Source organism: Saccharopolyspora hordei (genome assembly GCF_013410345.1).
Classification (GTDB): Bacteria; Actinomycetota; Actinomycetes; order Mycobacteriales; family Pseudonocardiaceae; genus Saccharopolyspora; species Saccharopolyspora hordei.
Genome location: NZ_JACCFJ010000001.1, coordinates 4382501 through 4439401 on the forward strand (window position 1 = coordinate 4382501; position 56901 = coordinate 4439401).

Consider the following 56901-nt stretch of genomic DNA (forward strand, 5'->3'; position numbering starts at 1 on the left):
AGCTCCTCGGCGAGCCGCTTCTGGGCCGCGCGCAGCTGCGGCTTCTCCGCGGTGGTGCGCTCCAGCTCGGCGATCTCCTCCTGGCTGAGGAAGGTGAACAGCCGCAGGTACCGGATGACGTCGGCGTCGGCCGAGTTCACGAAGTACTGGTACCAGGCGTACGGCGTGGTCATCGTCGGGTCGAGCCAGACGTTGCCGCCGCCGGTGGACTTGCCGAACTTGCGTCCCTCCGAGTCGGTCACCAGCGGCAGGGTCAGCGCGTGCGCCGTGGCGCCCTCCTGCTTCCGGACCAGGTCGACCCCGGCGATGATGTTGCCCCACTGGTCGGAGCCGCCGAGCTGCAGCCGCGTGCCGTACTTGCGGTACAGCTGCACGTAGTCGTTGGCCTGCAGGAGCATGTAGCTGAACTCGGTGTAGGAGATGCCGTCGGTCTCCAGCCGGCGCTTGACGGTCTCCCTGGCCAGCATGGTGTTGACCGAGAAGTGCTTGCCGACGTCCCGCAGGAACGCGGTGACCGACAGGTCAGCGGTCCAGTGCGCGTTGTTCTCCATGACCGCCCCGGTCGGCGAGTCGTCGAAGTCGACGAACGCGGACAGCTGGGTGCGGATCTTCTCGGTCCACTCCTGCACGGTGTCCTCGTCGTGCAGGTTGCGCTCGCCGACGTCGCGCGGGTCGCCGATCAGACCGGTCGCGCCACCGGCCAGCACCACCGGGCGGTGGCCGGCCTGCTGGAAGCGGCGCAGCGTCAGGATCGGGATCAGGTGCCCGGCGTGCAGGCTGGGCCCGGTCGGGTCGAAACCGGCGTAGAGGGTGAGCGGCCCCTGGTCGAGTTCCCGTCGCAGCGAGTCGAGGTCAGTGGATTGCGCGATCAGGCCGCGCCAGGTCAGCTCGTCGAGGATGTTCGCACTCACGCCTGCCAGTCTCGCGCATGCCACCAACCGGGTTCACGCCCGGGCCTGCGCCCGGCGCCGCGTGCCGCGCCGGTAGGTGCTCACCGCCGGCGAGCCGTCCACCCAGGTCCGCCACGGCAGGTCCATGGCCGCGGCCACGCCGACGCGCGGCCCGCTGCGGACGTCGTCCTCGGCGACCGGTGTGCCGCTGAACAACCGGATCGGGGAATCCGGGTCGGTGAGGTCGAGGCCGTTGTGCTCGCGGGTGATGCCGAGCACGCCGGCCAGCCGGGCCGGGCCGCTGGCGAGCTGGACGTCCTTGCGGACCGCCGGACGCCGGCTGCGCGCGAGCTCGAGGCCGGTGGTGATCTCCCCGGCGCGGAGCAGGACCGCGCCGGGGACGCCGTCGGTGAGGCACACCACGTTGATGCAGAAGTGCAGCCCGTAGACGAAGTACACGTACAGGTGCCCGGCGGGGCCGAACATCACCGCGTTGCGCTCCGTCCGGCCCCGGTAGCAGTGCGACGCCGGGTCGTCCATGCCGCGGTAGGCCTCCACCTCGACCAGGCGCACGCCGACCTCGCCCTCGGGGCTCGTGGAGCGCAGCTCGCAGCCGAGGAGCCGTCGAGCCACCCACAGCGGGTCGAGGGCGAGTTCGTCACGCGTCACTTGGTGCACGGCACAGACAGTACCGGTCGTGACCGGATGGTGATCAATCGGACAGCCAGTCGCGATGTTCGCGCACCGCCGCGACGACCCGCTCGCGCTGCTCGGCGACGCGGGCCGGGGCGGTGCCGCCGTGCGCGTCGCGGGAGGCGATCGAGCCCTCGACGGTGAGCACCTCCCGCACCTGCGGGGTCAGCGCCGGGTGGGCGGCGGCCAGCTCCTCGTCGGTCAGCTCCTCCAGGCCGACGCCGCGGGCCTCGGCGGTGCGCACGCACGCCCCGGACGCCTCGTGCGCCACCCGGAACGGCACGCCCTGGCGGACCAGCCACTCGGCGATGTCGGTGGCCAGGGTGAAGCCGGCCGGGGCGAGTGCGGCGAGCCGGTCGGTGTGGAAGGTCAGCGTGCCGAGCATCCCCGCCATCGCCGGGAGCAGCAGCTCCAGCTGCTCGACGGAGTCGAAGACCGGTTCCTTGTCCTCCTGCAGGTCGCGGTTGTAGGCCAGCGGCTGTGCCTTGAGCGTGGCCAGCAGGCCGCTGAGGTTGCCGATGAGCCGGCCGGACTTGCCGCGGGCGAGTTCGGCGACGTCGGGGTTCTTCTTCTGCGGCATGATCGAGCTGCCGGTGGCCCAGGCGTCGTCGAGCGTCACGTAGCCGAACTCGGCGGTGTTCCAGATGATCACCTCTTCGGCGATGCGGGAGAGGTTCACGCCGAGCATGGCCAAGCAGAACGCCGCTTCGGCGGCGAAGTCGCGGGAGGCCGTGCCGTCGATGGAGTTGTCCACGGCGCCGTCGAAGCCGAGCTCGTCGGCGACGGCCTGCGGGTCGAGGCCGAGCGAGGAGCCCGCCAGCGCGCCGGAGCCGTAGGGCGAGTACGCGGTGCGGGCGTCCCAGTCGCGCAGGCGCGAGACGTCGCGCAGCAGCGCCTGGCAGTGCGCGAGCAGGTGGTGCGCCAGCAGCACCGGCTGGGCGTGCTGGAGGTGGGTGCGGCCGGGCAGCACGGCGTCGGGGTAGGCGGTGGCCTGCGCGACGAGGGCGTCGACGACGTCCAGCACGCCGGAGGCGATGCGGCGGTTGGCGTCGCGCAGCCACATCCGGAACAGGGTGGCGACCTGGTCGTTGCGGGAGCGTCCGGCGCGCAGCTTGCCGCCGAGCTCCGGCCCGACCCGCTCCAGCAGGCCGCGCTCGAGGGCGGTGTGCACGTCCTCGTCGTCGACCACCGGGGTGAACGCGCCGGACTCGACGTCGGCGGCCAGCACGTCCAGGCCCTGGAGCATGCGGTCCAGCTCGTCGGAGGTGAGCAGCCCGGCGCGGTGCAGCACGCGGGCGTGGGCGCGGGATCCGGCGATGTCGTAGGGCGCCAGGCGCCAGTCGAAGTGGGTCGACAGGCTCAGCGCGGCCATCGCCTCGGCCGGGCCGGAGGCGAACCGGCCGCCCCAGAGCTTGGTGGGCTCGCTGCCTTGCTGCGTCACGGTGCTTCCTCGGTGTGCTCGTAGTTGCGGTGTGCGGGTGCCGGGGACCGGTGTCAGTGCCTCGCGAGGGTGGCCGCCCTGGCCCGGCCGCAGGGCCGGTGCGGGCCCCGCTCGGAGGAGTCGTACCAGGCCGGGAGGTCCGCGGCGCGCCAGGGCTCCTCGGCGCGGCGGTCGCGGACCGCCACGCGGCCCGCGTGCAGCACGACCCGGACCTCGCCGGAGACCTGCTGCTGGGCGTCCGCGACGAAGGCGTCGAGCGCGTCGCGGAGCGGGGAGGACCACGTGCCGTCCAGGACCAGCCCTCTCCAGCGGTGCCCGACGGTCCGCTTGAAGCCGGCCAGGTCCCGTGCCAGCGTCAGCTCTTCCAGCGCCTGGTGCGCGGCGGTCAACGTGGTCGCGCCCGGGGTCGCGCAGTGGGCACCGGGGCCGTCCTGGTGCCCGACGCCGTGGGCGCCGGCGCGGCGGTTGAGCTCCTGGAGCGCCTGCCGCACCGTGACGGTCTCGCCGTCGAGGGCCACCGGCACGCCCCGGTCGAAGGTGATGGTCAGCTCCTCGGGGTCGAGGGGCCAGTCCGGTGCGCGCCAGAGGTCCCGCGGCACGCCGGGCTCGGCGACCCGGCCCCAGACGTTCTGCCGGAGCGCGCAGCGCGCCGCGCCGGTGCCCGCCCGCCGGTCGCGCACCGGGGCGAGGACCGTCAGGTGCGGCGCCAGCGCGGCGAGGTCGGCCGCGAGGGTGTCGTCCCCCGCGCAACCGTGGGCCGCGGCGTCCGCGCCGAACCGCTCGGCGGCGACGACGAGGTGCCGGGCCACCAGCGGCCGGGCCAGCTCGGCGACCAGCGGGCACCGGCCCGCCTGCAGCGCGTGCGCCTGGAGCGCGGGCAGGCAGTGCTGCTCGGCGAACTCGTCCCGCGCGTCGACCACGAGCGCCTCGGTCGCCCCGGACTCGAGGGCGCGCCGGCGGACCGCAGCCAGGTTCTCGCCGCCCTGGCCGAGGTCGACCGTGACCGCCACGACCTCCGCGTCGGCGGCGAGCCGTGCGACGGCCGCGGACGCGTCCGGGTCGCCGGAGTAGGCGAGCACCACGCGCTCACTCATCTGCTCTGCTCCTCGGTGGTGGCGCGGACCGTGCGCCACCGGTCCGCGGACTCTACGTTCGGTTCTCCGGCGCGTCCTCGTCGACCGGCCGGGCCCCGGCTGCCATCGCGGTGAACCGCTCGCCCAGCTCGCGGCCGGTGAGCGGCTCGCGGGCGACGATCATGACCGTGTCGTCGCCCGCTATGGAGCCGACGACCTCCGGCAGCGCGGCCCGGTCGATGGCGCTGGCCAGGAACTGGGCCGCGCCCGGTGGGGTGCGCAGGACCGTCAGGTTGCCCGAGCCGTCGGCGCTGACGAGCAGCTCGCCGAGCAGGCGGCTCAGCCGCGAGGTGCCGCCCTGCACGCCGCGGACCGGGCTGCCGTCCTCGGGGATGACGTAGACCGCCGCCCCGCCGTCGGCGCCGCGCAGCTTCACCGCGCCGAGCTCGTCGAGGTCGCGGGACAGGGTCGCCTGGGTGACCTCGATGCCGTCCTCGGCGAGCAGCTTGGCCAGTTCGGTCTGGCTGCGGATCGCCTTCGACGAGACCAGTTCGACGATGCGTGCCTGGCGTGCGACTCGGTTCGTCATCGTCGCCGCACCAACCACGCGAGGAGGGCCTTCTGGGCGTGCAGGCGGTTCTCGGCCTCGTCGAACACCGCGCTGGCCGGGCCGTCGATCACCTCGTCGGTGATCTCCATGCCGCGGTGCGCGGGCAGGCAGTGCAGCACGCTGGTGCCGGTCTTGCCGGTGGCCGCCAGCAGTTCGCCGTTGACCTGGAACGGCCGGAACGGGCTGACCCGGTCCTTGCCGTCGTTCTCCTGGCCCATCGAGGTCCAGGAGTCGGTGACCAGGACGTCCGCGCCGTCGACCGCGGCCTTCGGCTCGGTGAACAGCTCGACGGAGCCGCCGGTCTCGGCGGCGCGCGCCTTGGCCGCGTCCAGCACCCAGTCCAGCGGCCGGAAGCCCTCCGGGGCACCGATGCGCACGTGCATGCCCGCGGTGACGCCGCCGACCATGAGCGAGTGCGCCATGTTGTTGGCGCCGTCCCCGAGGTAGGTCAGGGTCAGGCCGGCGAGCTTGCCGTGCCGCTCGCGGATGGTCTGCAGGTCGGCGAGCACCTGGCAGGGGTGGAACTCGTCGGTGAGCGCGTTGATCACCGGGACGCGGGAGACCGAGGCCATCGCGTCGATGCGCGCCTGCGCGAAGGTCCGCCACACGACGGCGTCGACGTAGCGGGACAGCACCCGGGAGGTGTCCTCGATGGTCTCCTCGCGGCCGAGCTGCATCATCCGCCCGTCCACGACCACCGGGTGGCCGCCGAGCTGGGCGATGCCGACCTCGAAGGACAGCCGGGTGCGGGTGGAGTTCTTCTCGAACAGCACCGCGACGGACTTGGGCCCGGCGAGCGCGTCGGAGCCGAGCGGGTCGGCCTTGAACTGGTCCGCGAGGTCGAGGACCTCGGCCTGCTCCGCGGGGCTGAGGTCGTCGTCGCGGAGGAAGTGGCGGGGCATCAGTGGTTCTCCTTGGCAGCGTCGAGCAGCGCGGGCAGGGCGGCGAGCAGTCGCTGCACCTGCTCGGACCGCACGATCAGTGGTGGGGCCAGCCGGATCGCGTTCGGCTGGACGGGGTTGAGCAGGAACCCGGCGTCCTGCCCGGCGGCGACGACCTTCGCGGCGACCGGTTCGGTCAGGCCGACGCCGATGAGCAGGCCGGCCCCGCGCACCCCGTCGACCAGCGGGTGGTCGAGCTGCTGGATGCCGGTGACGAGCTCCTTGCCGACCTGCTCGACGTGGTCGAGCAGCCCCTCGGCGGCGATGGTGTCGAGCACGGCGAGCGCGGCCGCGCAGGCCACCGGGTTGCCACCGAAGGTGGTGCCGTGCTGGCCGGGGTGCAGCAGGTCGCCGGCGGCGCCGATGCCGATGCAGGCACCGATGGGCAGGCCGCCGCCGAGGCCCTTGGCCAGGGTGATCACGTCCGGCACCACCCCGGTGCGCTGGAAGGCGAACCACGACCCGGTGCGGCCGACGCCGGTCTGCACCTCGTCGAGCACGAGCAGCGCGCCGTTGCGGGCGGTGATCTCGCGGGCCGCCTGCAGGTAGCCCTCGGGCGGGACGACCACGCCGTTCTCGCCCTGGATCGGCTCCAGGAACACCGCGGCGGTGTTGTCGTCCACTTCGGACTCCAGGGCGGACACGTCGCCGTAGGGCACGTGCACCACACCGGGCGGCATCGGCGCGAAGGGCTGCTGCTTGGTGGGCTGGCCGGTGAGCGCGAGCGCGCCCATCGTGCGGCCGTGGAACCCGCCGTGGGTGGCCACGATCTTGCCCCGGCCGGTGAGCCGCGCGATCTTGAACGCGGCCTCGTTGGCCTCGGCACCGGAGTTGCAGAACAGCACGCGGCCCTGCCCGGTCGCCCCGGCCAGGTCGAGCAACCGCTCGGCGAGCGCGAGGCCCTGCTCGTGCGCGTAGAGGTTGGAGACGTGGCCGAGCGTCCCGATCTGCTCGGTGACCGCGCGCACGACGGCGGGGTGGGCGTGGCCGAGCGCGTTGACCGCGATGCCGCTGAGGAAGTCGAGGTAGGTCGTGCCGTCGGCGTCGGTGACCTCGGCGCCCGATCCGCGGACCAGGGTCAGCTTCGGCGTGCCGTAGTTGTCCATCATGGACGCTTGCCAGCGCTGCGCGCCGGCGGCGTTGCCGGTCATCAGTTCTCCTCGGTGTTCTGCTCCGGCACGACCATGGTGCCGATGCCGGCGCTGGTGAAGACCTCCAGGAGCACGGAGTGCGCGAGGCGGCCGTCGATGACGTGCGCGCGCGGGACGCCGCCGCGGACCGCGCGCAGGCACGCCTCCATCTTCGGGACCATGCCCGAGGCCAGGGTGGGCAGGAGTTCGGCGAGCTGCCCGGCGTCGAGCCGGGACACCAGCGACGAGCGGTCCGGCCAGTTCGTGTAGAGGCCCTCGACGTCGGTGAGCACCACGAGCTTCTCGGCGCCGAGCGCCACGGCCAGCGCACCGGCCGCGGTGTCGGCGTTGACGTTGTGCACGACGCCGTCGGCGTCGGGCGCGACGGTGGAGACCACCGGGATGCGCCCGGCGCGGATCAGGTCCAGCACCGCGTCGGGGTTGACCGAGACCACGTCACCGACCAGGCCGACGTCCACCGCCTCGCCGTCGACGGTGGCGGTGCGGCGCTCGGCGGTGAACAGCCGGGCGTCCTCACCGGACATCCCGACCGCGTAGGGGCCGTGCTGGTTGATCAGGCCGACGAGCTCGCGCCCGACCTGGCCCACCAGCACCATGCGCACCACGTCCATGACCTCCGGGGAGGTCACCCGCAGCCCGCCGCGGAACTCGCCCTCCATGCCGAGGCGGTCGAGCATCGAGGTGATCTGCGGGCCGCCGCCGTGCACCACGACGGGGTGCAGGCCGGCCAGGCGCAGGAACACCATGTCGGTGGCGAAGGCCTTCTTGAGCTCGTCGTCGACCATCGCGTTGCCGCCGTACTTGATCACGATGGTGGCGCCGTGGAAGCGCTGCAACCACGGGAGCGCTTCGACCAGCACGCCGGCCTTCTCCGCGGCGGTGGCCAACCGGTCGGTGGTTCCTGGTGTCATGACGAGTAGGCGCTGTTCTCTTCGACGTAGGCGTGGGACAGGTCGGTGGTCAGGATGGTCGCGGTGTGCTCCCCGAGGTGCAGGTCCACGACGATCTCGACCTCGCGGCCGGACAGGTCGGCCTCGCTGCGGTCGCGGGCCTTCGTGCCCGCCGCGTAGAGCGTGACGCCGTTGGTGGCGATCTCGAGCTTGTCGACGTCGATCTCGGCGTCGACCCGGCCGAGCGCCATGGCGATGCGGCCCCAGTTCGGGTCGGAGCCGAAGATCGCGGTCTTCACCAGGTTGTCCTCGGCGATGGTGCGCCCGATGGCGACCGCGTCGGCTTCGCTGGCCGCGCCCCGCACCACGACGTCGATGGTCTTGGTGACGCCTTCGGCGTCGCCCTGCAACTGGCGCACCAGGTCCGTGCAGACCGAGGTCAGCAGTCCGGTGAAGTCCTCCTTGGACACCTCGACGCCGGAGGCGCCGGAGGCCAGCACCAGCACGGTGTCGTTGGTGGAGGTGCCGCCGTCGACGTCGAGCCGGTCGAAGGTGACCCGGGTGGCCGCGCGCAGCGCCTCGTCCAGGTCGTCGCCACTGATCACCGCGTCGGTGGTGAGGACGCTGAGCATGGTGGCCAGGTTCGGGGCGAGCATCCCGGCGCCCTTGGCGAAGCCGCCGACGGACCAGCCCGCCTCGTGCTCCTGGAAGGCCTGCTTGGGCTTGGTGTCGGTGGTGAGCACCGCGGTGGCGGCGTCGAGGCCGGCCTGCTCGTCGGCCGCGAGCGCCCGGGCGGCGGTGTCGACGCCGGGGAGCAGGGCGTCCATCGGCAACCGCTCCCCGATCAGGCCGGTGGAGCAGACCGCGACCTCGATGGCGCCGACGCCGAGCACCTCGGCGACCTTCTCCGCCGTGGCGTGGGTGTCCTGGAAGCCCTCCGGGCCGGTGCAGGCGTTGGCGCAACCGGAGTTGAGCACGACCGCGTGCAGCGTGCGCTCCTTGAGGACCTGCTGCGACCACAGCACGGGCGCGGCCTTGACCTTGTTGGTGGTGAACACCCCGGCTGCGGCCTGCTGCGGGCCGTCGTTGACGACGAGCGCGAGGTCGCGCTTGCTCCCGGCCTTGATCCCGGCGGCCACCCCGGCCGCCCGGAAACCGGCGGGTCCGGTCACGCTCATCTGCTCTCCTCCGTGGTCATCTCGACGGTGTGCCCGGCCGCGGTGAGCGCGTCGGCGGCCTTCCCGGCCGAGTCGGCAGGCACCAGGATCCAGTCGGTGTCGAACGTGGACAGGGTGAAGACGCTGATCCCGACGTCGGCCAGCGGGACCAGCAGCGAGGCCAGGACCCCGGTCAGCGAGAAGTCCAGTGGTCCCGCCACCTCCAGCGCCCGGAACGGGCCCTCCACCCGCACGTCGCGACCGGCTTCGGCGGCCAGCGAGTGCGGGAAGACGATGGTGCGGCCCGCGTCGGTGGTGAGGCTGCCGTGGATCGGCGCGTCACCGCCGGTCAGCGCCAGGTTGGCGTGCGCGGGGACCATGCCGACGGCCAGCAGTTCGTCGTGCAGCGCGACCGACAGGCTGGTCACGGGGCCACCCCGACCGTGGGCAGGCCGGTGGTCTCGGGCAGGCCGACCGCGAGGTTCATGCACTGCACCGCTCCCCCGGCGGTGCCCTTGGTCAGGTTGTCCTCGGCGGCGACGACGACCAGGCGGCCGGCGTCGGGGTCCACCGCCAGCTGGAGGTGGACGGTGTTCGCGCCGAGCGTGGCCGAGGTCTGCGGCCACTGCCCTTCCGGGAGCACCTGCACGAAGGGTTCGTCGCCGTAGGCGTCGCGGTAGACCTCGCGCGCGGTGTCGGCGTCGACGCCCTCCCGCAGCGGGGCGCTGCAGGTGGCGAGGATGCCGCGCGACATCGGCGCGAGCACGGGGGTGAACGAGACGGTGACCGGTTCGCCCGCGGCGGCGCTGAGGTTCTGCACGAACTCCGGGGTGTGCCGGTGCGCACCGCCCACGCCGTAGACGCTCGCCGACCCCATGACCTCGGCGGACAGCAGGTGCGGCTTGAGCGCGCGCCCGGCGCCGGAGGTGCCGGTGACCGCGACGACGACCACGTCGGGCTCGACCAGCCCGGCAGCCAGGGCCGGGGCGAGGGCCAGCGACGACACCGTGGGGAAGCAGCCCGCGACGGCGATGCGCTTGGCCCCGCGCAGGCGCTCGCGCGCGCCGGGGAGCTCGGGGACGCCGTAGGGCCAGGTGCCGGGGTGCTCGCCGCCGTACCAGCGGGCCCAGTCCTCGGGGTCGTTGAGCCGGTGGTCGGCGCCGCAGTCGATGACCACGGTGTCCTCGCCGAGCTCCGCGGCGATCGCGGCGGAGTGCCCGTGCGGCAGCGCCAGGAAGACGACGTCGTGCCCGGCCAGCTCGGCGGCCGTGGTCTCGGCCAGCACCCGGTCGGCCAGCGGCAGCAGGTTCGGGTGGTGCTGCCCCAGCGCGCTGCCGGCGTTGCCGCCCGCCGTCAGCGCCCCGATCTCCACTTCGGGGTGCGACAGCAGCAGGCGGAGCAGCTCCCCGCCCGCGTAGCCACTGGCACCGGCGACCGCGACTCGAATCGTCATGCGAATGATTATGCACCACCATGCAACGTCAATCAAACGGGCGTTCGTCACGTCCGCGGCGCGCGGGTTCACGTTGTTCGCTTGCCCAGGGTCACCGGGTCGGCTAGGAAGCTCACATGTTGCGAGGCAGCACGGTCGGGCTCCGGGCCCGCCACGAAGCGGACGTCCCGGTCCTGCGCACCGGGCTCTACGACGACGTGGTCACCGGCTCGCGGGCCGACGGCAGCCCGTGGCGGCCGCTCAAGCCGGGATCGGACGACCCGCGGCTCGTGGTGGACGACAAGAACGACCAGGTCGTCGGGTTCTCCGTGGTGGAGCTGGACGGCGGTGCGCTGCTCGGCACCGCGACGCTGTGGGGCATCGACAACCACCACCGGTGCGCGCACCTCGGGCTCGGCCTGCTGCCTTCCGCGCGCGGCAAGGGCCACGGCACCGACGTGGTGGCGGTGCTGTGCCACTACGGGTTCATCGTGCGGGGCCTGCACCGGCTGCAGGTCGAGACGCTGGCCGACAACACCGCGATGCTGCGCGCCGCCGAGCGCAACGGCTTCGTCCGCGAGGGTGTGCTGCGCTCCTCGTCCTGGGTGCTCGGCGAGTTCGTCGACGAGGTGGTGCTCGGTCTCCTCGCGCAGGAGTGGAGGGCGAGTTCGGCGCGGTCCGGGCGGGACGGGCAGCGGGAAGCACGGGCGGTGGAGGCATGACGTCGGTCAAGCAGGTCCAGATCACCTTCGACTGCGCGGAGCCCGAGCGCCTCGCCCGGTTCTGGTGCGAGGTGCTGGGGTACGTCGTCCCGCCGCCCCCGAGGGGCTTCGACTCCTGGGAGGACTTCGACCGCTCCCTGCCGCCGGACCAGCAGGGCCGGGCGTTCGCCTGCGTCGACCCCGACGGCGTGGGGCCGCGGCTGTTCTTCCAGCGCGTCCCCGAGGGCAAGGTCGCCAAGAACCGGCTGCACCTCGACGTCCGGGTCGGCACCGGTCTCGTGGGCGAGGAGCGCCTCGCCGCGCTCGAGGCCGAGTGCGCCCGCCTCGTCGCGCTCGGCGCACGACGCGTGCGGCTGCTGCGCGCCGACGGGGTCAACGAGTCGTGCATGGTGATGCAGGACATCGAAGGCAACGAGTTCTGCCTCGACTGACCGCCTGCGGGGAGCCGGCACCTCGACGACGAGGTGGCGGTGACCCGCGATGAGTGGCGCGGGAGGTCACCGGTGCTCGCCCTGCCCCCCGGCGCGGCCTGGCGCACGAGCAGCCGCAGTGGTTCCGCGCGCGTGCGCCCAGTTGCTGGGCGAGGTGGAGGCGTGGGCACGCTGGCCGGGCCCCGTGAGCACGCCCGGTCGCGCGGGAGTGCTCACGGGGATCGGCTCAGGACAGGTCGATCTTCGGTGCGCTGGTGCCCGGGGACATCCCCGTGTCGGCGTGGATGCCCGGGTCCGTGAAGGAGCCGATGGAGTAGATCCGGGCGCCCTGGCGGAGGGCGTGGGCGTGCAGGTCGTGGAGGAGGCGCTTCGCCTCGTCGGCCTGCTCGTGCGTGGGGAAGTCCAGCAGGCAGTCCATGAGCCAGTACTTGTCTCCCCCGCCCTCGGGCAGCGGTGGGTTGCGGCGGCCGGCCGCGTCCACGGCGGCCCGGTCCTTGGCCGCCAGCAGCACCACGGACGTGGGGCTGACCAGCGGTTGCACCTTCGGCAGGGCAGCGGGCACGATCGCGCTCACCTGGTCGTCGGTCATGATCCAGTCCGCCCACGCCTTGGGCAGCTCGTTCCAGCCCATCTCCCGCTCGGCGTGGTCGTACATCGGGTCCGCCAGGCCCAGGACGAAGTCGATGTAGCTGCGGTCCTGGGACTCGGGTTCGCCCTCGCCGTGGCCCGCCAGCAACCGCGCGGGGTCGATCCCGCGCGCCGCGGGGTCGTAGACGTCGGCCTCCAGCCAGGCGACCTGCGCGTCCGGGTGCTTCCAGGTGAGGTGCAGCTCGTCCAGCTCCGGACGGTCGGAGAGCTCCCGCAGCGCGGCGACGGCGGCGTCGGCGGAGCTGAACCGCAACGTGTAGGTGCTCACCCGGCTCGGGGCGGGCACCAGGTCGAGCCAGAGCCGGGTGATGATGCCGTGCTGCCCGACGCCGCCGAGCACCGCGTGGTACACCTCGGCGTGGTCGTCCGCGCTGCACGACACCCGCTGCCCGTCCGGGGTGACCACCTCCATGCGGCGCACCGCCGCGCCGAACACCCCGGTGCGCACGTTGGCGCTCCAGCCGCCGACCGCGGCGAACCCGCCGGCCGTCAGGGTGGTGCGCCCCGGGTAGCCGGTGCTGACGCGCGCCCGGTGCTTGTCGGCGGCGATCGCGATGTCGGTCAGCAGTGCCCCGGCGTCGACCTCGATCGTCCCGGGCTCGCCGTCGTCCCCGGGCGGGGTGATCGAGTGGACGCGGTCGAGCTGTCGCATGTCGATGGCGATCCCGTCCGCGACCAGCGCCTGCCCGCCGACCGTGTGGTGGTTGCCCTGCGCAGCGCACGGGATCGCGTGCTGGTGCGCGAAGCGCACGACGGCCTCCACGTCCCGTGCCCCGGCCGGGCGCAGGACCGCACCCGGCAGGGCTTCCACCACGCCGCCCCGGTCCTTGCCTGCGGCCTCGCGGGCGTCGGCGGCCACGACGAGCTCGCCCCCGTCGGGGAGCTCGGGTGCCGGGATCCAGTCGGGGGAGCCGTCGTGCGGCCCCCAGGTCGATGTCCGCGTGTTGATGCCGATTCCGCCACTCGTCACAGCGTTCCCTCCCACCGACGAGCGTGATCAACGCCCACCCACTATCGCCGCTGAAGCGTGATCGCAAAAGCGTTGACAAGTTCTCGACAACCGCTCCGTCCCTGCTGGCCAGGTCGCTCGACCAGGGCGAACTCCGGACGAGCGGCCCGCGGCGAGAGCGCGTCATCGGGTCGTGAGTGCGAAGACCGGCTGGAGCCGGTGCGCGCACTCACGACCACCCGGACGGGGCGGCTCGGCGGGACGTCTGCGCAGGTGAGCGGGCTGGCGCCCGTGGTCGCACTGGAGGGGCGGCGGCTCACCCCACCCCCGTGCGAGATCGGTTCGGCTTCGGGGGATCATCGGGTGCTGATGAGGAAGTTCCCGCGCCGGCCGAGCGCTGTCGACCACCGAGCTTCGCGGCCGACTTCCGGCTGGGTGGGGCAACGGGTGCGACTGCGCGGCATCGAGCCCGCCGACCGGCGCACCCTCATCGGCTTCGACCGGGAGTCGCTGCGCGACGGCCCGCCGCAGTTCGACGGCTACCGGCACTGGGCGGCGCACCGGGCCGACCACATCGAGCCCGGCGAGGACCTCCACCTCGCGATCGAGACGCGGCACGACCGCACCCTGGTCGGGTCGCTGTCGACCAGCCAGCCGAAGCCGGGCACCTTCAGCTACGGCATCGGGATCGGCCCGCAGCACCGCCGCCGCGGCTACGCCGACGACGCGATCACCACCCTGCTGGCCTACATGTTCGGCCACCGCCGCTTCCGCAAGTGCGAGGTCGGCATCTACGGCTCCAACACCGCCTCGCTCGCCCTGCACCGCAGGCTCGGCTTCCGCGAGGAAGGCCGGCTCCACGACCCGCAGTTCCTCTGCGGAGGCGCCCAAGACCTGGTCGTGATGGGCATCACAGCGGAGGAGTTCGCCTCCCACCAGCTCTCCCGCACCCGCTGAGGCCTCACTCCCCGATCACGGGCGCGGCCCCCTGCGCGTCACTGCCGAAGAAGTCCTCGTCCGCGCCGAGCACGCTCCGGCCCTTCCTGGGGGCGTCCCCGCCGGCCGGGAGTTCCCGGTCCGGGGTGGCGCCGACCGCGTGCCCGTGGCGCTCCAGCCGCCGCGCGAGGTACCGCTGCAGCCCGACGAGGTCGAGCGATCCGTCGGGACCGGCGAACCGGTGCAGGTCATCGGCGCACGTGACGACGACGCTGGTGCCGGAGTCCCGCGCCGCGGCGGCGAACGCGTCCAGCCACGCGTGCACGGCCGTCCCGGCGGCCTCGGTGCGACACGCGACGGCGCAGTGCCGCAGCGCCTCCGGCAGCCACTGGTGCGCCGCCGAGCACAAGCGGTGGTAGAACTCCTCCACCAGCAGCGCGCGCCACTCCCAGTCGTACCAGCAGGAGTCCCCCGGCAGCCCGAGCTCCTCGCGGCGCTGCTGGAAGTGCTCGGCGAGCGCCTGGTGGTACCGGCGGAAGCGCCGGGGAGCCCGGCCGCGCTCGTAGCGCACCATGTTCTCCCGGACCACCCGGTGGTACTCCAGCTGCCCCTCGTTCTCGTGCACGAACGGGCGCTCCCGCAGCCACCGGAACAGACCCACCGCCCGGTCGGGCCCGCGCAGCACGGCCAGCACGTCCTCGTCCAGCACCCGCGGCAGCGCGGCGAGCACCGCGTCGTCCCTGCTCTCCTGCTCCGGGACGAAGTTGAGGAACCGCGCCACCGCCATCCCGGTCGGGTCGTGCACGTCGTCGTTGCCCGACTCGGCCAAGGTCGCCACCAGCAGCGGGAGCCCGCCGGAGAGCTCGAGGACCACGTCCACGAGGTCGGGGTCCCGGACGCCCTTGCGGTCCAGCAGCGTCCTGGCCTCCTCCGGGGAACGGGTCGAGCCGCCAGGTCACCATGATCGACGAGAACTCGCCCCACTCGTTGGGGTCGAGCGGGTGCTGTCCCGCGATGCCGATCACCAGGTCGAGCGGGAGGTCCCCGTAGTGCCCCCGGAGCAGGCGCAGCAGCCACGGCTCTACGACGTCGCGGGTGCGCTCGTAGTTGTCGAAGAGCACCACCAGCCGACGGTGCCGCGCGATGAGGCGCAGGTCTTCGACCAGGTGCGGGGAGAGCTCGTCGACCGGCGAGAGCAGCAACCGGACGTCGGCTTGGCTGCCGAAGCGCTTCGCGAGGTAGCCGCGGCAGTGCTCCAGCCACGCCCGGACCTGCTCCGGTGGGACCGCGTCGGCGACCGGCCCCAGGCCGGGTGCGACCGCGCGCACGGCACCGAGACCGAGCCGGATCGCCGTGGACAGCACCAGCTCGCGGGCCTCGGACGGCGCTCGGGGATCGGACAGCACGTCGTCGTGCCGCTGCTCGTACTCGGCGAGCCGCTGCGAAAGTGCCGGGTCTCCCCACCCTGACCGGCCAGCTGCCGAGCGATCGCGGCCATCACGCGCACCAGGTTCGACTCGGTGTCGTCGGTGATCGCGACCAGCGCGGAGTCCTGCAGCGAGATCTCTCGCAGCTGCCGCAGCAGGGAGGTCTTCCCGATGCCCGCCTGGCCGTGCAGGCCGAACACGAACTTGCGCTCGGACACCGGCGCCCGCAGGTTCGCGCGGAACTCCTCGCACTGCTGCCGCCGACCGACGAAATCGCTGCCCTGCCGCTGTCGCAGGACCTCCTGCAGGCTCCGAGGTCCGACCACCGGGCCATCGTGCCAGCGGACGCGCCGCCGCGGTGGCGGTTTCGCACGAGATCCACGTCCCGGCGGCCGCGTGCTCGACCTGGGCGGGTGGTGAACGGCTTGCCGGGGCGGGCCGCCAGCGCGGTCGCCGTCCACTTGACACCCCTGCCGCGCGGGCGTCCCCTCGAAGCCCTGAGGTGTCTGGCCGCGACCGGACCACACCGTCCGGGGTCTCCAGGGGGAGGGACCGCATGGCGACCTACGAGTACGACTGCCCGCGGTGCGGGCGGTTCGAGACGCACCAGGTGATCGGGACGGCGCCCGCGTCGCACGCCTGCCCGGACTGCCACCGCAGCACCCGGCGGGTCTTCTCGGCGCCGCACCTGACCAGCGTGCCCGCGCCGCTGCGCGCCGCGCTCGACCGTGCGGAGCGCAGCCGCTCGGAGCCGGACGTGGTGACCGAGGTCCCCTCCTGACCGGCCGGATCCGGCAGATCCGCGAGGAGGTGCTGCCATGCCCGACGTGGTGTTCAGCGTCGACCAGGACAAGTCGATGCGCGACCAGGCGGTTCCCGGGCACAACCGCTGGCACCCGGACATCCCGGTGGTCACCGTGGTGCGGCCGGGTCAGGAGTTCCGGGTCGAGTGCCGGGACTGGACCGACGCCCAGCTGCACAACGACGACTCGGCCGACGACGTGCGCGACGTCGACCTCGACGTCACGCACATGCTCTCCGGGCCCATCGGGGTGGAGGGCGCCGAGCCGGGCGACCTGCTGGTGGTCGACATCCTCGACCTCGGCCCCACAGCGCAGACCGGCAGCGCACCGGGCCAGGGCTGGGGCTACACCGGCATCTTCGCCAGGGACAACGGCGGGGGCTTCCTGACCGAGCAGTTCCCCGACGCCTACAAGGCGGTCTGGGACTTCCACGGCCAGCAGGCCACCTCCCGGCACCTGCCCGGCGTCCGCTACACCGGCATCACCCACCCCGGGCTGATCGGCACCGCGCCCTCCGCGGACCTGCTGGCCCGGTGGAACCGCCGCGAGCAGGCGCTCATCGACACCGACCCGGGCCGGGTGCCGCCGTACGCGCTGCCGCCCACGGTGTCCGGGGCGCTGGCCGGGCAGGCGACCGGTGCCGACGCCGAACGCATCGCCGCCGAGGGCGCGCGCACCGTCCCGGCCCGGGAGAACGGCGGCAACCAGGACATCAAGAACCTCTCCCGCGGCTCGCGGATCTTCTTCCCGGTCTTCGTGCCGGGCGCGAAGCTCTCCGTCGGCGACCTGCACTTCAGCCAGGGCGACGGCGAGATCACCTTCTGCGGCGCGATCGAGATGGGCGGGTTCATCGACCTGCACGTCGACCTGGTCAAGGACGGCATGGCGAAGTTCGGCGTGACCACCAACCCGCTGTTCATGCCGGGCAACGTCGAACCGCGGTACTCGGAGTTCCTGTCCTTCTCGGGCGTCTCGGTGGACCGCGACACCGACACCAACCACTACATGGACGCGACCACCGCCTACCGCAACGCCTGCCGCAACGCCATCGCGTACCTGGAGGCCTGGGGCTACACGGGCGAGCAGGCGTACCTGCTGCTCGGCTCGGCGCCGATCGAGGGACGCATCAGCGGCATCGTGGACATCCCCAACGCGTGCTGCACGCTCTACCTGCCCACGGCGATCTTCGACTTCGACGTCCGCCCCACGGCAGCGGGCCCCGTCGTCGCGGATCGCGGGCAGTGCGCCGTGACCTCGTGAGCCCCTGGCGGGGTTGTGGCGATGTCGCGCAGTGTCGCCACAACCCCGCTTCACCCGCCGGCTTCGCGTGGCACCACCGGTTCGGGCCGGTCCAGCGCGTACTCGGTGGCGATGCGCAGCAGCATCTCCTTCTCCACGCGCAGCAGGTGGTTCTCCCGGCGGAGCCGGTGCAGCTCTTCGCGCTCCGCGCTGGTCAGCTCGCTCATCGCAGCGGGTCGAACGGTCGCAGCAGCGCCGGGCGCTTGCCAGTGGTGATCTGCTCCGCCAGCAGCCGCCCGGTGAGCGGGCCGAGGGTCAGTCCCCACATGCCGTGCCCGCCGGCGACGTAGGTGCCGGGCACCTTGGTCGCGCCGATCAGCGGACGGCCGTCCGGTGTGACCGGGCGCCCGCCCACCCACTCGTCGCGGCGCTCCTCCCAGCGCACGCCGGTCAGCAGCGGGCGCGCCGAGCGCACGATGGCCTCGATGCGGCCGCGGTCCAGCGGCGCGTCCACCGGCCGGAACTCCATGGTGCCCGCGACCCGCAGCCCGCCCTGGTACGGCGTGCACGCCACCCGGGCGGCGGGCAGGTAGATCGGGCCCGGGACCGGCTCGTCGGTGGGCACGGTGAAGGAGTAGCCGCGCCCGGCGCGCACCGGGGTGCGCACGCCCAGCGGCTTGGCCAACGTGCTCAGCCACGCGCCGGTGGCCAGCACGACCGCCTCGCCGGAGAACCGTTCCTCCGGCTCCGACTTGACGATCACCTGGCCCCTGGTGCGCACCAGTTCCCGCACCGCGACGCCGGTGCGCAGCGTCCCACCGCGCTCGACGAACGACCGCGCGAGGGCCCGGGTGAACTCGCCGGGGTCGACGTAGCGCTGGCCCTCGACGCGCAGCACCGAGGCGATGCGGTCGGACAGCTGCGGCACCCCGGCGTCGGCGGTGGACAGCTCGGCGGTGTCGATCCGCTGGCCGCAGCTGCGGATCTGCTCGAACTCGTGCCGCAGGTCGGCGGCCTGCGCGGGGTCCTCGAAGGCGGCGGTGAGCGGTGCCCGCTCGGTCGTGGCGTCCACCCCGCCGGCCAGCAGCGCGTCGAAGGCGTCCAGGCACTCGTCGTTCATCGGCACGAAGGCCTGCATCGACCGGCGCCACGCCCGCGGCGTGCAGTGCGCGGCGAACCGCGTCAGGAACGACCACAGCCCGACGTCCAGCGACGCCGGCACGTGCAGCGGGGCGTCCGGGGCGAACAGCGTGCGCAACCCGTAGCGCAGCACCGCCGGCTCCGGCAGCGGGATGGAGAAGGCCGGTGAGAGGTAGCCGGCGTTGCCCCAGGACGAACCGGCCGCCACGTCCTGCTTGTCCACCACGGTGACGTCCACGCCGTGCTCCTGCAGGAACCACGCGGTGGACAGGCCGACCACGCCGGCCCCGACCACCACCGCTCGACGCGGAACCCCGTCGATCCCGTCCTCGCGCATGCGTCCTCCTCGATGCGGTCCTCGAGTGGAGGATGCCCCGGACGGCGGGCGCGGCCAGTGTCCGATCCGCACAAACGTCCGGGAGCCGTTTGGACGGATCCCACTACCCCACCGCGAGCGCGATGATCATCGCCAGCCGCGCGTCCGGGTCGTCCAGGTCCAGCGGGGTCAGCTCGGCCATCTTCCGCATCCGGTACCGGACCGTGTTCGGGTGGACCTCCAGCCGCGCCGCGGCCGCCCCCAGGTCGCCCTGGCACTCCAGCCACGCCCGCAGCGTCTCCACGTAGCGGGTGCCCTGCTCCTGGTCGTGGCGCCGCAGCTCCACCACCGGCCCGCGGTCCGGCCGCCGCCCCGTCGACGCGGCGTGCCGCAGGCGGCGCAGCAGGACCTCGTGCCACGCCTCGTCGTAGACCACGGCGTCCCGGTCCGACCGGGTGGCGTGGACCGCGAGGCTCTCGTCCGCCTCCCGCCTGCTGTCCACGAGCTGGTCCGGCCCGGCCGCTCCCCCGACGCCGGCGAGGATCGTGGTGTCCGACGGCAGGTCCCGCACCAGCGCGCGCACCCACGCGCGGGCGCGCTCGGCGTCGTCGTGCGGCAGCACGGTGTAGACGGTGTTGGCGAACAGCGCGCTGCGTCCCGGCCGTGACCAGCCGAACCCGATCGTCGCCCGCTCGAAGGCCAGCAGCGCGGTCTCGTCCGGCGCGGCGCCGCTGTGCACCTGCACGGCCACCACCCGGAACTGCTCGCCGCGCAGCCCGAGGCGGCTCAGCACCGCGGAGGCGTCCTCGTGCCCCTCCAGCAGGCCGATGACCAGGTCCGACTCGACCTGCCGCTCCAGGTCCGCGCTGGCCCGGGTGCGCAGCAGGTGCAGTGCGGCGGTGCGCGCGCCGCTGACCAGCGCCGCCTCGTGGGCCGGGGTGAGGGACTGCTCGGTCTCCACCCAGATCGACCCGAGCAGCTCGCGGCCGGCCCGGATCGCGACGACGACGCGCCCGTGCGAGTCCTGCGGTTCCAGCGGGGCCACGTACATCGGCTCGTCCGAGGTCTCCAGGTGCCGGAACACGCCGCGCTCGGCCAGCGTCCGCCGGATCTCCTCCGGCACCTGCCGCCCCAGGATCGTGGCCAGCCGCGCCCGGTCCGCGGTGAGCTGCCGCCGGGAGTAGGCCAGCACCCCGGACCGGTGGTCCTCGATGGTGACCGGGCCGCCCACCGAGTCGGCGAGCGCGTCGGCCAGCGCGAACAGGTCGGTCGGCCCCCGCCCGGCCTCGGTCTCCCGGCCTTCGAGCACCAGCCCGTACACGACCCCGGCCAGCTGCCCCCACGACACGGCGGGGTCGACGAGCACCACGGCCAGCCCGCGCTCCCGGGCCGTGGCGACCACCCGCTCCCCGACCGACGTCGCGCGGAACACCACCACCTCGGAGGAGGTCCGCTCGACCAGCCCCGCGTCGTCGGCGTCGACGCCGACGGCGAGCAGCACGTCCCCGGTCGCGCCCGGGTCGGCCGGGTCGAGCAGCGCCACCGACCGCAGGTCGGCGTTCCGGTCCCGCGGCGGGCTGACCAGGCGCGCACCGATGCCGCCGAGCACGTTGACCAACCGGTCCAGCTTGACCACGCCGCTCCTCCGAAGTCCCGCGCACCGCGTCCGGCCGCTGTCGTCCTGGTCAGGCCCCCGAACGCCAGCGGCCCCGTCCCGGGGAGGACGGGGCCGCTCCAGGCGCTCGTCAGGCGCGCAAGGTCGCGCCGAGGCGGTCGGCCGCGGCCTTGACCGCCGCGTCGCGGGCCTCGGTGGCCTCCTCCTGCTTCAGGGTGCGGTCCGGCGCCCGGAAGCGGAGCGCCAGGGCCAGCGACTTCTTGCCCTCGCCCAGCTGCTCGCCCTGGTAGACGTCGAACAGGCGCACGTCCTCCAGCAGGTCGCCGCCACCCTCGCGGACCGCCTCGATCAGGTCCGTGGCCGCGACCCCGGAGTCCACCACCAGCGCGACGTCCATCAGCACCGGCGGGTAGGCCGAGATCTTCGGCGCCGGGCGGCGGTCCACCAGCGGCAGCGCGTCCAGGTCCATCTCCATGGCGCAGGTCCGCTTCGGCAGGCCGAGCGCTTCGACCACCTTGGGGTGCAGCTCACCGGCGTGCCCCACCACGGTGTCGCCGACCGTCAGCTGCGCGCAGCGGCCCGGGTGCCACGGCGCCAGCTCACCGGCGCTGACCTCCAGCTCCACCCCGGCGGCCGCGGCGACCACGCGGGCGGCCTGGACGGCGTCCGCCCAGCTCGCCTCGCGGCCCTTGCCCCACCAGCCGGCGCGCTCCCACTGGCCGCCGAGCATGACCGCGACGTGCGTGGGCTGCGCGGGCAGCGCCGCCTCCAGCGCGGCGATCTCCTCGTCGCTGGGGCGCTGCGCGACGCCGACCTCCGGCACCGGCGGCTGGTCCGCAGCGGGCTGGAAGACCTGCCCGATGTGGAACAGCGCCAGGTCCCGCTGACCGCGGGCGACGTTGCGCTGCATGACCTCGGCGAGGCCGGTCAGCAGCGTGGTGGTCAGCTGCGCCCGGTCGCTCTCCAGCGCGTTGAGCACCGACATCGTGCGGCGCCGCTCGTCGTCCTCGGTGAGTCCGAACGCGTCGAACGTCTCGTCGCCGACGAACGGGAACGGCAGCACCTCGACGTAGCCCTCACCGGCCAGCGCCCGCGACACCGCGCGCTCCCGGCGCTGCGCACCGGTCAGGCCGCGGCCGGGCGGCGCGGCCGGCAGCACCGACGGGATCGTGTGGTAGCCCTCCAGCCGCAGCACCTCCTCGACCAGGTCGTAGGGCTGCGTGAGGTCCGGGCGCCAGGTCGGCGGCGTCGCGGTGACCAGGCCGACGCCCTCGTCGGAGGTGCTGACCTCGACGCGGCACCCGATCTGGCCCAGCCGACGCGCGGTCACGCCGCGCTCGTAGGACACCCCGGCGACCTTGTCCGGCAGCGCCAGCGGCATGGTCACCGGCTCCGGCTGCTTCGGCTCGCCCACGTCGGTGCGCCCCGGGGCGATGGTGCCGTCGCCGTAGCGGACCAGCAGCTGGGCGGCGAGCTCGACGGCCACCGGCGCGACCGCCGGGTCCACCTGCCGCTCGAACCGCTTGCCCGCCTCGCTGGGCAGCTTGTGGCGGCGGATGGTCCGGGCGATGCTCGCCGGGTCCCAGTTCGCCCCTTCCAGCAGCACGTCGTGCGTGTCGTGGCCGATCTCGGTGGACTCGCCGCCCATCACGCCGGCCAGCGACACCGGGCCGGAGTCGTCGGCGATGACGATGTCGTCCGGGTCCAGCTCGCGGCTCACCCCGTCCAGGGTGGTCAGCTTCTCGCCCGGCTCGGCGCGGCGCACCACGAGGTCACCGGACAGCTTGCTGGTGTCCCAGGCGTGCAGCGGCTGCCCGAGCTCCAGCATCACGTAGTTGGTGACGTCCACGGCCAGCGAGATCGAGCGGATCCCGGCCAGCGCCAGGCGGCGGCGCATCCACCACGGGGTCGGCGCCGTCGGGTCGACGCCCGTGACGCGGCGCAGCACGAAGCGCGAGCACGCGGTCGGGTCGCTGATCGCCACGGAGCGGGACGGGCGGTCGTCCTCCGGGACCGGGCGCAGGCCCGGGTCGCCGAACGGCACGTCCAGCGCGTTGGACAGCTCGCGGGCCAGGCCGCGGACCGAGAAGCAGTACCCGCGGTCCGGGGTGATCGCCAGCTCGATGACCGCGTCGTCCAGCCCGACCAGCTCGACCGCGTCGTCGCCGGGGTCGGCGGACCCGGGCGGCAGCACCAGGATGCCGTCGGCGTCCTCGCCGATGCCCAGCTCGGTGGTCGAGCAGATCATGCCCTCGCTGAGCTTGCCGTAGGTCTTGCGCGCGGTGATCTCGAAGTCGCCGGGCAGCACCGTGCCGGGCAGCGCGACCACCACGAGGTCGCCCTCCTGGAAGTTGCGGGCACCGCAGATGATGCCCTGCACCCGCGGCTCACCCGCCTCGTCCTCGCCGACCTCGACCTGGCAGTACCGGATGGGCTTCTTGAAGCCGGTGAGCTCTTCGATCTCGGCGACGCGGCCGACCACGAGCGGGCCCCGCACCTGCGTCAGGTGGGTGACCTCCTCGACCTCCAACCCGATCCGGATGAACGCTTCGGCCAGTGCCTCCGCGGTCGTCTCCTCGGGCAGCTCAAGGTGCTCGGCCAACCAGGAAACCGGAATCCGCACTTGGTCAGGCCCTTCTCTCGTTCAGGTGGGTGATGTCGGGTGTCGTACCGGGTGTCCTCGGAGCGGCCTGGCCGCTGGGCGTGTGGACCACCGGCAGACCTCAGATGCCGAACGGCAGGGTGAAGCGGACGTCGCCCTCCACCATGTCGCGCATGTCCGGGATGCCGTTGCGGAACATCAGGGTGCGCTCCAGGCCCATGCCGAAGGCGAAACCGGTGTAGACGTCGGGGTCGACGCCGCAGGCGCGCAGCACGTTCGGGTTGACCATGCCGCAGCCGCCCCACTCGACCCAGCCGGCCCCGCCCTTCTTCTCCGGGAACCAGATGTCCATCTCGGCGGACGGCTCGGTGAACGGGAAGTACGACGGGCGCAGCCGGGTCTTGGACTCCGGCCCGAACATCGACCGGGCGAAGGCGTCCAGGGTGCCCTTCAGGTGCGCCATGGTCAGGCCCTTGTCCACCGCCAGGCCCTCGACCTGCGAGAACACCGGGGTGTGCGTGGCGTCGAGCTCGTCGGTGCGGAACGTGCGGCCGGGGCACACCACGTACACCGGCAGCTCGCGGTCCAGCAGCGCACGGACCTGCGACGGCGAGGTGTGCGTGCGCAGCACCAGGCCGGAGCCCTCCGGGGCCACGTAGAAGGTGTCCTGCATGGTGCGCGCCGGGTGGTCCTTGCCGAAGTTGAGCGCGTCGAAGTTGAACCACTCGGTCTCGAGCTCGTGGCCCTCGGCCACCTCCCAGCCCATCGCCAGGAAGGTGTCCTCGATCTGCTCGGCGAGCTGGGTGATCGGGTGGCGCGCGCCGACCGGCTCGCGGTCCCAGGGCAGCGTGACGTCGACGGTCTCCTCGCGCAGCACCCGCTGGTCGCGCTCGGCTTCGAGGGTGGCGCGGCGCTCGTCGTACGCGCTCTGGATCGCCTCGCGCGCCTTGTTGACGCGCTTGCCCGCGTCGGCGCGCGCCTTGGGCGGCAGGGCGCCGATCTCGCGGCGCGCGGTCAGCAGGGGCGAGCGGTCACCGAGGTGCGCGGGCTTGACGGCGGCCAGTTCCTCGAGGTCGGCGGCCGCAGCGAAGGCCTTGCTGGCCTCGACCACCGCGCGGTCCAACGTCTCCGGCGACAGCGCGGCGACCTCTTTCGGGTCGTACTGGTCGTTGGCTCCAGACATCGTGTGTGCGTGACTCCCGTTGATCCGACAGGCATCAGCGCCCGAGCACCTCCCGGGCTGACGAACCTGCTCGTCGGCATGCGGACTCCGACCGCAAGCTAGCCCCTTGAGTCTATGCGACGGCCGCGATCCGATCTCGCGGAGATCCGGTGCGGCGCGTCGCAGCAGCGCACCCCTGACCAGCCGGATGTCGGCCGCGCCCGACCGGTGCGCGCTACCCGCTGCGGTGCTGGGCGCGCGCCGAGGCGTAGAGGCAGACCGCCGCCGCGGTGGCGAGGTTGAGGCTCTCCGCCCGGCCGTACAGCGGGACGCGGAGCGTGGTGTCCAGCTCCGCGGTCACCTCGTCGGGCAGGCCGTGCGCTTCGCTGCCGAACACCCAGGCGGTGGGGCCGTCGAGCTCGCCGGCGCGGTCGGCGGTGTCCAGGTCGTCGGTGGCGTGGCCGTCCGCGCCGACCAGGCGCAGCCCGGCCGCGCGGCAGGCGGCGAGCACCGCGCGCACGTCGCGGTCGCGGGCCACCGGGAGGTGGAACAGGCTGCCGGTGGAGGCCCGCACGGCCTTGCCGTTGTAGGCGTCGACGGTGTCCCCGGCGAACAGCACCGCCCCGGCACCGGCCGCGTCGGCGACGCGCACCACGGTGCCGGCGTTGCCCGGGTCGGCCACGCCGACCAGCACCGCGACCAGTGCCGGGCGCTCGGCGAGCGCGGCGTCCAGGTCGACGGCGGGCAGGTCGCACACCGCCACCAGGCCCTGCGGGGTGACCGTCTCCGACAGCGAGGCCGCGGCCCGCTCGGTGACCAGGTGCACCGGCACCCCGGCGGCCCGGGCGCGGTCCAGGGCCTCCTGGTGCCGGGGTTGCTCGGTGGCGAACAGCTCGCGCACCCGCAGCGAACCGGCGGTGTGCGCGGCCAGCGCCTCACCCACCGCCTGGGCCCCTTCGGCCAGGAAGGCCCCGGCCTTCTCGCGGCCCGCGCGGCGGGTGAGCTTGCGAGCGACCGCGACCCGGGACGATCGCTCCGTGAGGAGAGCCGTCCCGGGTCGCGGTGCAGCAGAGGTGCTCTCGGCGATCAGGCCGCACGCTCCGGCAGGTTCTTGCGGGCGACGTCGACCAGCGCCTCGAACGCGGTCGGGTCGTTGACCGCGAGCTCGGCCAGGATCTTGCGGTCGACCTCGACCTCGGCGGCCTTCAGGCCCTGCACGAACTTGCTGTAGGTCAGGCCGTGCTGCCGGGTCGCGGCGTTGATGCGGGTGATCCACAGCTTGCGGAAGTCACCCTTGCGCGCACGCCGGTCGCGGTAGGAGTAGGTCATCGAGTGGAGCATCTGCTCCTTGGCCTTGCGGTACAGCCGGGAGCGCTGACCGCGGTAACCGCGGGCCGACTCGAGAATGGTGCGGCGCTTCTTCTGGGCGTTGACTGCCCGCTTGACGCGTGCCACGGGGTCCGTCCTGTTGTCTCATCGGGGGCGGGATGTCCGCCCGTGCGGGTGACTGGGGGGTCGTGTGGACTCGCTGCTGCCCGGGAACGGGCGGCGGAGCGTCCTCAGCGACCCAGCAGCTTGTTGATGCGCTTGACGTCGGCCTTGGCCACCGCTTCGGTGCCCTCCAGGCGGCGGGTGACCCGGCTGGACTTCTTCTCCAGGATGTGCCGACGACCGGCCTGTTCACGCCGCAGCTTGCCCGAACCGGTCACCCTGAAGCGCTTCGAGGTGCCCTTGTGGGTCTTGTTCTTCGGCATTGGTTTCGTCCTCGTTTCGTACTGATGCCGGGCTGGGGCGCGGATGGCGTCCCGGCCCGGCCTCGCGATCACGAGCCCTCGGCGACCGTCAGGCGTTCGCCTTGGGCTTGGTCTTGTTCGTCTTGTGCGGCGCAAGAACCATGATCATGTTCCGACCGTCCTGCTTCGGGTTCGCTTCGATGAACCCGAGTTCGGACACATCATCGGCCAGTCGCTGCAGCAGGCGGAAACCCAGCTCGGGACGCGATTGCTCACGACCGCGGAACATGATCGTCACCTTGACCTTGTGACCCTGGTTGAGGAAGCGGGACACGTGCCCCTTCTTCGTCTCGTAGTCGTGCGGGTCGATCTTCGGCCGGAGCTTCTGCTCCTTGATGACGGTCTGCTGCTGGTTGCGACGCGACTCGCGAGCCTTCTGCGCGCTCTCGTACTTGAACTTGCCGTAGTCCATGAGCTTGCAGACCGGCGGGCGCGCCTGCGGGGCGACCTCGACAAGGTCCAGATCCGCTTCCTGGGCGAGTCGGAGCGCGTCCTCGATGCGGACGATCCCGACCTGTTCTCCGTTCGGTCCGACCAGACGGACCTCCGGAACCCGGATGCGGTCGTTGATGCGCGTCTCGGAGCTGATGGGCCCTCCTCGGTTCGATGGCTGTGTTGACTGCACCGCGGCGCGTAGAGCTCACCCCGGAATGCGAAGATCCCGTCGTTCCGCTCTCGCGGCCCGCGGGATCCTGACTCCAACCGATCGAACCGGTACCGCACGCAATACCGTTTCGCGCTACCGGTAGCGCTGCGGCCGCCGGCAGGACCGGACCCGGAAGCCTGTGGCGGCTACTCGGGTGGGAGCGGGACTCCACTTTGCCGCCCCCGCCTGCGCGGGAGCTGGTCGTGCGTGTCAGGGTAGCAGGCGTGACCGAACCGCAGCCAACACCCCCGACCAGCGACGACCGCCAGGGTGAGCCACCACACGTCGCGGACCTCCAGGACAACGTCCGTGACCTCGCCGATGTTCCCAGCGTCGAGGTGATCAGCCGCGCGGCGGTCATGCTGATGTCCGCCTCGGCGGAGAAGCTCGGCCTGGCGTCCGAGGACCCGGACACCGCCCCGGAGCGGGACCTGGACGAGGCACGCCGGCTGATCACCGCCCTGGCCGGCCTGGTGTCCGCCTCGGTGGAGTACCTGGGGGCGCACGCCGGCCCGATCCGCGACGGGCTGCAGACCCTGCAGCGGGCCTTCCGCGAGGCCTCGGCCATCCCGGACCCGCCCGGCCAGGGCCCCGGCGAGAAGTACACCGGCCCGGTCTACTGACGTCCCTGGACCCGTGAACCGCGCCTCCCGCCGGCCCGGCGGGAGGCGCGCTCGTCTTCAGTCGAGGACGGCGAGGGCGTCGATCTCGACCAGCAGGCCGGCCGGGAGGCCGACGTAGACCGTGGTGCGGGCCGGGAAGGGCTCGCCGACCACGCGGGCGTAGGTCTCGTTCATCTCCGCGAAGTGCGCGGTGTCCGTCAGGTACACGCGCAGCATGAGCACGTCCTCGAGGGAGCCGCCCTCGGCCTCCAGGATCGCGATGACGTTGCGCAGGCACTGCTCGGTCTGCTCGGCGACGCCGCCCTCGACCACCTTCCCGGTGGCCGGGTCGACGGCGGTCTGACCGGAGACCTGCAGGATGCCGCCCTTGCGCACGCCCTGCGACAGCGGGATGCCCGCCGGCGGCTCGGGGGCTCGGTCGGTGCTGACCACGGTCCTGGCCATCAGGTGTCCTTCCTCTTGTCGTCCGTTGGGTACCAGCCCAGCTCGGCGGAGATCCCGCCGGCTGCGCGCAGCACGTCGTCGACGAACCCGAGCAGCCCGTCGAAGTCCAGCAGCACCTTCGGCACCGACAGCGACACGGCCGCCACGGTCTCGCCGCGGTGGTTGCGGACCGGCGCGGCGACGCAGTGGATGAAGTCCTCGTGCTCGGTGCGGTCCACCGCGTACCCCTGCTCGCGCACCCGCTCCAGCTCGGCGAGGAACCGCTCGGCGGAGTCGAGGGTGTTCGCGGTGAGCCTCGGGTAGCTCAGCTGCTCGGCGAACCGCTCGCGCTGCGCCGGGGGCCAGTCCGCGACCAGGGCCTTGCCGACCGCGGTGCAGTGCACGGGCGCGCGGCGGCCGATGCGCGAGTACATCCGCACCGGGTGCTTGCTGTCGACCTTGTCGATGTAGACGACGTGGTCGTCCTCCAGCGTCGCCAGGTGCACGGTGTGGCCGCTGGTGCCGTTGAGCTCCAGCAGGTGCGCGCGGGCGACGTCGCGGACGTCGAGGTCCTCCAGCGCCTGGTGGGCCAGGTCGAACAGCGCGCTGCCGAGCCGGTAGTGGTGCACGTCCTCGCGGCGGACGAAGCGGCCGGCCTCCAGGGTGCGCAGCAGGCGCATCACGGTGGACTTGTGCACGCCGAGGCGCTGGGCGAGCTGGTCGAGGGTCCGTGGACCGGCGGCCAGCGCGGTCAGCACGGCCAATCCCCGTTCCAAGCTCTGGCTCACCGACCACTCCCGTCCCGTTGACGCGTCAGCGGCGTGATGGTACACACCATTCCATCATCATACGCAATCGGCGTTGCATTCTACGCAATAGGAGACGGTGGTGTCAGCACCGGGTATCAACACCGCAGCGGTTCGCGCCCTGTACGACGAGCGCATCGACTGGCGCTTCAAGGGCATGCCCGCGGACGCCTTCGGCTCCACCGCGGGGGAGTTCCTGGCCACCCGCCCGACGGTGTTCGGGAGCGGCTTCGTCGGCCCGCTGCTGACGCTGGACAACGCCGCGCTGGAGCACAACCTGCGGACGATGGCGGCGTGGTGCGCCGAACGCGGTGTGCAGCTCGCCCCGCACGGCAAGACGACCATGGCTCCGCAGCTGTTCGCGAAGCAGCTCGCGCACGGCTCCTGGGGCATCACCGCCGCCAACACCAGCCAGCTGCGCGTGTACCGCGCCTTCGGCGTGCAGCGGGTCGTGTTCGCCAACGAGCTGGTGGACCGCAACGGCCTGGCCTGGCTGGCCGGCGAGCTCGACCGCGACCCCGAGTTCCAGTTCTGCTGCTACGTCGACTCGCTGCGCGGGGTGCACCTGATGGCCGAGGCGCTGGCCGCGCACGGCGCCTCCCGCCCGGTCGACGTGCTGGTCGAGCTGGGCGCTCCCGGCGCCCGCACCGGTGCGCGCACGACCGCGGAGGCGCGGGAGATCGCCGACGCGGTGCTGGCGAACCCGGTGCTGCGGCTGGTCGGCGTGGCCGGGTACGAGGGCGAGGTCGCGCACGACGTCACCGACGAGTCCCTGTCCGCTGTGGACGACTACCTGCGCCGGGTCCGCGCGCTCGTGGCCGAACTGGCCGACGCGGGCCACTTCAGCGGTCTTGACGAGGTCATCGTCACCGCGGGCGGCAGCGCCTACTTCGACCAGGTCGCCGAGGCGATCAGCGGCCCCTGGCCCGCCGGTCTGCCGGTGGTGCCGGTGCTGCGCAGCGGTGGGTACCTGCTGCACGACGACGGCTTCTACCGGGTCCGCTCCCCGTTCAGCCGGCCGCACCGGCTGGCCGGCGAGGAGCCGCCGTTCCAGCCCGCGATGCGGGTGTGGGCGCAGGTCGTGTCCCGTCCCGAACCCGGCCTGGCGCTGCTCACCATGGGCCGCCGCGACGTCTCCTTCGACCAGGGGCTGCCGGAACCGCAGGTGCACCGCGGCGCCGACGGCGCGGTCCGCGAGCTGCCGGAGGGCTCGTGCCGGGTGCGGGCGCTGGCCGACCAGCACGCCTTCCTGGAGCTGACCGGCGCCGAACCGCAGGTCGGTGACTGGGTCGGGTTCGGGCTCTCGCACCCCTGCACGGTGTTCGACAAGTGGTCGCTGATCCCGGTTGTGGACGGCGACGAGGTGGTCGACCTCATCCGCACGTTCTTCTGAACCGACCGGAGGTTCCGCGATGGACGCAGTGGTCCGAGGGGCGCGGGTCGTCGACGGCGACGGTGGCCCGAGCTACCGCGCCGACGTCGGCATCGAAGGCGGCGTGATCACCGAGATCACCGCACCCGGCCGGTTGCGCGGCAGGCGCGACCTCGACGCCGACGGGCTGGTGCTCGCCCCGGGCTTCATCGACATGCACGCCCACTCGGACCTGCAGCTGCTGGCCAACCCCGACCACACCGCGAAGGTGTCGCAGGGCGTGACGCTGGAGGTCATCGGGCAGGACGGGCTGTCCTACGCCCCGGTCGACGACGAGACGCTGGCGACGCTGCGCACGCAGATCGCCGGGTGGAACGACGACCCGCCCGGCTTCGACTGGAACTGGCGCAGCGTCGCCGAGTACCTCGACCGGCTCGACGCCGGCATCGCCACCAACGCGGCGTACCTGGTGCCGCAGGGCACGCTCCGGCTGCTGTGCGTGGGCTACGACGACCGCGACGCCACCGACGCCGAGCTGGACCGGATGCGCGAGGTCCTGGCGCGCTCGCTGGACGAGGGCGCGTTCGGGATGTCCTCCGGCCTGACCTACACGCCCGGCATGTACGCCGACACCGACGAGCTCGTCGCGCTGTGCGAGGTGGTCGCGGAGCGCGGTGGCTACTACAGCCCGCACCACCGCAGCTACGGCGCGAGCGCGCTGGCCGCCTACGCGGAGATGATCGAGGTCAGCAGGCGCTCCGGGTGCCCGCTGCACCTGGCGCACGCCACGATGAACTTCAGCGTCAACCGCGGCAGGGCCGCCGACCTGCTGTCCATGGTGGACGCCGCGCTGGACGAGGGCTGCGACATCACGCTGGACACCTACCCCTACCTACCGGGCAGCACCTCGCTGCACGCGTTGCTGCCCAGCTGGGCGATGGCCGGTGGCGTCGAGGCCACCCTGGCGCGGCTGCGCGACCCGCAGCAGCGCGAACGGATCCGCGTCGCGCTGGAGGAAGAGGGCTCGGACGGCTGCCACGGGGTGCCGGTCGAGTGGGACACCATCGAGATCAACGGCGTCCGGCGCGAGGACAACGGCCACCTCGTCGGCCGCACCGTGGCCGAATCCGCCCGCGCCGCCGGGAAGGCGCCCGCCGAGCACTACTTCGACGTCCTGGTGTCCGAGGAGCTCGGCAGCTCGTGCCTGATGCACGTCGGGCACGAGGAGAACGTGCGGGCCATCATGCGGCACCGGGTGCACACCGCGGGCAGCGACGGGCTGCTGGTCGGCGCGCGCCCGCACCCGCGCGCGTGGGGCACCTTCCCCCGCTACCTCGGCCACTACGTGCGCGAGCTCGGCGTGCTGGGGCTGGAGGAGTGCGTGCAGCACATGACGTCCCGGGCCGCCGACCGGCTCGGGTTGGCCGACCGCGGCCGGATCCGCCCCGGGTGCGCCGCGGACCTGGTGCTGTTCGACCCGGACACGGTCGCCGACACCGCCACCTTCGACGACCCCCGCCGGCAGGCCGTGGGCATCCCGCACGTGCTGGTCAACGGGGTGCCGGTGATCGAGGACGGCCACCGCACCGACGCGCTGCCCGGCCGCGCCCTCCGCAAGCCGCGGTGACGCGCACGGCCCACCGCCCGAGAACACCCCTCCCCCAGGAGTGTCACCGTGGACACCTTCCTCCAGTGGCTCCAGCACGACACCTCCGGCCTGCTCGTGCTGTGCGCAGCCGGGATCGCCGTGCTGCTGCTCATGATCATCCGGTTCCGGGTGGAGCCGTTCATCGCGCTCATCGTCACCGGCCTGCTCATCGCGCTGGCCGCCGGGCTGTCCGTCGAGGACATCGTCGGGACCGCGCAGTCCAGCAGCGATTCGCTGCTGGAGAGCGGGTTCGCCAGCATCCTCGGGCACATCACCGCGATCGTCGGCCTCGGCACGATCCTGGGGGCGGTGCTGGAGGCCTCCGGCGGCGCGCAGCTGCTCACGCGCACGCTGCTGGGCGCGTTCGGCGAACGGCGCGCGCCGCTGGCGATGGGCCTGTCCGGGCTGGTCTTCGGCATCCCGGTGTTCTTCGACATCGGCATCTTCGTGCTGGCGCCGCTGGTGTACGTGGTGGCGCGGCAGGGCGGCAAGTCGATCCTGCTGTACTGCCTGCCGCTGGTGGCCGGGCTGTCCATGACGCACGCGTTCCTGCCGCCGCACCCCGGTCCGGTGGTGGCGGCCGGACTGCTCGGCGTGGACCTCGGCTGGATCATCCTGATGGGCCTGGCCTGCGGGCTCCCGGCGTTCGTGGTGAGCGGTCTGCTCTTCCCGCTGTGGATCGGCAAGCGCATCGACCTGCCGGTGCCGGAGGACGTGCTCGCCGCCGCCGACGAGGTGGCGCGCCGGAACGAGGCCGAGCAGCGCCCCGAACCGGGGCTGGGTACCGTCGCGTTCATCATCGGCCTGCCGATGGTGCTGATCCTCGGCGCCACCTTCGGCAGCATCACGCTGCCGGAGGGCAGCGCGGCGCTGTCGGTGCTGACCTTCCTCGGCAACCCGACGGTGGCGCTGACCATCGCGGTGCTGCTGGCGTTCTGGCTGCTGGGCACGCGACGCGGCATGACCGGCCGGGAGATCTCCGAGCTGACCGGGGGCTCGCTGCGCCCGCTGGGCATGATCCTGCTGGTGGTCGGCGCGGGCGGGTTCTTCGGCAAGGTGCTCGCCGAGACCGGCGTCGGCGAGGCCCTGGCCGGGTCGCTGCAGTCCACCGGACTGCCGCTGCTGGTGTCGGCGTACGTGATCAGCTCCGGGCTGCGCATCGCGCAGGGGTCGGCGACGGTGGCGATCGTGACCACCGGCGGCATCGTCGCGCCGCTGCTGCACGCCGGCGAGCTGTCGCAGGCGCAGCTGGCGCTGGTCGCGGTGGCGATCGCGGCGGGCTCGATCATCGCCTCGCACGTCAACGACGGCGGTTTCTGGATCATCAGCCGCTACTTCGGCATCCCGGTCAGGGACATGCTGAAGTCGTGGACCGTGCTGGAGACCGTCCTGTCGCTGGTCGGGTTCAGCATGGCGGTCCTGCTGTCCGCGGTGCTCCCCTAGGACGCCCCCCCGCAACGAGCGGAGCGCGTGCGGGCGCCGCGAACGGTGATACCCGTTCTTCCCGGTGTGGGCGCGGGTTCCGCGGCGTCAGCATGGGAACATCGTGGTCTAGTCCACTGGGCCCGGATGCGGCAGACTGTCCACGATCGTCCACCGAGCAGGGAGAACATCGTGCGGGACAACGCAATGCCGCGTCGCCGGTTCCTCACCGCCGCCGGCGCGATGGGCCTCGCCGGAGCGGCCGGGGTGCTCGCCGGCACCAGCACCGCAGGCGCGACGACCTCGTCCGCGCCCCGGCCCGCCCCGGCACCGCACCGCGCAGCCGGGCTGGTGGCGCTGATCGGCAGCTACACCTCGGCGAGCCCGGCCGGTCGGGGCCTGGAGGTGGCCGTCCGCACCGAGACGGGCGCGCTCGAACCGTCCGGCGTCGTGGAGGGCGTGCCCGACGCCTCGTTCGTCGCCTGGTCCCCGGACCACCGCCACCTCTACGTCACCAACGAGACGGCGGAGGGCAGCATCACCGCCGTGGACCTGTCCGGGGACGGCCCGGTGGTGCTGGGCAGCCGGCCGAGCGGCGGTGCGGGCCCGACGCACGTCAGCGTGCACCCCGACGGCGAGTACCTCCTCACCGCCAACTACACCGACGGCACGGTCGCGGTGCACCGCCGCAACCCCGACGGCACCATCGGCGAGAACACCGCCGTGGTGCAGCACCCCGGCGCCGAGCCGCACGCGCACCAGGTCCTGGTCGACCCGAGCGGGCTGTGGGTCGTGGCGGTGGACCTCGGCGCCGACGCGGTGTTCGTCCACGCCCTCGACACCACCGCCGGCACGCTCACCCAGCACCAGCACCTGGAGCTGCCCGCCGGCACCGGACCGCGCCACCTGGCCTTCCACGGCGACCGGGCCTACCTGCTGGCCGAGCTGAAGTCCGAGATCACCGTGCTGGCCTGGGACCCCGACACCGGGCAGTTCACGCCCGGCCAGGTCATCGGCACCCGCGAACCCGGCGCCGACGGCGAGAACTTCCCGGCGGAGGTCGCGGTCAGCCGCGACGCCCAGTACGTCTACGCCTCCAACCGCGGCGACAACACCATCGCCACCTTCGCGGTCACCGACGACGGCCTGGAGTTCCGGGGCACCACGCCGACCGGCGGCGACTGGCCGCGCCACTTCGCCCTCGACCCGGAGGAGACGTCGGTCTACGTCGCCAACCAGCGTTCCGGGGCGATCACCCGGCTGGCCCGCGACCCGGGCTCCGGCGCGCTCTCCCCCACCGAGGACGTCTACGAGTGCCCGTCGGTCGCCGTCATCACCTTCCACGGCTGATCGGCGGCGCCGATCCGGCTGGCGGCTGCTCGACCGGTGGCCGGACGCCCCGGACCGCGAGGCCCGGGTGCACCGGCTGCTCCCCGCGGACCTCGTGGGGTGAGCCGTCGACCAGGCGGTGCCAGGCGTCGGCGCGCCAGTCGTCGCCGTCGTCGAGGAACATGCGGTTGCCTGCGCTGTCCCAGTGGACCAGTGCCCAGCCGTTGCCCTCGCGGTCCTCGTGCCAGCCGACCAGGGGCCAGTAGGCGAAGTCGGTGTCGTGGGCGACGAGGAAGTCCACGAAGTTCTCGAACCACGCCCGGGCCCCCGGGTCCTGCTCGTCGCGCCCGCCCACGCCGAACTCGCTGATCCACAGCGGTGCGGTGCAGGGCCGGCCGTCCTCGGTCACGAAGAACGCCTGGCGCTGCAGCACCTCGTACAGCTCCTCGCGGGACAGGTCCTGGTAGCGCGGGTCGCTGGTCTCCCCCACGCCGGTGGCGCCGGAGTGGTTCGGGCCGGTGTAGCCGTAGAAGTGCGCGGAGTACACCAGCTTCCCGGGCTCCGCCAGCGTGTGCGACAGCGTGCGGACCGGTTCCAGCGTCGGGCGGCCGTGCGGGAGCCCGTCGACCGGGAGCCCGACCCAGTTGATCCCCTCGATGATGATGAGCAGGTTCGGGTTGGCCTCGGTGAGGATCCGGTCCCCCGCGCGCTGCGAGGCGGCGAACCAGTCGTGCTCGTCCCCGAGCCCCCAGTTGGGGTCGTCGAAGAGGTCGCGGCGCACCTCGTTGTAGAGGTCGGCGCCGACCACGCGCGGGTTGTCGCGGTAGCGGCGCGCCATGAACAGCCAGTCCTGCTCCCACTGCTCGTCGCTCTGGCTGCTGTTCCACCGCTCGTTGCCGTCGATCCCGCAGCACCACCGGCTGGTGCCGGTGTGGTTGTTCAGGATGACGGCGAAACCCCGCTCGGTGAGCGCGGACACCGCGGCGTCGTAGACCTGCAGGCGGGTCATGCCGCGCAGCTGCGGGTTCGCCGCCACCGCCTCGTCCGGCACGACCGCCTCGTCGTGGATCATGTCGTTGGCGAAGGGCAGCCGGACGCTGTTGAGCCCGAGTTCGGCGAAGCTGTCCAGGATCTCGTCCATCGGCGCCCGGTCCAGGCCCAGCGGGATGCCGTGGCTGTTCTCGCCCGCGTGGTGGTTGGCGGGGTCGTCGACGTCGCCGCTGCCGAGGTAGGTCCCGCTGGCGCCGTGCCAGTTTCCGGCCTTGAGCTTGAAGCGGTCGCCGTCGGCGTCGACGATGTAGCGCCCTTCGGTGTGCAGCGGACCGGTCCACGTCGCGGCGAGGTCGGGTTCCGCCGGGGCGGGCGGGACCGGGTGGAGCAGCGTCGCGGTGAGGACCGTGCTGAGCACCCCGGCGATCATGCGCGCTCCCTGTTCCGTCGGCAGCGGGAGTTCCCATCCTCGCAGCGGACGGCGGCCCGGAAAGAACTGTGAATTCACCACTTTTGCCGCTGTTCACCACGGATCCCCGCTGGTCGCAAGCAGTCCCGACGAAGAAGATTGGTTCAGACCTTGCCTTTCGGAGTAGCGGTCCATAGCATCCGATTGCTCACTGCGGAACCAGAATTGCAGACACTGCAACGGAGACTGCCATGCGCGCCTGGAAAGCCCTCACCATCACCGCCCTCGGCGCGTTGCTCACGGCGTGCGGCCCTCCGCAGGTTCACCAGGACGCACCCACCGCCGACGAACGCGCCGGCACCCTGCGGGTCTGGCTGTTCGACGAGGCGAGCCGCGGCCCCAAGCAGGCCGTCGTGGACGAGGCGGTGGCCCGGTTCGAGGCCGAGCACCAGGGCGTCGAGGTCGACGTGCAGTACATCCCCGTGGACACCCGCGCGGAACGGTTCACCGGCGCGTTCAACGACCCGGCCAGCGCTCCGGACGTCGCCGAGTACGGCAACACCGACCTGGCCGGCTACGTCGCCGCGGGCGGCCTGGCCGACCTGACCGACGAGCTCGCCCGGTGGCCGGAAGCCGCCGACCTGGACCCGGCGGTGCTGGAGACCGCGAAGGTCGACGGGAGGGTCTACGGCGTGCCCTGGTACACCGGGGTCCGCGCGCTGTACTACCGCACCGACGTCTTCGCCGAGCTCGGCCTGCAGCCGCCGCGCACCACCGCCGAACTCGTCGACACCGCGCAGCGGATCCGCCAGGCGCGCCCCGACCTCTACGGCATCTCCGTCGGCGGCAAGTACCACTACGCGCTGATGCCGTTCATCTGGGCCGCCGGCGGCGACCTGGCGCGCCAGGAGGGCGACCACTGGGTCTCCACTGTGGACGAACCGGCGGCCCGGCAGGGCGTGGCCACCTACGCGTCGCTGATCAGCGGCGGCGCGTGCCCGCCGGAGCAGTGCGCGGACATGACCGGCAGCCAGGCCGTGCAGGCGTTCGCCTCCGGCAAGGCCGCGATGACCATCGGCGGCGACTTCAACCGCGCCGCCGTGGACGCCGGCGCGGCCGGTGGGAAGTACGCCGTGGTCCCGCTGCCCGGTACCACGCCCGGGTCGATCGCCCCGGCCTTCGCCGGCGGCAACATGCTCGGCGTGCTGGAGTCCTCCCAGCGCGCCACGCTGGCGCAGGAGTTCGTGCAGCTGCTGGCGGGCAAGGAGTACCAGCGCACGATGTACGAGGCGATGGGCAACCTGCCGGTGTTCACCGACGTGCAGCGGCAGCTCGTCGGTGCCGATCCCGCGGTGGCGCCGTTCGTGCAGACCCTGCAGGCCGGCACCCGGTTCGTGCCCACCACGGCGGGCTGGTCCGAGATCGACGCGCGAGGCGTGCTGCCCACGATGGTGCAGCAGGTCGTCCGCGGCACCACCGTGGAGCGGGCCACGTCCGCGGCGGCCGCGCGGATGGACGACGTGTTCGGGGACCGCTGAGATGCGGGTTCTCACCGACCACGCGGCCCCGGTGGGGACCGCAGGCGTGATGCCCGCTGGAGTCGCGCACCGACCGGCGGACCGGGGTCGGGTGTGATGGCCGCACTGCTCTACCTGGCCCCGGCCGGGCTGGTGCTCGTCCTCATGATGGGCTACCCGCTCTACCAGCTGGTGCAGATCTCGCTCTACGAGTACGGGCAGGCGCAGGCCTCCGGCGGCGCTCCGCTGGAGTTCCTCGGCGCGGGCAACTACCTGACGCTGCTGGGCGACGCGCAGTTCTGGACGGTCCTGGTGCAGACCTGCCTGTTCGCCGCGGTGTGCGTGGTCGGCAGCCTGGCGGTCGGCATCGCCCTCGCCGTGCTGGCCACCAGGATCCGGCCGCTGCCACGACTGCTGCTGTTCCTGGCCGCGATCGGCGCCTGGGCCACTCCGGCGATGGCCGGCTCCACCGTCTGGCTGTTCCTGTTCGACCAGGACTTCGGTCTGGTCAACGAGGTGCTCACCGGGATCGGCGTGGACGGCGCGGCCGGGTTCTCCTGGACCTACGACAAGTACGTCGCCTTCGGCCTGGTGGCCGCCGAGGTGATCTGGTGCTCGTTCCCGTTCGTGCTGGTGACCACCTACGCCGGGCTCACCGGCATCCCGAGCGAGGTGGTGGAGGCCGCGGCGCTGGACGGTGCGTCGGCGTGGCGGACCGCGCGCACCGTGCTGCTGCCGATGCTCCGGCCGGTGCTGGTGATCGCCACCATCCAGTCGATCATCTGGGACTTCAAGATCTTCACCCAGATCTACGTGATGACCAACGGCGGCGGCGTGGCCGGGCAGAACCTGGTGCTCAACGTCTACGCCTACCAGGAGGCGTTCGCCGGGGCGGACTACGGGCTGGGCTCGGCGATCGGCGTGGTGATGACCGTGCTGCTGGTGCTCATCACGCTGGCCTACCTGCGCGCGCAGCGGAAGGACGGTGCGGTGGCGTGAGGTCGTCGCGCAAGCCCCGGGTCGCCGACGCGGTGGCGGTGCTCGTCGCCGCCGTGGTGGCGTTCCCGCTGTACTGGATGGTGCTCTCGGCGTTCAAGCCGGAGGGCGAGCTGCTGTCCACCGATCCGCGGCCGTGGACCTTCGCCCCGACCCTGGACGGGTTCCGCCGGGTGTTCACAGTGGAGGGTCTCGGCGGCTACTTCGTGAACAGCCTCGTGGTGGCCGTCGCGGTGGTGCTGCTGTCGGTGCTCCTGTCGTTCCTGGCGGCGGTGGCGCTGACCCGGTTCCGGTTCCGGGGGCGCACCGTGCTGCTGGTGATGGTCCTGGTCGCGCAGATGGTCCCCGTGGAGGCGCTGACCATCCCGCTGTTCTTCCTGATGCGCCAGGTCGGCGACGTGGCCCCGGCCTTCGGGCTCAACCACCTCGGGTCGCTGGTGCTGGTGCACCTGGCGTTCAGCCTGCCGCTGGCCATCTGGGTGCTGCGCGGGTTCGTGGCCGCCGTCCCCGAGGAGCTGCAGGAGGCCGCCACGCTGGACGGCGCCGGCCGGGCCCGCTTCGTCTGGCAGGTCCTCTTCCCGCTCGTGGCGCCGGGTCTGGTGGCCACCAGCGTGCTGTCGTTCATCCACGCCTGGAACGACTTCCTGTTCGCCAAGACCTTCATCATCTCCGCGACGGAGAACCAGACGCTGCCAATGGCGATCCTGGTGTTCTTCACGCCCGAGGGCAACGATTGGGGGGCCATCATGGCGGGTTCGACGCTGATGACGATCCCGGTGCTCGTCTTCTTCGTGCTGGTCCAGCGCAAGCTGGTCGCCGGACTGGCCGGGGCGGTGAAGGGATGAGCTGGGACTCGCTGCTCCCGCGCCCGGTGCGGGTCCGGCCGGCGGCCGGGGTGCTGGAGCTGGACGCCGACACCACCGTCGGCGGCGAACCCACCACCGCGGAGTGGTTCCGCCGGTACGTCGGCGCGGCGACCGGACTCCCCCTGGCCGACGCCGAGCGGCCGACCATCGAGTTCCGCGTGGACAGCGGCGAATCCGTGCCGGGCGGCTACCGCGCGCACATCCGCCCGGACGGCGTCGAGGTCGTCGCGCACGACGCGGCCGGGGCGCACCACGCGGCGCAGACGTTGCGGCAGCTGCTGGGCCCCTCGGCGTACCGGTCCGCGCTCATCCACTACGGACGGTTCCTGCTGCCGTGCGGGCAGGTGGAGGACCGGCCGCGCTTCACCTGGCGCGGCTGCCACCTCGACGTGGCGCGCCACTTCCTGCCCAAGCGGGAGGTGCTGCGGTTCGTCGAGCTGCTGGCCGCGCACAAGCTCAACGTGCTGCACCTGCACCTGACCGACGACCAGGGCTGGCGGGTGGAGGTGCCGCGCTTCCCGGAACTCACCCGCACCGGCGCCTGGCGGCGGCGGTCGATGGTCGGTCGCGGCCCGGAACCGGAGTTCGACTCCCGGCCGCACGGCGGCTTCTACACCTCCGACGACCTGCGCGAGATCGTCGCGCACGCGGCCCGCCACCACATCACGGTGGTGCCGGAGGTCGACGTGCCCGGCCACAGCCAGGCCGCCATCGCCGCCTACCCCGAGCTGGGCACCGGCGGCCGCCCCGAGGTCTGGGACTCCTGGGGCGTGAGCGACGAGGTGCTCAACACCGACCCGGCGACCGCGGACTTCTACCGCGCGGTCCTCGACCACCTGATGGAGGTCTTCCCGTCCCCGGTGATCTGCGTCGGCGGCGACGAGGTCCCCGGCAGCACCCCGGAGCACGGCGCCTTCCTGCGCGAGCTCATCCAGCACGTGCACGTGCGCGGGCGCCGCGCCTCGGGGTGGGACGAGCTGCTGGACGCGGTGGACCCGCTGCCCCCGGGCACCATCATCGCGGCGTGGCGCGACGAGCAGGCGGCGGCGCGGGCCGCCGCACGCGGCCACGACGTCGTGCTGTGCCCGGAGACGCACTTCTACCTCGACCACCGCCAGTCCGACCACCCCGACGAGCCGGTCCCGGTGGGGTTCCTGACGACGCTGGAGAAGGTCTACAGCTACCAGCCGCGGCCCGACGTGCTCGGCGTCCAGGCGCAGGTGTGGACCGAGCACCTGGACACCCCGCGGCGGCTGGACTACGCGGCCTTCCCGCGCCTCGCGGCCTTCGCCGAGGTGGCCTGGAGCGAGCAGCGCGACCTCGCCGACTTCCAGCGCAGGCTGGTCGGGCACCACCTGCCCCGGCTGGACGCCTACGGCGTCGAGTACCGCCCGCTCAGCGGCCCGCACCCCTGGCAGACCCGGCCGGGAGTGCCCGGCCGGCCCCGGTGATCGCCGGACCGATCCCGCGGAAACAGCGCGTGACGCGGCCCGCGGGTACGGCGTCGTCCAGCTCAGCCGGACCCGGGCGGCATCGGCGCCATCAGCGCTCCCTGGACTTCCGCTCTCCCCACGGGAGCTGCAGCAGGCCCCGCACCGCGAGGCGACCTCGGTGGTGCGCGTGGTCGGCAGCGCCCCGCACGCCGACCGCCCGAGCGGCAGTGACGTCCTGCTGTCCCGCGGGGTCCCCGGGAGCAGGAAGGACGGTGCCCGCCGTGAGGCGCTGCGGGCGGGGCGCCCCGCCCGCAGCGCCACCGGACCTCAGCTCGTCGGAGACTTCTCCGGTTCCGGGCTCTTCGGGTCCCAGCACTCCACGCCGGTCAGCTCCGGCAGGCGGTCGCGGGTGAAGACCGGGTCCAGGCCCTGCTTCCGCTGCTCGGTGTAGTCACGGAGCAGCTTGAGGGCGACCGCGCCCAGCGGCGCGATCGCCGCCAGGTTCACCAGCGCCATGACGCCCATCGTGGTGTCGGCCAGGTTCCACACCAGGTCCGAGGACCCGATCGCGCCGAGGAACGTCACCACCAGCGCCACCCACCGGTACCCGGTGAGCACCGCCCTCTTCCGGGTGAGGAAGGCGACGTTGGACTCGCCGTAGAAGTAGTTGCCCAGCACCGAGGTGAACGCCACCAGCAAGATGACCAGCGTCAGCAGGTGCAACGACCAGGTGCCCAGGTTGTCCTGCAGCGCCTCCTGCGTCAGCGTCGCGCCGCGGCCCTCGCCGTAGGTCGGGTTCGACAGCAGCACGATGAACGCGGTCGTGGAGCACACCAGCAGGGTGTCGACGTAGACCCCGAGGGTCTGCACCAGGCCCTGCTTGACCGGGTGGCTCACCGACGCGGTGGCACCGGCGTTCGGGGCCGACCCGAGACCGGCCTCGTTGGAGAACATCCCGCGCCGCACGCCCTGCACGATCGCCGCGCCCAGACCACCGGCGACGACCTCCTCGAAGCCGAAGGCGCTGCTGAAGATCTGCCCGATCACCCCGGGCAGCGCGTCGATGTTGAGCACCACGATGACCAGGCCCAGGACCATGTAGAGCGCGGCCATGAACGGCACCAGCATCTGCGCGACGTGGGCGATGCGGCGCACGCCGCCGAAGACGACCGCGCCGGTGAGCGCCACCAGCGCCAGGCCCAGCACCGGCTCCAGCCAGCCGGGCCCGGTCGCGCCGGTCGCCTCCACCGAGGTCATGATCGCGTCGACGATGGTGTTGCTCTGCACCGCGTTGAACACGAGGCCGAACGTGACGATGATGACCACCGCGAAGAGCACGCCCATCCAGCGGGCGCGCAGGCCGTGCAGCATGTAGTAGGCCGGACCACCGCGGTACCCGGTCTCGTCGCGCACCTTGTAGAGCTGGGCCAGGGTGGACTCCACGAAGCTGGCTGCGCCGACGACCAGGCCCATCACCCACATCCAGAACACCGCGCCGGGCCCGCCCAGCGCGATCGCGGTCGCCACGCCGGCGATGTTGCCGGTACCGATGCGGGCCGCCGCGGAGATCGCGAACGCCTGGAACGACGAGACGGCCTTCCCGCCGTCCTCCGCGGTCTCGGCCCGGCCGACCATCGCGCGGACCATCTCCGGGACCATCCGGATCTGCACCGCCCCGGAGCGCACCGTGAACCACAGGCTCAGCAGGGCCAGCACCGGGATGATCAGGTAGAGCCAGAACGTGTCGTTCAGCGCGACGATCGCGTCGTTGAGCGCTTCCACGTACACACCTTTCCGCCGGTTCGGCGCGCCGGGACCGGCGCGCGTCGGGGTGGACGCGCTCGCCGGGGCGCACCGTTCGTTGGGGTCGGCACAGTCTCCACGATCACGGAGGTGATGTCCCGGCGCCGTGGCGGAAATGTTGTGAAGCGGGGCCTGCACCGAGTGGCGCAGGCCCCGACGCGGGTGACGAGCTCGCGGGTGAGGTCAGCCCTCGGCGAGCACCGGGGCCAGGAACCGCCCGGTGTGGCTCTCGTCGATGGCGGCGAGGTCCTCCGGGGTCCCCTCGGCCACCAGCGTGCCGCCGCCGGCACCGCCCTCGGGACCCAGGTCCAGCACCCAGTCCGCGGTCTTGATCACGTCGAGGTTGTGCTCGATGACGATCACCGTGTTGCCCTTGTCCACCAGGCCGTTGATCACGCCGAGCAACTTGCGGATGTCCTCGAAGTGCAACCCGGTGGTCGGCTCGTCGAGGATGTAGACCGTCTTGCCGGTGGAGCGCTTCTGCAGCTCGCTGGCCAGCTTCACGCGCTGCGCCTCACCGCCGGACAGCGTGGGCGCCGGCTGGCCCAGCCGCACGTAGCCGAGCCCGACGTCGACCAGCGTCTTGAGGTGCCGGTGGATGGCGGTGATCGGCTCGAAGAACTCCGCGGCCTCCTCGATGGGCATGTCCAGGACCTCGGAGATCGTCTTGCCCTTGTAGTGCACCTCCAGGGTCTCCCGGTTGTACCGGGCGCCCTTGCACACCTCGCACGGCACGTACACGTCGGGCAGGAAGTTCATCTCGATCTTCAAGGTGCCGTCGCCCGCGCACGCCTCGCACCGGCCGCCCTTGATGTTGAACGAGAACCGGCCGGGCTGGTAGCCGCGCACCTTCGCCTCGGTGGTGGCCGCGAACAGCTTGCGGATGTGGTCGAACACACCGGTGTAGGTGGCCGGGTTCGACCGCGGGGTGCGGCCGATCGGCGACTGGTCGACCTGGACCAGCTTGTCCACGTGCTCCAGGCCCTTGACCCGGGTGTGCCGGCCCGGCACCTGCCGGGCGCCGTTGAGCTTGTTCGCCAGCACCGACGCGAGGATGTCGTTGACCAGCGTGGACTTGCCGGACCCGGAGACGCCGGTGACCGCGACCAGGCAACCCAGCGGGAACGACACGTCGATCTTGCGCAGGTTGTGCTCGCGGGCGCCGACCACGGTCAGCTGCCGCTTGCGGTCAGGGACGCGGCGCTCCACCGGCACCGGGATCTGCTTGCGCCGGGCCAGGTAGTCGCCGGTCAACGACTTCGTGTTGTCGAGCAGCTCCTTGTACGGGCCGCTGTGCACCACCTGGCCGCCGTGCTCACCGGCGCCCGGGCCGATGTCGACCACCCAGTCCGCGGTGCGCACGGTGTCCTCGTCGTGCTCCACGACGATCAGCGTGTTGCCCAGGTCCCGCAGCCGGCACAGCGTCTCCAGCAGCCGGTGGTTGTCCCGCTGGTGCAGGCCGATCGACGGCTCGTCGAGCACGTAGAGCACGCCGACCAGGCCCGACCCGATCTGGGTGGCCAGCCGGATGCGCTGCGCCTCCCCACCGGACAGCGTCCCGGCGGCGCGGTCCAGCGACAGGTAGTCCAGCCCCACGTCGAGCAGGAAGCCCAGCCGCGCCTGCACCTCCTTGAGCACCGCCCCGGCGATCATCTGCTCGCGCGGGCCGAGCTCCAGGCCGTTGAGGAACGTCGCGCACTCCCGCACGCTCAGCGCGCAGACCTCGGCGATGGACAGCTCGCCGTAGTCCGGGTTGGTCATGGTCACGGCCAGGATCTCGGGCTTGAGGCGGGTGCCGTCGCAGGCCGGGCACGGCACGTCCCGCATGTAGCCCTCGTACTTCTCCCGGGCGTAGTCGGACTCGGTCTGCTCCAGCCGCCGCTCCAGGAACGGGATGACGCCCTCGTAGTTGGCGTAGTAGGAGCGGGTGCGGCCGTAGCGGTTCTTGTAGCGGACGTGCACCTGGTCGTTGCTGCCGTGCAGCACCGCCTTCTTGACCTTGGTCGGCAGCAGGCGCCACGGGGTGTCCATCCGGAAGCCGATGGACTCCGACAGCGAGGTGAGCAGCCGGGTGAAGTACTCGGCGGTGTGCCCGCCGGCCCACGGGGCGATCGCGCCCTCGGCCAGCGACAGGTCCTCGTCGGGCACGACCAGCTCGGGGTCGACCTCCTTGCGGATGCCGAGACCGGCGCACTCCGGGCACGCGCCGTAGGGCGAGTTGAAGGAGAAGGACCGCGGTTCCAGCTCGTCGACGCCCAGCGCGTGGCCGTTCGGGCAGGCCAGGTTCTCGGAGAACGTGCGCTCCCGGTCCGGGTCGTCCTCGTCGAGGTCGATGAACTCGATCACCACGAGGCCGTCGGCCAGCCGCAGCGCGGTCTCCACCGAGTCGGTCAGCCGCTGCTTGGCGCTGCGCTTCACGGTGAGCCGGTCCACGACCACCGCGATGTCGTGCTTCTCCTGCTTCTTCAGCTTCGGCGGCGAGTCCAGCGGGTGCACCACGCCGTCGACGCGGACGCGCGCGTAGCCCTGCGACTGCAGCTGCTCGAACAGGTCGACGTACTCGCCCTTGCGACCGCGCACCACCGGGGCCAGGACCTGGAACTTGGCCCGCTCCGGCATCTCCAGCACCTGGTCGACGATCTGCTGCGGGGTCTGCTTGCTGATCTCCTCCCCGCAGGTCGGGCAGTGCGGCGTGCCGGCCCGCGCGAACAGCAGCCGCAGGTAGTCGTAGACCTCCGTGATGGTGCCCACGGTGGACCGCGGGTTGCGGCTGGTGGACTTCTGGTCGATCGACACCGCCGGGGACAACCCCTCGATGAAGTCGACGTCCGGTTTGTCCATCTGCCCGAGGAACTGCCGGGCGTACGCGGACAGCGACTCGACGTAGCGGCGCTGCCCCTCGGCGAAGATGGTGTCGAAGGCCAGGCTCGACTTGCCGGAGCCGGAGAGCCCGGTGAACACGATGAGGCTGTCCCGGGGCAGATCGAGGTCGATCCCGCGCAGGTTGTGCTCACGGGCGCCGCGGACGACGAGGCGGTCAGCCACAGTGATCCCTTCGGAAGTTCTGGCGTTGAGGTCGGCGCACGCCGCTGGGCCGGGCGCGGAACCCGGCCGGAGGCAGGTCGCGACGTCGCGTCGCCATGCTATTCGGGGCCACCGACACTCCCGGATCGGCTGCGTCCCGCACCGGGGCGACCACCGATTGTCACTCCAACGTGTGACATTCGGAGTGGTGGGCCACCGACACTCCCGACGATACGCAAATTCCCCCGGAATGGGCACTGTTGCCGTTGTGGCCTGCGCAATTAGTCTCGGTACTTCACGTTGCCCAGCGCACCCCTCCGTCCCGTGAGGTGGACCATGGCTGACACCGTCCAGCTGACCGGCGCGCAGCTGTCGCGCGAGGTGACCACCCAGCTGGCCAAGGTGGAGCGCGCCACCGACCGCCTGCTGCGCACGGTGGAGGGCCTGGACGAGGTGTCCGTGCGGCAGCCCAGCCTGCTGCTCGGCTGGAGCCGCGCGCACGTCATCTCCCACCTCGCGCGCCACGCCGACGGCTCCAGCAACCTGCTGATCTGGGCCCGCACCGGGATCGAGCACCCGATGTACGCCAGCGGGGACGACCGGGACGACGCCATCGCCGAGGGCGCCCAGCACAGCCACCGGCTGCTGGTCGAGGACCTGACCGCCTCCTGCGAGCGCTTCGCGCGCTCCGCCCGGGAGCTGCCGGAGAACGCCTGGACCGCCGAGATCGCCGACGCCGTCGGCGACCCGATGCCCGCCCACCACGTGCTGCGGCTGCGCCTGCTGGAGGTGTGGGTGCACCTGGTCGACCTCGACCACGACGTGGACTTCGCCGACATCCCGCTCGCCGACGCCGAGCAGCTGCTGGAGGACGTCGTGCAGCAGTTCGGCGGTCGGCCGGACGTCCCGGCGCTGGCCGTGGAGGTCGACTTCGGCGACCACGAGCGCACCTGGGAGCTACGCGGCACCACCGCCCCGCCGAGCCGCGTGCGCGGCGAGCCGGGCCCGGTGCTCGGCTGGCTGCTGGGCCGCACCGACGCCCAGGACCTCCAGGGCACCGCTCCCGACCTCCCCGACTGGCTCTAGGGACACCGGCTGCGGACGCGCGTCGCTCCGAGCTGCGTGCGTCGCCCGATCGCGCGACGCTGGCAGCGGAAGTCGTCGAGTACGCAGAGGGGGCGCTCACGATGTCCAGTCCGCAGACCGGTCCCAGCTCCGAGCAGCCGAGGGCCGACACCCACCAGGCCGAGCAGCGCGCGCACGGACCCGAGCAGCAGAAGCAGTGGGCGATGACCTCCGCGCCGGAGGCCTCCGCGATGTCCGGGTGGCTGGCGTTCGCCGGCTCGCTGATCCTGCTGGTCGGGATCTTCAACATCATCGACGGGTTCACCGCGCTGTTCCGCACCGACTACTTCATCGTCGGCGAGGGCCAGCTGCTGGTGTTCAACTTCGCCACGTGGGGTGCGATCTGGCTGGTGCTGGGCGTGCTGCAGGTGGCCACCGGGGTGGGGTGCCTGTACGACATGACGTGGGCCCGCACCACCGGCATCGTGCTGGCCTCGCTGTGCGCGATCGGCCACCTGGCGTTCCTGGCGGCGTTCCCGCTGTGGTCGCTGCTGGTGATCGCGCTGTCCGTCCTGGTGATCTACGGGCTGGTGGTCCCAGGCAAGCGCGCCACGACCTGACCGCTCCCCGACCACGGGCTCCGGGGGGCCGGTCCCGACGGGACCGGCCCCCCTCCCTCGCGGGTCTCGCGCCCGAGGCGGCGTGCTGATCGAGCGCGTGGGGAGGCTCTAAGCTCGGTGCGTGGAGTTCGAAGCTGAGTACACGGGACACGTCGAGCCCGGCGGGAAGGCGGCTCGCCGGGAGCTGGACGCGCTGACCATCACCAAGATCTCGGTCGGCCCGATGGACAACAACGCGTACCTGCTGGTGTGCCGCAGCACCGGCGACGCGCTGCTGGTCGACGCGGCCAACGAGTCCGAGCGGCTGACCGACCTGCTCGGCTACGACGACCAGCGCCCCCGGCTGCGCACCATCGTCACCACCCACCAGCACGCCGACCACTGGCAGGCGCTGGGCTCGGTGGCGGGGCAGACCGGCTGCTTCACGGTGGCGCACCCGGCCGACGCCGACGCGCTGCCGGTGCCGCCGGACCGCCTGGTCGAGCACGGCGACACCATCGCCGTCGGGGAGTCGCAGCTGTCGGTGATCCACCTGCGCGGGCACACGCCGGGTTCGATCGCCCTGCTCTACCGCGACCCGAAGGGCCACCCGCACCTGTTCACCGGGGACTCGCTGTTCCCGGGCGGGGTGGGCAAGACCAACTCGCCGGAGGACTTCCGGTCGTTGATCGACGACGTGGAGAACCGGATCTTCGCCGAGCTGCCGGACGACACCTGGTTCTACCCCGGCCACGGCGACGACTCGACGCTGGGCGAGCAGCGCCCGCACCTCGCCGAGTGGCGCGAGCGCGGCTGGTGACCTGACGACCTCGCTGGACGGGGCCGCCTGGACTCCCGGGCGGCCCCGTTCTCGTCCGTCCGGTGCCTCCGCAGGCGGGTCGCTGGGTGGTGGCCGATGCTGGTGGGCGTCGTCACACCGGGGAGGGCGTGCGCCATGGCCGACTCCGCTCCCGCGCCGGACGGGCGACCGCCCGCGCCACCGTCCCTGCTGCGCCACGCGCAGATCGCCTGCGTCTACCTCGCGGTGGCGGTGCTGGCCGCGCTGGCCTACAGCGTGCGGACCATGCTCGTGCTGATCTTCGTCGGCTTCTTCCTCGCCCTCGGGATCGAGCCGGTGGTGGGGTGGCTGCACCGGCACCGCTGGCGGCGCGGGGCCGCGGTCCTCGCCGTGCTCCTGCTGGTGGTGCTCCTCGTCGGCGCCGTCGTGCTGTTCGCGATCGTGCCCGCGGTCGGTCAGGTCGGCCACTTCGCCGCCCAGCTGCCCCAGCTGCTGTCCCAGCTGGGCGTGCACCTGGGCGACCACCGGCTGCGCGACGAGCTGGCCGACCCCTCCGTCCAACAGGAGCTCCAGCAGGTCGTCAAGCAGGCCGCGACGGCCCTGGTGAGTGCGTTGGGCGCCGGGTTCGCCGTCCTCGGGGCGCTGCTCGGCGGCGTCTTCGCCGCCTGCACGGCCGGTGCGCTGGTGGTCTACTTCTCCCTGGCCATGCCGCGGATCGAGGGAGCGCTGGTGCGCGCGTCGGCCGCCCACCCCGGACGCCCGGACGCGGTCCGCGCGGCCATGGGGCGGGTCGGCGGCTACGTGACCGGCCAGGCCCTGGTCTCGCTGTGCGCGGGCGTGGTGTCCTACGTGTTCTTCCTGGTCGCCGGGATCCCCTACCCGGCGCTGCTGGCCCTCGTGGTCGCCGCGCTCGACGCCGTCCCGCAGGTCGGCGCGACGCTGGCCTCGGTGGCGGGCGTCCTGGTGGCGCTGTCGCAGAGCCTGCCCCTGGCCGTGGTCACGCTGCTGTTCTTCCTCTGCTACCAGGCGTTCGAGAACTACCTGATTGCCCCTCGGGTCTTCGCCCGGACCGTGGAGCTGAGCCCGCTGGCGGCGTTCCTGGCGATCCTGCTGGGCGGAGCCCTGGCCGGCGTCCTGGGCGCCCTGGTCGCCCTCCCCGTCACGGCGGCGGTGAAGGTCCTCTACGCCCAGGCCCGCGCCGAGCACGCCGCGGCGAGCACCTGACGCCGCTGCGTGCGGGGGCCGTGAGCCCTAGGCTGACCTCGAGCGGGTGGGAGGTCGGCCGTGGGCGGTTCGGTGGTGCTCGAGCTCGGGGGGACCGAGGTGACGGTGTCCCACCCGGACAAGGTGTTCTTCAGCCTGCGCGGGGAGACCAAGCTCGACCTCATCCGGTACTACCAGTCGGTGGCCGACCCGCTCATGCGCACCCTGCAGGGTCGACCGCTGCTGCTGGAGCGGTACCCCGAGGGAGCGGGCGGCAAGTCGTTCTTCCAGAAGCGGGTGCCGGGGTCCGCGCCGGAGTGGCTGCAGACCACCGTGGTGACCACGCCCAACGGGACCACCAGCGACGCCCTGGTGGCCGCCGACCTGGCGCACATCGCGTGGGCGGTGAACCTCGGCTGCCTGGGCTTCCACGTGTGGCCCTACCACGCCGACACCCCGGAGGTCGCCGACGAGCTGCGCATCGACCTCGACCCCTCCCCCGGCGTGACGTTCCCGCAGGTCGTCGAGGCCGCGCAGCTCACCCGGGAGCTGCTCGGCGAGCACGGCGTCGACGCGCAGGTCAAGACCTCCGGGTCGCGGGGCCTGCACGTCTACGCCGCGCTGCTGCCGCGGTGGAACAGCTACCAGGTGCGGGCCGCCGCGGTGGCGCTGGCCCGCGAGCTGGAGCGCCGCCACCCCGACCTGATCACCGCGAAGTGGTGGAAGGAGGAGCGCGGCTCCCGGGTGTTCGTCGACTACAACCAGAACGCCCCGCACAAGACCGTCTTCGGGGCCTGGTGCGTGCGCCCGCGGGTGGGCGCGCAGGTGTCCGCGCCGATCTGGTGGGACGAGCTGGACACCGTCGACCCGGACTCGCTGACCATCGCCACCGTGCCGGGCCGGGTGGCCGAGCGCGGTGACCCGTGGGCCGACCGGCAGCCGCAGTCCCTCGAGTCGCTGCTGGAGCAGTCCGAGCGGGACATGGCGAGCGGGTTGCAGGACGCACCGTGGCCACCGGTGTACCCGAAGCAGCCCAACGAACCCCCGCGCGTCGCCCCCAGCCGCGCCAAGCGGGGCTGAGGGTTCCGCGACTCGGTGCCGGCACTGCGCTCCCCGACGGGAGGAACCCGGCCGTCCACAGTGGCCTGTGCTGGTCAGCCCAGGGTCTCCGCGACCACGCGGGCGGTGTCGGCGAGGAGGGCGTCGTCGTACTCGTCGTCCTTCCGCGGCCTGCTGGTGAGGATCGCGAGGACGATCGGGGTGCCGTCGTCGGTCCAGGTGACGCCGACGTCGTTGCGCGTCCCGTGCTCGCCCGCACCGGTCTTCTCCCCGGTGCGCCAGGTCGGCGGCAGCCCGGCGCGGATGCACGTGTCGCCGGTGGTGCTGGCGACCAGCCAGGAGGTCAGCCGCTCCCGCTCTGGCGGCGCGAGCGCGTCACCGAGCACCAGCGCCCGGTAGCCCGCGGCCAGCCCGGCCGGGGTGGAGGTGTCCCGCTCGTCGCCGGGGACCGCGGTGCCCAGGTCGGGCTCCCACCGGTCCAGGCGGGTCGTGGCGTCCCCGATCGAGCGGGCGAACGGCGCGATCGACGACGGGCCGCCGCGTTCGCGGAGCAGCAGGTTCGCCGCCGTGTTGTCGCTGACCGTCATCGCCACCTCGCACAGCGCGGCCACCGTCATGCCGGTGTCCACGTGCTGCTCGGTCACCGGCGAGTAGCTCACCAGGTCGTCCGGCCCGTAGTGGACGACCTTCTCGAAGTAGCCGCTGGCCAGGCTGTGGTCGCGCAGCAGGGCCGCCACGGCGTAGGTCTTGACCGTCGAGCACAGCGCGAACCGCTCGTGGGGGCGGTGGACCAGGGTCCGCCCGGTGCGGACGTTGACCGCGTGCAGGCCCAGCCGGGCGTCGTAGCGGCGCTCCAGCTCGCCCAGGTCCGGAGCGGGCGCGGGCGCGGGAACCCCCTCCCCGGTGCCGCACGCCACCAGGGCCGGCACCGCCAGCAGCGCGCCCAGGACAGCGCGTCGCCCCAAGCGGACGTCGTTGTGCTGCACGTGGTTCCTCCGTTCAGTCCACCGTGGTCAGAGCGTCGGGACCCAATGAAGCAGCCCGCGCGCGATCGCGCCAATCCGCGGCCGACCGCGCGGCGATAGCGGATCGCTATGGACGCAGCACCCGGGCACCCGCACCGGGCTCCGGGTCGACGAAAAGATCTCCTACAGCCGCCCGGAACGGAGGTCGTTGACCGCGATCCAGGCGCACTCCCCGATCGCCGAGTCCACCCGCGGCAGCGCCGAGTCGGCGCGCGCGGCGAGCGTGAACACCGCCACCGCGACCGGTTCCTCGCCGTCGAACTGCACCACCGACACCTCGTTGCGCACCGCGCCGACGGTGCCGGTCTTGCCCGCCACCTGGACGCCGCGGAACGGGAAACCGGACCGCACCCGGTGCATCCAGATCTGGTTGCCCAGCAACCGCCGGATGAACGCGCACTGCTGCGGGGAGGCGACGGCGTCGGACCAGATGAGCTCCAGCAGGCGGGTCATCTCGCGCGGTGTGGTGGCGCTGGCGTACGCCGGGTCGTACGCGCTGACGGTCCGCGCCGCGTCGTTGTTCGCGAGCAGCTCGAAGGCCTCCGCCGCCGTGGTGGTGCCCAGCTCCTCGACCAGCGAGGCGTGCTGGTCAGCGGTGCCGCCGACCACCCGGGTGCGGGACAACCCCAGGTCGTCGAGCACCTCGGCGACCGCGTCCAGCCCCACGGCGCCGAGGATGACGTCCGCGGCGGCGTTGTCCGACACGGCCACCATCGACGCGGCCAGGTCGCGCCAGGACACCGTCACCGGGTCGAGGAACGTGGAGAAGCCGCTGGGGCCCGGCGTGCACGAGGTGGGGTCGATGCGCACCGCCGCGCGCGGGTCGATCCGCCCGGCGTCGAAGGCCCGGCACAGCGCCACCAGCAGCGGCAGCTTGTACACCGAGGCGGTCACCACCAGCTCGTCGGCACCGACGCAGATCTCCCGTCCGCCGCCGAACTGCGTGGCGTGCACCCACCCCTCGGCGCCGGCGTCGGCGAGCACCTCGCGGATCCGGCGCTCCACCGGGTTCACGACGCGCTCCGCAGCGACGCCTCGAACGCGGTGCGCGCGTCCTCGGCCGCGGATCCCTGCCAGACCAACCGGACCCGCAGCGCGAAGTCGTCCCCGGCCGGGACCCGCACCACGCCCGGGACGTCGAGCTGCGGGTCCGCGGTGAGCGCGAACGCCCGCCCGGCGGCGACCGCGGCGACCGCGTCCCGGTCGCCCGGCGCGGGGAGGAACTCGGGGGCGAGCCCCTTGGCCCGCAGCGTGTCCGCGAGCAGGTCGAACGCGGCCGTCCCGTGGTTGCGCGGTGCCGTCGCGCAGGCCAGGCCGCGCAGCGACCGGATCGTCGGTCTGCGACCGGCGGCGGGGTGGTCCGCCGGGAGCAGCAGCCAGCGCGGGAGCGTCAGGACCGGGCCGCTGGTCAGCGCGCCGAGCAGCGCGGGGTGGTGCACCGCGGCGCAGTCGAGCCGCCCTGCGGCGACCGCCTCCACGAGGTCGGTGGTCGACGCGGTCGTGGTGATCACGGTGCGGGCGGCGGGACCGGGCGCCGCCGCCCGCACCGCGGCGGTGCAGGCGGCGACCTGCCGGTCGCTCAGCGCCGGGATGACGCCGATGCGCACCGCGCCGCGGTCCTCCCGCTGCCGCCGGGCCTCCTCCTCGAACTGCTCGGCTCCGTCGAGCAGCGCCCGCGCCCGGGGCAGCAGCTCGGCTCCGGCGGTGGTCAGCCGCACTCCGCGCGCTCCCCGGGTGAACAGGGTGACGCCGAGCTTGGTCTCCAACCGCCGCACGCCCTGCGAGACCGGCGGCTGGGTCATGCCGAGCCGGTCGGCGGCGTGCCCGAAGTGCCCTTCCTCGGCGACCGCCACGAAGAACCGGAGATGGCGAAGCAGGTCCACGTGCCCATACAACCACCGCACCACGGCACCTCCGGTCGACGGTCAGCGCACGACCACGTCGGCGGTCCTGGTGGACGCCCAGTGCAGCACCCGCTCCAGCGGACCGCGGCCGAGCAGCGGACGCCACACCCCGCAGAGCACCAGCGACCCCAGCGCGAGGACCAGCAGCGGCAGCCACGGCTGCTCCCCCAGGCCTTCCACCACCGCGCCCAGCACCAGTCCCTGCACCACGTACACGGTGAGCGCCAGGGCACCGACCGCGGCCAGCGGCGCCAGCAGCACGCGCAGGTGGTCGCCCGCGACCAGGCACAGCGCCAGGACCGCCAGCGCAGCACCGGTGGAGGTGACGATCTCGAACGGTGTCCCGGTGTGCGGGGCGTTGAGCAGCAGGGTCGCCGGGGTGGTCGTGGGCGCGACGCCGAAGCCCAGCTGCTGCAGCAGGTCGAGCGGGTCCTCGCCGACCTGCGCGGCGATCGGTGCCAGGCGGTCCAGCACCGGCTGGAGCGCCCGGACACCGCCGAAGACGTGCAGCGCGAGCCACGAACCACCCGCACCGACCACGGTGAGGACGACACCGGTGACCAGCAGTCGCAGGCGCACCGCGGTCGACCGCAGGTCCAGCCGCCCGACGGCCAAGCCGGCGAACACGAACGGCATCCAGGTGATCACTGGGTAGGCCCCGTCGAGCAACAGCCGCTGGACACCCGCGACGGCGGTGTCCCACGAGGTCAGGTCGGTGAACGACAGCGCGCCGCCCGCCGTGCTCCCGCTGCCGGGCAGCGCGGAGCGCACGACGAACGAGACGACCGGTCCGGCGACCGCCCACACCGCGGCGAGCACGGCCAGCACCGCCGGGCGCACCCGCAGGAACGGCAGCGCCAGCAGGAAGTACAGCGCGTAGAACGAGAGGATCACCATCATCGGTGCGCCCAGCTGGGTCAGCACCATGCCGAGCAGGAACAACACGACCGCGCGCACCGCGACGCGCACCCGGTCGCGGCGCAGCGCCAGCCCCTCGTGCGGTCGGCTGCCGCCGGTCAGCAGCGCCAGGGAGACCCCGGCGAGGGTGGCGAACAGGATCGAGGCGTGCCCGTTGCCGAGTGACGCCAGGAACTCGGCCGCGCTGCCGGCGTCCGGGGCGAGCACCGCCGGGCCCGCGTGCGCGACGAACATGCCCAGCACCGCCAGTCCCCTGGCCAGGTCGACGCCGTGCAGGCGGGTGCGTCCCGGTACCGCGGCCTGTGCCGCAGACCGTTCTTCCTCCGTGAGAACCATGCCGCGACGCTAGGGCGGGCGGCGCTGCGCGGTCGTCGCACTCCAGGCCGATCCGCTGATCATCCCGCAGGCGCACGGGGTTTCGCGGGCACCGCGACCACGTCATACCGCAGGTGTACGACCCGGGGTTCATCCGATGCCCCACGTCGTGCCATAGGCTCGCGGTGTGGCAACCGAGAAGCTGACCGCGTCCCCACCGAGCACCGTCGCACCGGAGGAGGGAGCCCCGTTCGTCGGTTCCCGGCCGTCCTGGCTCGCGGGCGTGCCGCGGTGGGTCCTGCTGGGGTTCGTCAGCGCGGTCACCTTCCTGCTGTCCGCCTACAGCGTCCTGGCCAACAACCCGGATCCCGCCGATGCGCTGCCGCTGCTGGCCGTGGCGCTGGCCTCCGCGCTGGTGCTGCTCGGCATGCGCCGCTTCCCGGTGACCGCGCTGCTGCTCATCACGGCCGGGCACCTGTTCATCACGCCGTCCATGGCGCTGTTCCCCGCCCTGTACGCGCTGGGCGCCTACGGCCGGACGAACGGCCGGGTGTGGGGAGTCACGGCGCTCATCGTCCTGGTCAACTTCGTCTGGCAGCAGACGGGAAGCGACGGACTGACCCTCGACCTCCACCCGGGCGTCGTGGTGTGGGTGTGCACGCTGCTCTTCCCCGTCTTCGTCGGCCGCTACATGGCGGGGCGCCGCGCGATGCTGGTGCACTGGGTGGAGCGGGCCGAGCGCGCCGAGCGCGAACGGGCCCTGATCGCGGAGCGCACGCGCAGCGAGGAACGCGCCCGCATCGCCCGCGAGATGCACGATTCCGTTGCGCACCAGGTGAGTCTGGTCGTGGTGCACGCCGGTGCGCTGGAGGTGGTCGCCAGGACCGACCCGGAGAAGGCGGCCAGCGCGGCGGCGACCATCCAGCAGGTGGGGCGGGGCGCGCTGGACGAGCTGCGGCAGATGATCGGGGTGCTGCGCGCCAACCCCGGCGACGACACCCCGGAACCGCCGCGACCGAAGCTCAAGGACCTCGAGTCGCTCGTGTCGTCCTCCCGCGACGCCGGGCTGGACGTCGAGTTGACCGTCACCGGCGACCGCCGCGACCTGGGCGACCAGGTGGAGCGCGCGGCCTACCGCGTGGTGCAGGAGGCCCTGACCAACGTCCACAAGCACGCCGGCGGCGCGCGGGCCACCGTCGCGGTGGACTACGGGGCGGAGCAGCTCGCCGTCACCATCCGCAACGGCCGTCCGGCGGCGGGTTTCCGGCGCAGCCTGCCCAGCGGCGGGCAGGGCCTGATCGGTCTGTCCGAGCGGGTGCAGTTGGCCGGCGGCGAGATCAGCTCCGGTCCGCTGCCCGACGGCGGGTTCGAGGTCGCGGCGACCCTGCCCGCCTCGCCGCGCGGGGTCAGCTGAGCACCGCCGCCCGGTCCACCACGCGGGAGTCGACCATCCGCAGCCCGGTCAGCGCGTAGGAGAGACCGCGCCGCCCGGCCGTGGTGAGCAGCACGACCAGCGAGGTCAGGCCGAAGAAGAACGAGAACACCGACAGCAGGCCCAACGCGGGCAGGACGGTCTCCATCGAGCCCAGCTGGGACAGGAGCACGTAACCGCCGACACCGAACAGGCTGCGCAGCAACCGCTGGCCCGGCCCTGGCACCTGCCCGTCACTCGTCGTCGCCCGCAGCAGCACCACGCGCTGGCCGAGGCTGGGGGCCTGTCCCACCAGCGGGACGACGACCGCCAGCAGGAACCACGACACGAAGGGCGCCACCGCGTTGACCGCGGCGTAGCCGGGCAGTTCGGCGGGCCCCCGGGTGCCGCTGACCAGCTCGCCGTGCGCGGCGAGCAGGCACACGTTGGCGAAGGCGGCGACGAGAGCACCCGTGAGCTGGTGGGACAGCAGGTCGCAGACCGCCGCCAGCAGCCGCCGCGCCCTGGTGACCGGCCGCGGTTGCCCCGGGTCGGCGTCCAGGCGCTGCCCCGGCACGGCGCGCAGCACCGGCGCCGCGAGCGCACCCAGCAGCGCACCCGCCCCGTTGGCGATCAGGTCGTCGACGTCGAACAACCGGTAGGCGCACGGGTAGAGGAACCAGATCCCGGTGCCCTGCGTGGTCTCGATCAGCAGCGAGACGCCCACGCCGATGGCCGTGGTGGCCAGGACGCCGCGCCGGAACATGTACCGGACGAACATGCCCAGCGGCACGAACAAGCCCACGTTGAGCAGGACCTGGGTCAGCGCCGGGTTGCGCAACGTGGCGGCGATCCCGGTGCCGACCGCCTCCTCGCGCATGTCGGCGAGGAACCCGAACGGCGTCCACTGTGGACCACTCGTGCCGTGGACCGCGCAGAAGTCCGGGCCGACCTGCGGGAGCGGGAGCAGCACGTAGGCGACGAGCGCGAGGCTGTAGACCAGCCCGGAGACGGCCAGCACGGCGTTGCCGATGCCGAGTTCCCCGCGTCTGCGGTACTGCCTCGCGACGTACGGCACGAACAGCGCGACCGCCAGGACGCTGCCCACAGCGATCGCCACCACAGCCGGGACTATCCGGGTGCTCACAACTCCCCCATCGGTCAAGGACAGATCAGCGCAGAGGGCGGCGACGTCGGCGCCCCCAGGAACGAACTGGGTGATCTTACCGGGCGCG

General features: G+C 72.9%; 53 protein-coding genes (1 of these 53 running past the window's edge). 21 read left to right on the plus strand and 32 right to left on the minus strand.

What is annotated here, in order from left to right:
* The 11 genes in view from tyrS to argC are tightly spaced (at most 53 nt apart) and all read right to left on the minus strand, a layout consistent with a single transcriptional unit that may run on beyond the window.
* Positions 1–911: the 5' portion of a tyrosine--tRNA ligase gene (gene tyrS / locus HNR68_RS20060; RefSeq protein WP_179723311.1), read on the minus strand. Its footprint begins 364 nt before the window's first position; only the first 911 of its 1275 coding nucleotides appear in the window; it begins with the start codon at positions 909–911; its stop codon lies off the left edge, out of view.
* Between the two features lie 33 nt (positions 912–944).
* Entirely contained in the window at positions 945–1568 is a 624-nt protein-coding gene (locus HNR68_RS20065; RefSeq protein ID WP_179723312.1) for a DNA-3-methyladenine glycosylase, read from the minus strand.
* Positions 1569–1602: 34 nt separating this feature from the next.
* A complete protein-coding gene (gene argH / locus HNR68_RS20070; protein ID WP_179723313.1) occupies positions 1603–3024 on the minus strand; it encodes an argininosuccinate lyase in 1422 nt (473 codons plus the stop codon).
* Positions 3025–3077: 53 nt separating this feature from the next.
* Complete coding sequence (locus tag HNR68_RS20075) at positions 3078–4118, minus strand: argininosuccinate synthase domain-containing protein (protein WP_179723314.1); 1041 nt, start codon at positions 4116–4118, stop codon at positions 3078–3080.
* Positions 4119–4170: 52 nt separating this feature from the next.
* Positions 4171–4686, minus strand: coding sequence for an arginine repressor (locus HNR68_RS20080; RefSeq protein WP_179723315.1), 516 nt, complete (start codon positions 4684–4686; stop codon positions 4171–4173).
* Entirely contained in the window at positions 4683–5609 is a 927-nt protein-coding gene (argF, locus tag HNR68_RS20085) for an ornithine carbamoyltransferase (RefSeq protein WP_179723316.1), read from the minus strand. Before argF ends, HNR68_RS20080 begins: the two co-directional genes overlap by 4 nt.
* Positions 5609–6799: an acetylornithine transaminase gene (locus HNR68_RS20090; protein WP_179723317.1), complete on the minus strand. Its 1191-nt coding sequence runs from the start codon at positions 6797–6799 to the stop codon at positions 5609–5611. The genes argF and HNR68_RS20090 overlap by 1 nt, the downstream gene beginning before the upstream one ends.
* Entirely contained in the window at positions 6799–7710 is a 912-nt protein-coding gene (gene argB / locus HNR68_RS20095) for an acetylglutamate kinase (protein WP_179723318.1), read from the minus strand. The genes HNR68_RS20090 and argB overlap by 1 nt, the downstream gene beginning before the upstream one ends.
* Positions 7707–8867, minus strand: coding sequence for a bifunctional glutamate N-acetyltransferase/amino-acid acetyltransferase ArgJ (gene argJ / locus HNR68_RS20100; RefSeq protein WP_179723319.1), 1161 nt, complete (start codon positions 8865–8867; stop codon positions 7707–7709). Before argJ ends, argB begins: the two co-directional genes overlap by 4 nt.
* Positions 8864–9274 (minus strand): ACT domain-containing protein, encoded by a 411-nt coding sequence (locus tag HNR68_RS20105; RefSeq protein ID WP_179723320.1) that lies wholly within the window; start codon positions 9272–9274, stop codon positions 8864–8866. The genes argJ and HNR68_RS20105 overlap by 4 nt, the downstream gene beginning before the upstream one ends.
* Positions 9271–10299, minus strand: coding sequence for an N-acetyl-gamma-glutamyl-phosphate reductase (gene argC, locus HNR68_RS20110; RefSeq protein WP_179723321.1), 1029 nt, complete (start codon positions 10297–10299; stop codon positions 9271–9273). The genes HNR68_RS20105 and argC overlap by 4 nt, the downstream gene beginning before the upstream one ends.
* Before the next feature lie 116 nt (positions 10300–10415).
* Between argC and HNR68_RS20115 the strand changes: the two genes are divergently transcribed.
* Positions 10416–11000: a GNAT family N-acetyltransferase gene (locus HNR68_RS20115; protein WP_179723322.1), complete on the plus strand. Its 585-nt coding sequence runs from the start codon at positions 10416–10418 to the stop codon at positions 10998–11000.
* The gene (locus tag HNR68_RS20120; RefSeq protein ID WP_179723323.1) at positions 10997–11431 is read left to right on the plus strand and encodes a VOC family protein; all 435 of its coding nucleotides are present in this window, start codon (positions 10997–10999) and stop codon (positions 11429–11431) included. Before HNR68_RS20115 ends, HNR68_RS20120 begins: the two co-directional genes overlap by 4 nt.
* 226 nt (positions 11432–11657) lie before the next feature.
* Here the strand turns inward: HNR68_RS20120 and HNR68_RS20125 are convergent, their stop codons facing one another.
* Positions 11658–13049: an FAD-binding protein gene (locus HNR68_RS20125; RefSeq protein WP_179723324.1), complete on the minus strand. Its 1392-nt coding sequence runs from the start codon at positions 13047–13049 to the stop codon at positions 11658–11660.
* Positions 13050–13475: 426 nt separating this feature from the next.
* Here HNR68_RS20125 and HNR68_RS20130 point away from each other — a divergent pair, with 426 nt between their 5' ends.
* A complete protein-coding gene (locus HNR68_RS20130) occupies positions 13476–13985 on the plus strand; it encodes a GNAT family N-acetyltransferase (protein ID WP_179723325.1) in 510 nt (169 codons plus the stop codon).
* Between the two features lie 4 nt (positions 13986–13989).
* Here HNR68_RS20130 and HNR68_RS20135 read toward each other — a convergent pair whose 3' ends face one another.
* Entirely contained in the window at positions 13990–14844 is an 855-nt protein-coding gene (locus HNR68_RS20135; RefSeq protein WP_179723326.1) for a hypothetical protein, read from the minus strand.
* 121 nt (positions 14845–14965) lie between these two features.
* Here HNR68_RS20135 and HNR68_RS26950 point away from each other — a divergent pair, with 121 nt between their 5' ends.
* The 3 genes from HNR68_RS26950 to fmdA all read left to right on the plus strand — a co-directional run bounded on the left by HNR68_RS26950 (position 14966) and on the right by fmdA (position 17454).
* Entirely contained in the window at positions 14966–15433 is a 468-nt protein-coding gene (locus tag HNR68_RS26950; protein WP_246330498.1) for a hypothetical protein, read from the plus strand.
* A 514-nt stretch (positions 15434–15947) separates the two neighbouring features.
* The gene (locus HNR68_RS20145; RefSeq protein ID WP_179723328.1) at positions 15948–16172 is read left to right on the plus strand and encodes an FmdB family zinc ribbon protein; all 225 of its coding nucleotides are present in this window, start codon (positions 15948–15950) and stop codon (positions 16170–16172) included.
* 37 nt (positions 16173–16209) lie between these two features.
* Positions 16210–17454, plus strand: coding sequence for a formamidase (fmdA, locus tag HNR68_RS20150; protein WP_179723329.1), 1245 nt, complete (start codon positions 16210–16212; stop codon positions 17452–17454).
* A 50-nt stretch (positions 17455–17504) separates the two neighbouring features.
* Here fmdA and HNR68_RS20155 read toward each other — a convergent pair whose 3' ends face one another.
* From HNR68_RS20155 to infC, 9 genes are all read right to left on the minus strand, one after another.
* Positions 17505–17660, minus strand: coding sequence for a hypothetical protein (locus tag HNR68_RS20155; protein ID WP_179723330.1), 156 nt, complete (start codon positions 17658–17660; stop codon positions 17505–17507).
* Complete coding sequence (locus HNR68_RS20160) at positions 17657–18910, minus strand: NAD(P)/FAD-dependent oxidoreductase (protein ID WP_179723331.1); 1254 nt, start codon at positions 18908–18910, stop codon at positions 17657–17659. Before HNR68_RS20160 ends, HNR68_RS20155 begins: the two co-directional genes overlap by 4 nt.
* A 103-nt stretch (positions 18911–19013) precedes the next feature.
* Positions 19014–20525: a helix-turn-helix domain-containing protein gene (locus tag HNR68_RS20165; RefSeq protein ID WP_179723332.1), complete on the minus strand. Its 1512-nt coding sequence runs from the start codon at positions 20523–20525 to the stop codon at positions 19014–19016.
* A gap of 109 nt (positions 20526–20634) precedes the next feature.
* Positions 20635–23127, minus strand: a complete 2493-nt coding sequence (gene pheT / locus HNR68_RS20170; protein ID WP_179723333.1) for a phenylalanine--tRNA ligase subunit beta — start codon at positions 23125–23127, stop codon at positions 20635–20637.
* Positions 23128–23227: 100 nt separating this feature from the next.
* Positions 23228–24289 carry a phenylalanine--tRNA ligase subunit alpha gene (gene pheS / locus HNR68_RS20175; RefSeq protein WP_179723334.1) on the minus strand — a complete coding sequence of 354 codons (1062 nt, stop codon included), beginning with the start codon at positions 24287–24289 and terminating at the stop codon, positions 23228–23230.
* A 214-nt stretch (positions 24290–24503) separates the two neighbouring features.
* Positions 24504–25358: a TrmH family RNA methyltransferase gene (locus tag HNR68_RS20180; protein WP_218889512.1), complete on the minus strand. Its 855-nt coding sequence runs from the start codon at positions 25356–25358 to the stop codon at positions 24504–24506.
* Entirely contained in the window at positions 25355–25723 is a 369-nt protein-coding gene (rplT, locus tag HNR68_RS20185; RefSeq protein WP_179723335.1) for a 50S ribosomal protein L20, read from the minus strand. The genes HNR68_RS20180 and rplT overlap by 4 nt, the downstream gene beginning before the upstream one ends.
* 104 nt (positions 25724–25827) lie before the next feature.
* Positions 25828–26022: a 50S ribosomal protein L35 gene (gene rpmI / locus HNR68_RS20190; RefSeq protein WP_179723336.1), complete on the minus strand. Its 195-nt coding sequence runs from the start codon at positions 26020–26022 to the stop codon at positions 25828–25830.
* 88 nt (positions 26023–26110) lie between these two features.
* Positions 26111–26686 (minus strand): translation initiation factor IF-3, encoded by a 576-nt coding sequence (gene infC, locus HNR68_RS20195; RefSeq protein WP_179723337.1) that lies wholly within the window; start codon positions 26684–26686, stop codon positions 26111–26113.
* Between the two features lie 359 nt (positions 26687–27045).
* Between infC and HNR68_RS20200 the strand changes: the two genes are divergently transcribed.
* Complete coding sequence (locus HNR68_RS20200; RefSeq protein WP_380574371.1) at positions 27046–27330, plus strand: DUF1844 domain-containing protein; 285 nt, start codon at positions 27046–27048, stop codon at positions 27328–27330.
* A gap of 57 nt (positions 27331–27387) precedes the next feature.
* On the opposite strand, the gene HNR68_RS20205 is transcribed toward HNR68_RS20200, so the two are convergent.
* Both HNR68_RS20205 and HNR68_RS20210 read right to left on the minus strand, forming a co-directional pair.
* The gene (locus HNR68_RS20205; RefSeq protein ID WP_179723339.1) at positions 27388–27774 is read right to left on the minus strand and encodes a RidA family protein; all 387 of its coding nucleotides are present in this window, start codon (positions 27772–27774) and stop codon (positions 27388–27390) included.
* Positions 27774–28541 (minus strand): IclR family transcriptional regulator domain-containing protein, encoded by a 768-nt coding sequence (locus tag HNR68_RS20210; protein ID WP_179723340.1) that lies wholly within the window; start codon positions 28539–28541, stop codon positions 27774–27776. The genes HNR68_RS20205 and HNR68_RS20210 overlap by 1 nt, the downstream gene beginning before the upstream one ends.
* A gap of 175 nt (positions 28542–28716) precedes the next feature.
* Here HNR68_RS20210 and HNR68_RS20215 point away from each other — a divergent pair, with 175 nt between their 5' ends.
* The 4 genes from HNR68_RS20215 to HNR68_RS20230 all read left to right on the plus strand — a co-directional run bounded on the left by HNR68_RS20215 (position 28717) and on the right by HNR68_RS20230 (position 34351).
* Positions 28717–29952: an amino acid deaminase gene (locus tag HNR68_RS20215; protein WP_179725289.1), complete on the plus strand. Its 1236-nt coding sequence runs from the start codon at positions 28717–28719 to the stop codon at positions 29950–29952.
* Between the two features lie 19 nt (positions 29953–29971).
* Positions 29972–31558 carry an N-acyl-D-amino-acid deacylase family protein gene (locus tag HNR68_RS20220; protein ID WP_179723341.1) on the plus strand — a complete coding sequence of 529 codons (1587 nt, stop codon included), beginning with the start codon at positions 29972–29974 and terminating at the stop codon, positions 31556–31558.
* Positions 31559–31606: 48 nt separating this feature from the next.
* Complete coding sequence (locus tag HNR68_RS20225; RefSeq protein ID WP_179723342.1) at positions 31607–33022, plus strand: GntT/GntP/DsdX family permease; 1416 nt, start codon at positions 31607–31609, stop codon at positions 33020–33022.
* Positions 33023–33193: 171 nt separating this feature from the next.
* Complete coding sequence (locus HNR68_RS20230) at positions 33194–34351, plus strand: beta-propeller fold lactonase family protein (RefSeq protein WP_218888366.1); 1158 nt, start codon at positions 33194–33196, stop codon at positions 34349–34351.
* On the opposite strand, the gene HNR68_RS20235 is transcribed toward HNR68_RS20230, so the two are convergent.
* Positions 34335–35750 (minus strand): cellulase family glycosylhydrolase, encoded by a 1416-nt coding sequence (locus HNR68_RS20235; RefSeq protein WP_179723343.1) that lies wholly within the window; start codon positions 35748–35750, stop codon positions 34335–34337. The two genes, HNR68_RS20230 and HNR68_RS20235, sit on opposite strands and share 17 nt — an antisense overlap.
* Positions 35751–35980: 230 nt before the next feature.
* Between HNR68_RS20235 and HNR68_RS20240 the strand changes: the two genes are divergently transcribed.
* The 4 genes from HNR68_RS20240 to HNR68_RS20255 all read left to right on the plus strand — a co-directional run bounded on the left by HNR68_RS20240 (position 35981) and on the right by HNR68_RS20255 (position 40559).
* The gene (locus HNR68_RS20240; protein ID WP_179723344.1) at positions 35981–37267 is read left to right on the plus strand and encodes an extracellular solute-binding protein; all 1287 of its coding nucleotides are present in this window, start codon (positions 35981–35983) and stop codon (positions 37265–37267) included.
* Between the two features lie 96 nt (positions 37268–37363).
* The gene (locus HNR68_RS20245; RefSeq protein ID WP_179723345.1) at positions 37364–38245 is read left to right on the plus strand and encodes a carbohydrate ABC transporter permease; all 882 of its coding nucleotides are present in this window, start codon (positions 37364–37366) and stop codon (positions 38243–38245) included.
* Complete coding sequence (locus HNR68_RS20250; RefSeq protein WP_179723346.1) at positions 38242–39087, plus strand: ABC transporter permease subunit; 846 nt, start codon at positions 38242–38244, stop codon at positions 39085–39087. The genes HNR68_RS20245 and HNR68_RS20250 overlap by 4 nt, the downstream gene beginning before the upstream one ends.
* On the plus strand, positions 39084–40559 hold the full coding sequence (locus HNR68_RS20255; protein WP_179723347.1) for a beta-N-acetylhexosaminidase: 1476 nt from the start codon (positions 39084–39086) through the stop codon (positions 40557–40559). Before HNR68_RS20250 ends, HNR68_RS20255 begins: the two co-directional genes overlap by 4 nt.
* Before the next feature lie 309 nt (positions 40560–40868).
* Here the strand turns inward: HNR68_RS20255 and HNR68_RS20260 are convergent, their stop codons facing one another.
* Complete coding sequence (locus HNR68_RS20260; protein WP_179723348.1) at positions 40869–42323, minus strand: amino acid carrier protein; 1455 nt, start codon at positions 42321–42323, stop codon at positions 40869–40871.
* 204 nt (positions 42324–42527) lie between these two features.
* Positions 42528–45389 (minus strand): excinuclease ABC subunit UvrA, encoded by a 2862-nt coding sequence (uvrA, locus tag HNR68_RS20265; RefSeq protein WP_179723349.1) that lies wholly within the window; start codon positions 45387–45389, stop codon positions 42528–42530.
* A 315-nt stretch (positions 45390–45704) separates the two neighbouring features.
* Between uvrA and HNR68_RS20270 the strand changes: the two genes are divergently transcribed.
* The 5 genes from HNR68_RS20270 to ligD all read left to right on the plus strand — a co-directional run bounded on the left by HNR68_RS20270 (position 45705) and on the right by ligD (position 50114).
* Positions 45705–46454: a maleylpyruvate isomerase N-terminal domain-containing protein gene (locus HNR68_RS20270; protein ID WP_179723350.1), complete on the plus strand. Its 750-nt coding sequence runs from the start codon at positions 45705–45707 to the stop codon at positions 46452–46454.
* A 101-nt stretch (positions 46455–46555) separates the two neighbouring features.
* Positions 46556–47053, plus strand: a complete 498-nt coding sequence (locus HNR68_RS20275; RefSeq protein WP_179723351.1) for a DUF7144 family membrane protein — start codon at positions 46556–46558, stop codon at positions 47051–47053.
* A gap of 121 nt (positions 47054–47174) precedes the next feature.
* A complete protein-coding gene (locus HNR68_RS20280) occupies positions 47175–47852 on the plus strand; it encodes an MBL fold metallo-hydrolase (RefSeq protein ID WP_179723352.1) in 678 nt (225 codons plus the stop codon).
* Positions 47853–47987: 135 nt separating this feature from the next.
* Positions 47988–49055: an AI-2E family transporter gene (locus HNR68_RS20285; RefSeq protein ID WP_179723353.1), complete on the plus strand. Its 1068-nt coding sequence runs from the start codon at positions 47988–47990 to the stop codon at positions 49053–49055.
* Positions 49056–49115: 60 nt separating this feature from the next.
* Positions 49116–50114: a non-homologous end-joining DNA ligase gene (gene ligD, locus HNR68_RS20290; RefSeq protein WP_179723354.1), complete on the plus strand. Its 999-nt coding sequence runs from the start codon at positions 49116–49118 to the stop codon at positions 50112–50114.
* A gap of 74 nt (positions 50115–50188) precedes the next feature.
* On the opposite strand, the gene bla is transcribed toward ligD, so the two are convergent.
* The 4 genes from bla to HNR68_RS20310 all read right to left on the minus strand — a co-directional run bounded on the left by bla (position 50189) and on the right by HNR68_RS20310 (position 54276).
* On the minus strand, positions 50189–51079 hold the full coding sequence (gene bla / locus HNR68_RS20295) for a class A beta-lactamase (RefSeq protein ID WP_179723355.1): 891 nt from the start codon (positions 51077–51079) through the stop codon (positions 50189–50191).
* 162 nt (positions 51080–51241) lie between these two features.
* On the minus strand, positions 51242–52132 hold the full coding sequence (locus HNR68_RS20300) for a serine hydrolase (RefSeq protein WP_179723356.1): 891 nt from the start codon (positions 52130–52132) through the stop codon (positions 51242–51244).
* Complete coding sequence (locus tag HNR68_RS20305) at positions 52129–53022, minus strand: LysR family transcriptional regulator (RefSeq protein WP_343050281.1); 894 nt, start codon at positions 53020–53022, stop codon at positions 52129–52131. The genes HNR68_RS20300 and HNR68_RS20305 overlap by 4 nt, the downstream gene beginning before the upstream one ends.
* A 21-nt stretch (positions 53023–53043) precedes the next feature.
* A complete protein-coding gene (locus HNR68_RS20310; protein ID WP_179723357.1) occupies positions 53044–54276 on the minus strand; it encodes a heparan-alpha-glucosaminide N-acetyltransferase domain-containing protein in 1233 nt (410 codons plus the stop codon).
* A 166-nt stretch (positions 54277–54442) separates the two neighbouring features.
* Here HNR68_RS20310 and HNR68_RS27485 point away from each other — a divergent pair, with 166 nt between their 5' ends.
* Entirely contained in the window at positions 54443–55669 is a 1227-nt protein-coding gene (locus HNR68_RS27485; RefSeq protein ID WP_179723358.1) for a histidine kinase, read from the plus strand.
* On the opposite strand, the gene HNR68_RS20320 is transcribed toward HNR68_RS27485, so the two are convergent.
* Positions 55662–56789, minus strand: a complete 1128-nt coding sequence (locus HNR68_RS20320; RefSeq protein WP_343050282.1) for a VanZ family protein — start codon at positions 56787–56789, stop codon at positions 55662–55664. The two genes, HNR68_RS27485 and HNR68_RS20320, sit on opposite strands and share 8 nt — an antisense overlap.
* Between the last annotated feature and the right edge of the window lie 112 nt (positions 56790–56901).

What these genes read in the sequence shown, in the direction of transcription:
- HNR68_RS20075 (WP_179723314.1), bottom strand. Translation starts at nt 4,118, where the DNA reads ATGAGTGAGCGCGTGGTGCTCGCCTACTCCGGCGACCCGGACGCGTCC.
- HNR68_RS20080 (WP_179723315.1), bottom strand. Translation starts at nt 4,686, where the DNA reads ATGACGAACCGAGTCGCACGCCAGGCACGCATCGTCGAACTGGTCTCG.
- argF (WP_179723316.1), bottom strand. Translation starts at nt 5,609, where the DNA reads ATGCCCCGCCACTTCCTCCGCGACGACGACCTCAGCCCCGCGGAGCAG.
- HNR68_RS20090 (WP_179723317.1), bottom strand. Translation starts at nt 6,799, where the DNA reads ATGACCGGCAACGCCGCCGGCGCGCAGCGCTGGCAAGCGTCCATGATG.
- argB (WP_179723318.1), bottom strand. Translation starts at nt 7,710, where the DNA reads ATGACACCAGGAACCACCGACCGGTTGGCCACCGCCGCGGAGAAGGCC.
- argJ (WP_179723319.1), bottom strand. Translation starts at nt 8,867, where the DNA reads ATGAGCGTGACCGGACCCGCCGGTTTCCGGGCGGCCGGGGTGGCCGCC.
- argC (WP_179723321.1), bottom strand. Translation starts at nt 10,299, where the DNA reads ATGACGATTCGAGTCGCGGTCGCCGGTGCCAGTGGCTACGCGGGCGGG.
- HNR68_RS20115 (WP_179723322.1), top strand. Translation starts at nt 10,416, where the DNA reads ATGTTGCGAGGCAGCACGGTCGGGCTCCGGGCCCGCCACGAAGCGGAC.
- HNR68_RS20120 (WP_179723323.1), top strand. Translation starts at nt 10,997, where the DNA reads ATGACGTCGGTCAAGCAGGTCCAGATCACCTTCGACTGCGCGGAGCCC.
- HNR68_RS20145 (WP_179723328.1), top strand. Translation starts at nt 15,948, where the DNA reads ATGGCGACCTACGAGTACGACTGCCCGCGGTGCGGGCGGTTCGAGACG.
- fmdA (WP_179723329.1), top strand. Translation starts at nt 16,210, where the DNA reads ATGCCCGACGTGGTGTTCAGCGTCGACCAGGACAAGTCGATGCGCGAC.
- HNR68_RS20155 (WP_179723330.1), bottom strand. Translation starts at nt 17,660, where the DNA reads ATGAGCGAGCTGACCAGCGCGGAGCGCGAAGAGCTGCACCGGCTCCGC.
- HNR68_RS20160 (WP_179723331.1), bottom strand. Translation starts at nt 18,910, where the DNA reads ATGCGCGAGGACGGGATCGACGGGGTTCCGCGTCGAGCGGTGGTGGTC.
- pheS (WP_179723334.1), bottom strand. Translation starts at nt 24,289, where the DNA reads ATGTCTGGAGCCAACGACCAGTACGACCCGAAAGAGGTCGCCGCGCTG.
- rpmI (WP_179723336.1), bottom strand. Translation starts at nt 26,022, where the DNA reads ATGCCGAAGAACAAGACCCACAAGGGCACCTCGAAGCGCTTCAGGGTG.
- HNR68_RS20205 (WP_179723339.1), bottom strand. Translation starts at nt 27,774, where the DNA reads ATGGCCAGGACCGTGGTCAGCACCGACCGAGCCCCCGAGCCGCCGGCG.
- HNR68_RS20215 (WP_179725289.1), top strand. Translation starts at nt 28,717, where the DNA reads ATGCCCGCGGACGCCTTCGGCTCCACCGCGGGGGAGTTCCTGGCCACC.
- HNR68_RS20220 (WP_179723341.1), top strand. Translation starts at nt 29,972, where the DNA reads ATGGACGCAGTGGTCCGAGGGGCGCGGGTCGTCGACGGCGACGGTGGC.
- HNR68_RS20235 (WP_179723343.1), bottom strand. Translation starts at nt 35,750, where the DNA reads ATGATCGCCGGGGTGCTCAGCACGGTCCTCACCGCGACGCTGCTCCAC.
- HNR68_RS20240 (WP_179723344.1), top strand. Translation starts at nt 35,981, where the DNA reads ATGCGCGCCTGGAAAGCCCTCACCATCACCGCCCTCGGCGCGTTGCTC.
- HNR68_RS20245 (WP_179723345.1), top strand. Translation starts at nt 37,364, where the DNA reads ATGGCCGCACTGCTCTACCTGGCCCCGGCCGGGCTGGTGCTCGTCCTC.
- HNR68_RS20255 (WP_179723347.1), top strand. Translation starts at nt 39,084, where the DNA reads ATGAGCTGGGACTCGCTGCTCCCGCGCCCGGTGCGGGTCCGGCCGGCG.
- HNR68_RS20270 (WP_179723350.1), top strand. Translation starts at nt 45,705, where the DNA reads ATGGCTGACACCGTCCAGCTGACCGGCGCGCAGCTGTCGCGCGAGGTG.
- HNR68_RS20275 (WP_179723351.1), top strand. Translation starts at nt 46,556, where the DNA reads ATGTCCAGTCCGCAGACCGGTCCCAGCTCCGAGCAGCCGAGGGCCGAC.
- HNR68_RS20285 (WP_179723353.1), top strand. Translation starts at nt 47,988, where the DNA reads ATGGCCGACTCCGCTCCCGCGCCGGACGGGCGACCGCCCGCGCCACCG.
- HNR68_RS20310 (WP_179723357.1), bottom strand. Translation starts at nt 54,276, where the DNA reads ATGGTTCTCACGGAGGAAGAACGGTCTGCGGCACAGGCCGCGGTACCG.